Origin of the sequence: Actinomadura sp. NBRC 104425, assembly GCF_030269545.1 — a bacterium.
In the GTDB taxonomy this organism is placed as follows: domain Bacteria; phylum Actinomycetota; class Actinomycetes; order Streptosporangiales; family Streptosporangiaceae; genus Spirillospora; species Spirillospora keratinilytica.
In genome coordinates this window covers 111797-169027 of sequence record NZ_BSTN01000008.1, presented here as the reverse complement: position 1 = coordinate 169027, position 57231 = coordinate 111797, and the positions used below count along the sequence as shown (strand labels likewise).

At 74.5% G+C, this 57231-nt stretch carries 52 protein-coding genes (2 of these 52 only partly in view); 26 read left to right on the top strand and 26 right to left on the bottom strand.

Features of this window, described 5'->3' with window-relative positions:
• The 3 genes from QSK22_RS15200 to aceA form a co-directional block, all read right to left on the bottom strand.
• On the bottom strand, window positions 1-99 hold the 5' portion of the coding sequence (locus QSK22_RS15200; RefSeq protein ID WP_285494802.1) for an ABC transporter permease. The gene continues 690 nt to the left of window position 1, outside the view; only the first 99 of its 789 coding nucleotides appear in the window; its start codon is at window positions 97-99; its stop codon lies beyond the left edge, outside the window.
• Window positions 100-602: 503 nt separating this feature from the next.
• Entirely contained in the window at window positions 603-1343 is a 741-nt protein-coding gene (locus QSK22_RS15195) for a DUF7873 family protein (RefSeq protein ID WP_285494801.1), read from the bottom strand.
• A gap of 293 nt (window positions 1344-1636) precedes the next feature.
• The gene (gene aceA / locus QSK22_RS15190) at window positions 1637-2920 is read right to left on the bottom strand and encodes an isocitrate lyase (RefSeq protein WP_285494800.1); all 1284 of its coding nucleotides are present in this window, start codon (window positions 2918-2920) and stop codon (window positions 1637-1639) included.
• 149 nt (window positions 2921-3069) lie between these two features.
• Here aceA and QSK22_RS15185 point away from each other — a divergent pair, with 149 nt between their 5' ends.
• The 5 genes from QSK22_RS15185 to QSK22_RS15165 all read left to right on the top strand — a co-directional run bounded on the left by QSK22_RS15185 (window position 3070) and on the right by QSK22_RS15165 (window position 8374).
• A complete protein-coding gene (locus tag QSK22_RS15185) occupies window positions 3070-4506 on the top strand; it encodes a helix-turn-helix transcriptional regulator (protein ID WP_285494799.1) in 1437 nt (478 codons plus the stop codon).
• A 173-nt stretch (window positions 4507-4679) separates the two neighbouring features.
• On the top strand, window positions 4680-5657 hold the full coding sequence (locus tag QSK22_RS15180) for a glucosyl-3-phosphoglycerate synthase (protein WP_285494798.1): 978 nt from the start codon (window positions 4680-4682) through the stop codon (window positions 5655-5657).
• A 271-nt stretch (window positions 5658-5928) separates the two neighbouring features.
• A complete protein-coding gene (locus QSK22_RS15175; protein WP_285494797.1) occupies window positions 5929-7158 on the top strand; it encodes an acyl-CoA dehydrogenase family protein in 1230 nt (409 codons plus the stop codon).
• Between the two features lie 140 nt (window positions 7159-7298).
• Complete coding sequence (locus QSK22_RS15170) at window positions 7299-7943, top strand: TetR family transcriptional regulator (protein ID WP_285494796.1); 645 nt, start codon at window positions 7299-7301, stop codon at window positions 7941-7943.
• Window positions 7944-7960: 17 nt separating this feature from the next.
• Entirely contained in the window at window positions 7961-8374 is a 414-nt protein-coding gene (locus QSK22_RS15165) for a phosphomannose isomerase type II C-terminal cupin domain (RefSeq protein WP_285494795.1), read from the top strand.
• Between the two features lie 26 nt (window positions 8375-8400).
• Here QSK22_RS15165 and QSK22_RS15160 read toward each other — a convergent pair whose 3' ends face one another.
• From QSK22_RS15160 to QSK22_RS15145, 4 genes are all read right to left on the bottom strand, one after another.
• Entirely contained in the window at window positions 8401-9024 is a 624-nt protein-coding gene (locus QSK22_RS15160; protein WP_285494794.1) for a class F sortase, read from the bottom strand.
• Window positions 9011-9910, bottom strand: coding sequence for a hypothetical protein (locus QSK22_RS15155; RefSeq protein WP_285494793.1), 900 nt, complete (start codon window positions 9908-9910; stop codon window positions 9011-9013). The genes QSK22_RS15160 and QSK22_RS15155 overlap by 14 nt, the downstream gene beginning before the upstream one ends.
• Window positions 9911-10126: 216 nt before the next feature.
• The gene (mctP, locus tag QSK22_RS15150) at window positions 10127-11737 is read right to left on the bottom strand and encodes a monocarboxylate uptake permease MctP (RefSeq protein ID WP_285494792.1); all 1611 of its coding nucleotides are present in this window, start codon (window positions 11735-11737) and stop codon (window positions 10127-10129) included.
• 3 nt (window positions 11738-11740) lie between these two features.
• Entirely contained in the window at window positions 11741-11962 is a 222-nt protein-coding gene (locus QSK22_RS15145; RefSeq protein ID WP_285494791.1) for a DUF3311 domain-containing protein, read from the bottom strand.
• Window positions 11963-12462: 500 nt separating this feature from the next.
• On the opposite strand from QSK22_RS15145, the gene QSK22_RS15140 reads away from it, so the two are divergent.
• Window positions 12463-14637 carry an anthranilate synthase component I gene (locus QSK22_RS15140; RefSeq protein WP_285494790.1) on the top strand — a complete coding sequence of 725 codons (2175 nt, stop codon included), beginning with the start codon at window positions 12463-12465 and terminating at the stop codon, window positions 14635-14637.
• Between the two features lie 291 nt (window positions 14638-14928).
• Here QSK22_RS15140 and QSK22_RS15135 read toward each other — a convergent pair whose 3' ends face one another.
• The 3 genes from QSK22_RS15135 to QSK22_RS15125 form a co-directional block, all read right to left on the bottom strand.
• Window positions 14929-15912: a helix-turn-helix transcriptional regulator gene (locus QSK22_RS15135; protein WP_285494789.1), complete on the bottom strand. Its 984-nt coding sequence runs from the start codon at window positions 15910-15912 to the stop codon at window positions 14929-14931.
• Window positions 15913-15979: 67 nt separating this feature from the next.
• The gene (locus QSK22_RS15130) at window positions 15980-18034 is read right to left on the bottom strand and encodes a molybdopterin-containing oxidoreductase family protein (protein ID WP_285494788.1); all 2055 of its coding nucleotides are present in this window, start codon (window positions 18032-18034) and stop codon (window positions 15980-15982) included.
• Entirely contained in the window at window positions 18034-18210 is a 177-nt protein-coding gene (locus tag QSK22_RS15125; RefSeq protein ID WP_285494787.1) for a hypothetical protein, read from the bottom strand. The genes QSK22_RS15130 and QSK22_RS15125 overlap by 1 nt, the downstream gene beginning before the upstream one ends.
• Window positions 18211-18367: 157 nt before the next feature.
• Here QSK22_RS15125 and thyX point away from each other — a divergent pair, with 157 nt between their 5' ends.
• Window positions 18368-19165: an FAD-dependent thymidylate synthase gene (thyX, locus tag QSK22_RS15120; RefSeq protein WP_285494786.1), complete on the top strand. Its 798-nt coding sequence runs from the start codon at window positions 18368-18370 to the stop codon at window positions 19163-19165.
• 90 nt (window positions 19166-19255) lie between these two features.
• Here thyX and QSK22_RS15115 read toward each other — a convergent pair whose 3' ends face one another.
• Together QSK22_RS15115 and QSK22_RS15110 are read right to left on the bottom strand one after the other, a co-directional pair.
• Complete coding sequence (locus QSK22_RS15115) at window positions 19256-20278, bottom strand: DNA polymerase IV (protein ID WP_285494785.1); 1023 nt, start codon at window positions 20276-20278, stop codon at window positions 19256-19258.
• An 80-nt stretch (window positions 20279-20358) separates the two neighbouring features.
• A complete protein-coding gene (locus tag QSK22_RS15110; protein WP_285494784.1) occupies window positions 20359-20925 on the bottom strand; it encodes a hemerythrin domain-containing protein in 567 nt (188 codons plus the stop codon).
• A gap of 186 nt (window positions 20926-21111) precedes the next feature.
• Here QSK22_RS15110 and QSK22_RS15105 point away from each other — a divergent pair, with 186 nt between their 5' ends.
• The gene (locus QSK22_RS15105) at window positions 21112-22323 is read left to right on the top strand and encodes a hypothetical protein (RefSeq protein WP_285494783.1); all 1212 of its coding nucleotides are present in this window, start codon (window positions 21112-21114) and stop codon (window positions 22321-22323) included.
• A 123-nt stretch (window positions 22324-22446) separates the two neighbouring features.
• Here QSK22_RS15105 and QSK22_RS15100 read toward each other — a convergent pair whose 3' ends face one another.
• A complete protein-coding gene (locus QSK22_RS15100; RefSeq protein WP_285494782.1) occupies window positions 22447-22839 on the bottom strand; it encodes a PaaI family thioesterase in 393 nt (130 codons plus the stop codon).
• A gap of 162 nt (window positions 22840-23001) precedes the next feature.
• Between QSK22_RS15100 and QSK22_RS15095 the strand changes: the two genes are divergently transcribed.
• The gene (locus QSK22_RS15095) at window positions 23002-23832 is read left to right on the top strand and encodes a helix-turn-helix domain-containing protein (protein WP_285494781.1); all 831 of its coding nucleotides are present in this window, start codon (window positions 23002-23004) and stop codon (window positions 23830-23832) included.
• A 61-nt stretch (window positions 23833-23893) separates the two neighbouring features.
• Here QSK22_RS15095 and QSK22_RS15090 read toward each other — a convergent pair whose 3' ends face one another.
• Window positions 23894-25036 (bottom strand): globin domain-containing protein, encoded by a 1143-nt coding sequence (locus QSK22_RS15090; protein WP_285494780.1) that lies wholly within the window; start codon window positions 25034-25036, stop codon window positions 23894-23896.
• A 431-nt stretch (window positions 25037-25467) separates the two neighbouring features.
• Here QSK22_RS15090 and QSK22_RS15085 point away from each other — a divergent pair, with 431 nt between their 5' ends.
• Window positions 25468-26220, top strand: a complete 753-nt coding sequence (locus QSK22_RS15085; RefSeq protein ID WP_285494779.1) for a gamma-glutamyl-gamma-aminobutyrate hydrolase family protein — start codon at window positions 25468-25470, stop codon at window positions 26218-26220.
• A gap of 151 nt (window positions 26221-26371) precedes the next feature.
• Window positions 26372-27373, top strand: coding sequence for an alpha/beta hydrolase (locus QSK22_RS15080; protein ID WP_285494778.1), 1002 nt, complete (start codon window positions 26372-26374; stop codon window positions 27371-27373).
• Here QSK22_RS15080 and QSK22_RS15075 read toward each other — a convergent pair.
• The 3 genes from QSK22_RS15075 to QSK22_RS15065 all read right to left on the bottom strand — a co-directional run bounded on the left by QSK22_RS15075 (window position 27331) and on the right by QSK22_RS15065 (window position 29333).
• Window positions 27331-27768 carry an SRPBCC family protein gene (locus QSK22_RS15075; RefSeq protein WP_285494777.1) on the bottom strand — a complete coding sequence of 146 codons (438 nt, stop codon included), beginning with the start codon at window positions 27766-27768 and terminating at the stop codon, window positions 27331-27333. The two genes, QSK22_RS15080 and QSK22_RS15075, sit on opposite strands and share 43 nt — an antisense overlap.
• Window positions 27769-27850: 82 nt before the next feature.
• Window positions 27851-28444, bottom strand: coding sequence for a TetR/AcrR family transcriptional regulator (locus QSK22_RS15070; protein WP_285494776.1), 594 nt, complete (start codon window positions 28442-28444; stop codon window positions 27851-27853).
• Window positions 28445-28511: 67 nt separating this feature from the next.
• Entirely contained in the window at window positions 28512-29333 is an 822-nt protein-coding gene (locus tag QSK22_RS15065; protein ID WP_285494775.1) for an ATP-binding cassette domain-containing protein, read from the bottom strand.
• A 335-nt stretch (window positions 29334-29668) separates the two neighbouring features.
• On the opposite strand from QSK22_RS15065, the gene QSK22_RS15060 reads away from it, so the two are divergent.
• The 3 genes from QSK22_RS15060 to QSK22_RS15050 all read left to right on the top strand — a co-directional run bounded on the left by QSK22_RS15060 (window position 29669) and on the right by QSK22_RS15050 (window position 34301).
• The gene (locus QSK22_RS15060) at window positions 29669-31798 is read left to right on the top strand and encodes a HelD family protein (protein ID WP_285494774.1); all 2130 of its coding nucleotides are present in this window, start codon (window positions 29669-29671) and stop codon (window positions 31796-31798) included.
• A gap of 174 nt (window positions 31799-31972) precedes the next feature.
• Window positions 31973-33166, top strand: coding sequence for an acyl-CoA dehydrogenase (locus tag QSK22_RS15055; protein ID WP_285494773.1), 1194 nt, complete (start codon window positions 31973-31975; stop codon window positions 33164-33166).
• A 52-nt stretch (window positions 33167-33218) separates the two neighbouring features.
• Window positions 33219-34301: an acyl-CoA dehydrogenase family protein gene (locus tag QSK22_RS15050; protein WP_285494772.1), complete on the top strand. Its 1083-nt coding sequence runs from the start codon at window positions 33219-33221 to the stop codon at window positions 34299-34301.
• A gap of 79 nt (window positions 34302-34380) precedes the next feature.
• On the opposite strand, the gene QSK22_RS15045 is transcribed toward QSK22_RS15050, so the two are convergent.
• Both QSK22_RS15045 and QSK22_RS15040 read right to left on the bottom strand, forming a co-directional pair.
• Complete coding sequence (locus tag QSK22_RS15045) at window positions 34381-34932, bottom strand: universal stress protein (protein WP_285494771.1); 552 nt, start codon at window positions 34930-34932, stop codon at window positions 34381-34383.
• A 133-nt stretch (window positions 34933-35065) separates the two neighbouring features.
• Window positions 35066-36874 carry a tetratricopeptide repeat protein gene (locus QSK22_RS15040; RefSeq protein WP_285494770.1) on the bottom strand — a complete coding sequence of 603 codons (1809 nt, stop codon included), beginning with the start codon at window positions 36872-36874 and terminating at the stop codon, window positions 35066-35068.
• A gap of 536 nt (window positions 36875-37410) precedes the next feature.
• Here QSK22_RS15040 and pcaH point away from each other — a divergent pair.
• From pcaH to QSK22_RS15005, 8 genes are all read left to right on the top strand, one after another.
• Window positions 37411-38079, top strand: coding sequence for a protocatechuate 3,4-dioxygenase subunit beta (gene pcaH, locus QSK22_RS15035; RefSeq protein ID WP_285494923.1), 669 nt, complete (start codon window positions 37411-37413; stop codon window positions 38077-38079).
• Window positions 38076-38657: a protocatechuate 3,4-dioxygenase subunit alpha gene (gene pcaG / locus QSK22_RS15030; RefSeq protein ID WP_285494769.1), complete on the top strand. Its 582-nt coding sequence runs from the start codon at window positions 38076-38078 to the stop codon at window positions 38655-38657. The genes pcaH and pcaG overlap by 4 nt, the downstream gene beginning before the upstream one ends.
• The gene (gene pcaB, locus QSK22_RS15025; RefSeq protein WP_285494768.1) at window positions 38647-39858 is read left to right on the top strand and encodes a 3-carboxy-cis,cis-muconate cycloisomerase; all 1212 of its coding nucleotides are present in this window, start codon (window positions 38647-38649) and stop codon (window positions 39856-39858) included. The genes pcaG and pcaB overlap by 11 nt, the downstream gene beginning before the upstream one ends.
• Complete coding sequence (pcaD, locus tag QSK22_RS34015; protein WP_502872311.1) at window positions 39855-40628, top strand: 3-oxoadipate enol-lactonase; 774 nt, start codon at window positions 39855-39857, stop codon at window positions 40626-40628. Before pcaB ends, pcaD begins: the two co-directional genes overlap by 4 nt.
• Window positions 40625-41089, top strand: coding sequence for a 4-carboxymuconolactone decarboxylase (gene pcaC / locus QSK22_RS34010; protein WP_502872310.1), 465 nt, complete (start codon window positions 40625-40627; stop codon window positions 41087-41089). The genes pcaD and pcaC overlap by 4 nt, the downstream gene beginning before the upstream one ends.
• Window positions 41090-41114: 25 nt before the next feature.
• On the top strand, window positions 41115-41954 hold the full coding sequence (locus tag QSK22_RS15015) for an IclR family transcriptional regulator (RefSeq protein WP_285494767.1): 840 nt from the start codon (window positions 41115-41117) through the stop codon (window positions 41952-41954).
• A 132-nt stretch (window positions 41955-42086) separates the two neighbouring features.
• Window positions 42087-43256, top strand: a complete 1170-nt coding sequence (locus QSK22_RS15010; protein WP_285494766.1) for a 4-hydroxybenzoate 3-monooxygenase — start codon at window positions 42087-42089, stop codon at window positions 43254-43256.
• A gap of 46 nt (window positions 43257-43302) precedes the next feature.
• On the top strand, window positions 43303-44118 hold the full coding sequence (locus QSK22_RS15005; protein WP_285494765.1) for a cytochrome c biogenesis CcdA family protein: 816 nt from the start codon (window positions 43303-43305) through the stop codon (window positions 44116-44118).
• Here QSK22_RS15005 and cphA read toward each other — a convergent pair.
• Together cphA and QSK22_RS14995 are read right to left on the bottom strand one after the other, a co-directional pair.
• Window positions 44115-46778: a cyanophycin synthetase gene (gene cphA / locus QSK22_RS15000; RefSeq protein WP_285494764.1), complete on the bottom strand. Its 2664-nt coding sequence runs from the start codon at window positions 46776-46778 to the stop codon at window positions 44115-44117. The genes QSK22_RS15005 and cphA overlap by 4 nt on opposite strands.
• 3 nt (window positions 46779-46781) lie before the next feature.
• Window positions 46782-47612, bottom strand: a complete 831-nt coding sequence (locus QSK22_RS14995) for a cyanophycinase (RefSeq protein WP_285494763.1) — start codon at window positions 47610-47612, stop codon at window positions 46782-46784.
• A gap of 175 nt (window positions 47613-47787) precedes the next feature.
• On the opposite strand from QSK22_RS14995, the gene QSK22_RS14990 reads away from it, so the two are divergent.
• From QSK22_RS14990 to QSK22_RS14980, 3 genes are all read left to right on the top strand, one after another.
• A complete protein-coding gene (locus QSK22_RS14990) occupies window positions 47788-49065 on the top strand; it encodes a M20/M25/M40 family metallo-hydrolase (RefSeq protein WP_285494762.1) in 1278 nt (425 codons plus the stop codon).
• 113 nt (window positions 49066-49178) lie between these two features.
• A complete protein-coding gene (locus tag QSK22_RS14985) occupies window positions 49179-50201 on the top strand; it encodes an LCP family protein (RefSeq protein WP_285494761.1) in 1023 nt (340 codons plus the stop codon).
• A 216-nt stretch (window positions 50202-50417) separates the two neighbouring features.
• Window positions 50418-51809 (top strand): ABC1 kinase family protein, encoded by a 1392-nt coding sequence (locus tag QSK22_RS14980; RefSeq protein WP_285494760.1) that lies wholly within the window; start codon window positions 50418-50420, stop codon window positions 51807-51809.
• A gap of 25 nt (window positions 51810-51834) precedes the next feature.
• Here the strand turns inward: QSK22_RS14980 and QSK22_RS14975 are convergent, their stop codons facing one another.
• The 5 genes from QSK22_RS14975 to QSK22_RS14955 all read right to left on the bottom strand — a co-directional run bounded on the left by QSK22_RS14975 (window position 51835) and on the right by QSK22_RS14955 (window position 56510).
• Entirely contained in the window at window positions 51835-52728 is an 894-nt protein-coding gene (locus QSK22_RS14975) for a siderophore-interacting protein (RefSeq protein ID WP_285494759.1), read from the bottom strand.
• A 44-nt stretch (window positions 52729-52772) separates the two neighbouring features.
• Complete coding sequence (locus tag QSK22_RS14970; protein WP_285494758.1) at window positions 52773-52934, bottom strand: hypothetical protein; 162 nt, start codon at window positions 52932-52934, stop codon at window positions 52773-52775.
• Entirely contained in the window at window positions 52931-53953 is a 1023-nt protein-coding gene (locus tag QSK22_RS14965; protein WP_285494757.1) for an aromatic ring-hydroxylating oxygenase subunit alpha, read from the bottom strand. The genes QSK22_RS14970 and QSK22_RS14965 overlap by 4 nt, the downstream gene beginning before the upstream one ends.
• Before the next feature lie 102 nt (window positions 53954-54055).
• On the bottom strand, window positions 54056-54916 hold the full coding sequence (locus tag QSK22_RS14960; protein WP_285494756.1) for an IclR family transcriptional regulator: 861 nt from the start codon (window positions 54914-54916) through the stop codon (window positions 54056-54058).
• Between the two features lie 22 nt (window positions 54917-54938).
• A complete protein-coding gene (locus QSK22_RS14955) occupies window positions 54939-56510 on the bottom strand; it encodes an acyl-CoA synthetase (protein ID WP_285494755.1) in 1572 nt (523 codons plus the stop codon).
• A 112-nt stretch (window positions 56511-56622) separates the two neighbouring features.
• Here QSK22_RS14955 and QSK22_RS14950 point away from each other — a divergent pair, with 112 nt between their 5' ends.
• Window positions 56623-57231 carry the 5' portion of a PaaX family transcriptional regulator gene (locus tag QSK22_RS14950; protein ID WP_285494754.1) on the top strand. 306 nt of this gene lie beyond the right edge of the window, so the window shows 609 of its 915 coding nt (coding positions 1-609); the start codon lies at window positions 56623-56625; its stop codon lies off the right edge, out of view.

Here is a 57231-nt window from a genome sequence, read left to right as displayed (position 1 = left end):
CCCGAAAGCGGTGTTGGTGACCGCCTCGGCGGCCAGGCCGAGGGGATAGGCGGTGTGGCGGCGGAACGCGTACCACGCAACCCACGGAAGAACGCCCACTTGCCGGGAGCGTACGCCTGATCACGCAGCGGCACCGAGCATTCGCCGCGCAAAATGGCGGACCCCGGGGTTTACCCAGACCCCGGGGCCCTCGGTGTGGTTCCGCTCTCCTGCGCACGCCGGCCCTGTAAGGAAGACGGATCAGTCCTGATTTCTCGTGCTCTACCGGCTGAGCTACCGCGCCGCGAGAGGCGCGGACCAGATTCGAACTGGTGCCTCGAGACCGCGGTCCGCCTCCGATCGGTCCAGCGATGAGCGGAAAATGCTGATTCTGGAGCGAGAGTCTGAGCGTGAACCGCGCGGCCGCTCTACCACTGAGCTACCCGGGGCGCTAGTACCCGGGGGAGGATTCGAACCTCCGACGGACACCGCGACGGGTGGTCAGACTGAGCCTCAGTCTCAGCTTCACGCCCGGGTCGCCCCGGGCGCGCCCCCGCGCTCCAGCGGGGGAGCCTTGTTCAGTTGCAGGGGTTGTTCAGTTGTTGGAGGTCGGTCGCAGGGGTTCAGTTGTCGCGACCGAACAGGTAGGCGAACACCGCGTCGCCCACCTTGCGGTCGGTGACCTCGATGCTGTTGGCCTCCTCGCGGGCGAACTTGACCGCCGCTTGCAGGCGCTCCACCCGGTCGCGCAGCTCGTTGACGCGCCGCGCGGGCATGGCGCCGGAGAACGACACCTTGGTCCACGTGCCCACGATGACGTCCTCGTGGTACATCTCCACCTGCGCCGGGTGCTTGTCGGTCGCCTCGTACAGCACGTGGCTGCGCGGAACCTTCTTGGTGCGCGCGGTCTCCACCGGCTCGCTGCGCCACACGTCCTGGCCCTCGTCGTAGGTCCAGGTCTCGGCGGCGTCCAGCACCGGCAGGCGGTTGATCAGCGTGTGCACCTCGGCCAGCTGCTTCTCCAGGAACAGCAGGTACGTCACCGGGACATCGGACAGCAGCGTCCGCCCGTCGACCACCACGTCGGCGCGGGCGTCGCAGTTGGCCCAGTCCTTGGTGGCGACGACGTCGAACAGCCGGGTCAGCGACCGGGCCGCCTCGCGCAGCACGTCCTCGGCCTTGACCTGCACCTTGGTCGACTCGGGCGGCAGCGTCTCGCCCTCCTCGTCGCGCGGCCGGTAGGTGCGGGAAAGACCGGACAGCAGTGCCGGCTTCTGCAACTCGTGGAAGGCGTCGGACAGCTCCCGCTGCGTGCGCGACTTGACGCCCTTCTCCACGGCGATGATCTGGTTGAGCCTGGCCATGGGCCGGCGTCACCCCTCCCCGTTCGTGATCGTGCGTCACGGTAGTCGGTGAATGGGGCGCGCCGCATGTCATTTTTTTTCCGGCGCATTTCCGGGAGTGCTGCGGCAGTGAGGCGCGCACGGGAAGGCCCCTCCGGGTGTAGGGCGGAGGGGCCTTCACGCGCCGGCGAGCGGAGCCGGCCCGGTCCTCAGAAGGTGAGCCTTACGCGGACTGAGGACCACCGGAACGGGATCCCAGGGGCGAGACGAGGATCCCGGCTGGCGGGACTGCGGGGGCGCGTCCCCGCAGGCCGTCAGTGGAACTGCTGCTCCTCGGTGGAGCCCTTCAGGGCGGTGGTGGAGGAGTCGGGGTTGATGGCGGTGCTGACCAGGTCGAAGTAGCCGGTGCCGGCCTCGCGCTGGTGCTTGACGGCCGTGAAGCCCTTCTCCACCGCGGCGAACTCGCGCTCCTGCAGGTCGACGTAGGCGGTCATGCCCTCGCGGGCGTAGGCGTGCGCCAGGTCGAACATGCCGTAGTTGAGCGCGTGGAAGCCCGCCAGGGTGATGAACTGGAACTTGAACCCCATGTGTCCCAGCTCGCGCTGGAACTTGGCGATGGTGGCGTCGTCCAGGTGCTTCTTCCAGTTGAACGACGGCGAGCAGTTGTAGGCGAGCATCTGGTCGGGGAACTCGGCCTTGACCGCCTCGGCGAACCGGCGGGCCTGCTCCAGGTCGGGCGTGCCGGTCTCCATCCAGATCAGGTCGGCGTACGGCGCGTAGGCCTTGGCGCGGGCGATGCAGGGCTCGATGCCGTTGCGGACGCGGTAGAAGCCTTCGGCGGTGCGCTCGCCGGTGAGGAACTCGCGGTCGCGCTCGTCGACGTCCGTGGTGATCAGGGTCGCGGCCTCGGCGTCGGTCCGCGCGATGATCAGGGTGGGGACGTCCTCGATGTCGGCCGCCAGCCGGGCGGTGTTGAGCGTCTTGATGTGCTGGGAGGTGGGCACGAGCACCTTGCCGCCCAGGTGGCCGCACTTCTTCTCGGAGGCCAGCTGGTCCTCCCAGTGCACGCCCGCGGCACCGGCGGCGATCATGCCCTTCATCAGCTCGAAGGCGTTCAGCACGCCGCCGAAGCCGGCCTCGGCGTCGGCCACGATCGGGGCCAGGTAGTGCACGTCGCCCGACCCCTCCGACCACTGGACCTGGTCGGCGCGCAGCAGCGCGTTGTTGATCCGGCGGACCACGGCGGGCACCGAGTTGGCCGGGTAGATGCTCTGGTCGGGGTAGGTCTGCCCGGCCAGGTTGGCGTCGGCGGCGACCTGCCAGCCGGACAGGTAGATCGCCTTCAGCCCCGCCTTGACCTGCTGGACGGCCTGCATGCCGGTGAGCGCGCCGAGGGCGTGGACGTAGTCCTCCTCGTGCAGCAGCTTCCACAGGCGCTCGGCGCCGAGGCGGGCCAGGGTGTGCTCCTCGTGGACCGAGCCGCGCAGCCTGATCACGTCCTCGGCGGTGTAGGTGCGCTCGACGCCCTTCCACCGCTCGTCGGTCTCCCACCTGCGCCGGAGCTCCTCGGCGGCGCCCTTGAGGCGACTGTCGCTCATGATGTTGCCCTTCTGTGTCGTCCCCTGGGTGCTTGTTCCGACTATGCCCCCGATGTCCGGCCCAAATGAACTGGTGGGTAATAGAAGATGTGATGATTTTTCGCTAGCATGAAGCCATGACGACCTTGCGGTCAGAAGAATCTCTCAACTTGACGAGCGACGTAGACCTGGTGACGTTCGGGCAGCGGCTGCGCCACCTGCGCAAGGCCAGGGGGATGACGCTGTCGGACCTCGGCGACCGGGTCGGGCGCGCCCCGTCCCAGCTGTCCCTGCTGGAGAACGGGCGGCGCGAGCCCAAGCTGTCGCTGCTGCAGGCGCTGGCCGCCGCGCTGGAGGTGCCGGTGGAGGAGCTGCTGCGCCGCCAGCCGCCCAGCCGCCGCGCCCAGCTGGAGATCGCCCTGGAGGAGGCGCAGCGCGACCCGCTGTACCGGTCGCTCGGCCTGTCCCACCTCAAGGTCAGCAAGCGGCTGCCCAACGAGGTGATCGAGCACATCCTCACGCTGTACGGGGAGCTGCGGCGCGCCCGCACCAAGCCCACCGCCAGCCCCGAGGAGGCGCGCAAGGCCAACGCCGAGCTGCGCCGCCAGATGCACGAGCGCGGCAACTACTTCGGCGAGATCGAGCGGATCGCCGCCCAGACCCTGGACGCGGTCGGCTACCGGGGCGGCGCGGTGTCCCAGGGCGTGCTGATGGCGCTGGTGAGTCACTTCGGGTTCGAGCTGCGCTACGTCCAGGACCTGCCGCGGTCGGTCCGCTCGATCACCGACCTGCGCAACCGGCGCATCTACCTGGAGCGCGAGCAGCTGGGCATGCACACCCCCCGCACGATCCTGCTGCAGACGCTCGGGCACATCGCGCTCGACCACGAGGTGCCCCGCGACTTCGGTGACTTCCTGCGCCAGCGGGTGGAGGCCAACTACTTCGGCGCCGCCGTGCTGGTGCCCGAGCGCTCGGTCGTGCCGTTCCTGCAGGAGGCCAAGGCGGCCCGGGAGCTGTCGGTGGAGGACCTGGCCGACGTGTTCTCGGTGTCCTACGAGATGGCCGCGCACCGCTTCACCAACATGGCCACCCACCATCTCGGCCTGCAGCTGCACTTCACCAAGAACGACGAGAACGGCACGATCTACAAGGCGTACGCCAACGACGGCCTGGTGTTCCCGCAGGACGAGAGCGGCGCGATCGAGGGGCAGCGGATGTGCCGCCAGTGGGCGGGCCGCCACGTGTTCCAGACCGCCGACCGGTTCTCGGTGTACTACCAGTACACCGACACCCCCACGGGCACCTACTGGTGCCTGTCGCACATCGACCCCAGCCACGAGCGCGACTTCGCGATCACGCTGGGCGTGCGGTACGAGGACTCGCGCTGGTTCCGCGGCCGGGAGACCACCAACCGGCACCGCTCCGCCTGCCCGGACGGCGACTGCTGCCAGCGTCCGCCCGCCGAGCTGGCCGAGCGCTGGGAGGGCATGGCCTGGCCGTCGGCGCGGGCGCACTCGCACGTGCTGTCGGTGCTGCCGCCCGGCGCGTTCCCCGGCGTGGACGAGGCCGACGTGTACGCCTTCCTCGACCGCCACGCCGCCGAATGACCGGTGTGTTGTCGGGCTGTTAACTCTTCGGGTCGGCTGCCGTGAGGGTGTTCCAACGGCGGGTGAACTGCGGTGAGCTGGCGTTCTGCAGGTCAGCGGAGGCCCGCGCCGGGCTCCGCCGGGGGACGGGGGGCCGTCCTCTGCGACGAGACGGCCTGCGGAAGGGAGGACGCGTGCTGCCTGAGGTCGCGTCGTGGCTGCGTCGCCGGACCAGCGCGTCGGCGCAGTGGCCGCTGGAGACCCTGCTCGCCGCCAAGGGCGGCACCCGGATCAGCGTCGTGCTGCCCGCGCGCGACGAGGAGGCGACGGTCGGCGCGATCGTCGCCGCCATCCGGGAGGACCTGGTCGAACGGGCGCCGCTGGTGGACGAGATCGTGGTGGTCGACTCGCGGTCGACCGACCGGACCGCCGAGGTGGCGGCCGCCGCGGGCGCCGACGTGGTGGCCCAGGACTCGGTGCTTCCCGGGCACGGCCGCATGTCCGGCAAGGGCGAGGCGCTGTGGAAGTCGCTGGCCGCCACCACCGGGGACGTGATCGTCTTCGTGGACGCCGACCTGCGCGGCTTCACCCCGTCCTACGTCACCGGGCTGCTCGGCCCGCTGCTCACCGATCCCGCCGTGGGCTATGTCAAGGGCTGCTACGACCGTCCGCTGCTCACCGGGGACCGCCCGGTCGAGGGCGGCGGCGGCCGGGTCACCGAGCTGGTCGCCCGCCCGCTGATCAACCTGCACTGGCCGCTGCTGGCCGGGGTGATGCAGCCGCTGGGCGGCGAGTACGCCGGGCGGCGGGAGCTGCTGGAGCGGCTGCCGTTCGTCACCGGCTACGGCGTGGAGCTCGGGCTGCTGCTGGACGTGTTCCAGCGGGCGGGCCTGGACGCGATCGCGCAGGTCGATCTGGGTCGGCGGGTGCACTCGCACCAGAGCACCGAGGCGCTGGGCGCCATGTCCGGGCAGATCCTGCTCACCGCGTGGTCGCGGCTGCAGCGGCACGGCCGGATGCTGCCGCTGGAGGCCCCCGCGACCGCGCTCGCGCAGTTCCGCCGCGGCGCCGACGGCCACGACGTGCGGGTCAGCGACGTCGGCGTGGGGGAGCGCCCGCCCATGATCGAGATCCCCGAGTACGCCGAAGCCCGGCGCTCCCTGCTCTCCTGATCCCGGCGCCCCGGGCAACGGCGCCCCGGGCAACGGCGCCCTGGGACCGGCGTACTGCGAACCGGCGTCCGCCACCGGCCGGAAGGTGGCGGGCGCCGGTTCCGTTGTGCCCCTGTCCTGCGCGAACTCCGCGAGCACCCCTTCTCCGCAGCCCGCGCCGCCGCCGTCGCGCGGGTCAACCGGCGGTGTGAGTCCGGCCACGGGTGTTACCGGTGGTAACCCAAAACTGCTACCGTTGGTAACAGAAGATATTGGAGAAAGGGTCAATAAGATGACGAGTGCCGAGGCCGCACCGTTCTCCCTGGAGCCCGGCGAGGACATCCGCCAGGTGCGGGACTGGGTGCACGAGTTCGCCCGCGACGTGGTGCGCCCCGCCGCCGAGGAGTGGGACGAGCGGGAGGAGACCCCCTGGCCGATCATCCAGGAGGCGGCCAAGATCGGCCTGTACTCGCTGGACTTCTTCGCCACCCAGTGGCTGGAGCCGACCGGCCTGGGCATCCCGGTCGCCTTCGAGGAGCTGTTCTGGGGCGACGCGGGCATCGCGCTGTCGATCGTCGGCACCGGCCTGGCCGCCGCGTCGGTCGCCGCCACCGGCACCCCCGAGCAGGTCGGCGAGTGGGTGCCGCAGATGTTCGGCACCGCCGACGAGGTGAAGCTGGGCGCGTTCTGCGCCTCCGAGCCCGACGCCGGCAGCGACGTGGGCTCCATCCGCACCCGCGCGGTCTACGACGAGGCCAAGGACGAGTGGGTGCTCAACGGCACCAAGACCTGGGCCACCAACGGCGGCATCGCCAACGTGCACGTCGTCGTCGCCTCGGTGTACCCCGAGCTGGGCTCGCGCGGCCAGGCCAGCTTCATCGTCCCGCCGGACACCCCTGGGCTGCGGCAGGGGCAGAAGTTCCGCAAGCACGGCATCCGCGCCTCGCACACCGCCGAGGTGATCCTGGAGGACGTGCGCATCCCCGGCAGGCTCATCGTCGGCGGCAAGGAGCGGTTCGACGAGCGCATCGCCCGCGCCCGCGAGGGCAAGCGCACCAAGGGCCAGGCCGCGCTGAAGACGTTCGAGACCACCCGCCCGGCGGTGGGCGCGATGGCGCTGGGCGTGGCCCGCGCCGCCTACGAGTACGCGCTGCAGTACGCGTGCGAGCGCGAGCAGTTCGGCAAGAAGATCGGCGAGTTCCAGGCCATCGCGTTCAAGCTGGCCGACATGAAGACCCGGATCGACGCCGCCCGGCTGATGGTGTGGCGGGCCGCGTGGATGGCGCGCGCCGGGCACGACTTCGCCAACGCCGAGGGGTCCATGGCCAAGCTGATGGCCAGCGAGACGGCCGTGCACGTCACCGAGGAGGCCATCCAGATCCTCGGCGGCAACGGCTACACCCGCGAGTACCCGGTGGAGCGCATGCACCGCGACTCCAAGATCTTCACGATCTTCGAGGGCACCAGCGAGATCCAGCGCCTGGTCATCGGCCGCGCCGTCACCGGGCTGCCGATCCGCTAGGGCCGGTCGCCGGGCCCGCGCCGCCCGGCCCCCCGCGGCCGCGCGCCCGGCGCGGCCGCGGGGGAGCGGTGGCGCAACGAGCCCCGTGGTGCACCGGTGCAGGCGTGGGACCGGCGACCCGGTAGCGTACCGTTCTCGACATGGTGACGCGGGAGACGACGGGGCGGGGGACGCGGCGCGACCCCGATCGTCGGCGTGCCCTGCTCGAAGCCGCCGACCGGGTCATCCAGCGGGAGGGCCCCGAGGCGTCCATGGCCGCGATCGCGGCCGAGGCGGGGATCAGCAAGCCGATCCTGTACCGGCACTTCGGCGACAAGAGCGGCCTGTACCGGGCGCTGGCCGAACGGCACACGCTCAAGCTGATCGAGGGCATCCGGGAGGAGTTCTCCCGGTCCGACTCGGTGCGCGCCCGCACCCGCTCCACCATCGACACCTACCTGGCGGTCATCTCCAAGAACCTGGCGCTGTACCGGTTCCTCATGCACCGCGCCAGCGCCGAGGACCCGTCCACGCACAGCGCGATGAGCACGATGATCCGCGAGGTGAGCCGGGAGCTGGCCGAGGTCATGATCGCCGAGGGCCGGCTGCCGGACCGCACCCGCGCCTACGTGTGGGGCCACGCGGTCGTCGGGATGGTGCAGACCGCGGGGGACTGGTGGCTGGACCACGCCGACGAGGTGCCGCGCGAGGCGGTGGTCGACGGGCTGGTGGACCTGATCCTCGGCGGGCTGCCCGCCGCCGCCGGATACGACCTTGCCCAGGAGGGTTCGCACGACGATGGCTGACGAGGCTGAGGTGAGCGTTGACTGAACGGACGGTGTCGGAGTCACCCGCGATGGCGCCCGCGACCGGCGGGAGCGGGCCGCGGGACGAGCCGCAGGTCGAGGTGGACCGGCGGCCCTGGGGAAGCTTCGAGCGCTTCACCCACAACGAGCCGACCACGGTGAAGGTGATCCATGTGGCGCCGGGCCAGCGGCTCAGCCTGCAGCGCCACCGGCACCGCGACGAGCTGTGGGTCGCGCTCGACCCGGGCGCGGTGTTCGAGGTGGACGGCGAGCGCACGCTGCCGGAGGTGGGCGAGCGGGTGTTCATCCGGGCGGGGCAGACGCACCGGCTCGGCTCGTCCGGCCCGGCGGTGCGCGTGCTGGAGATCGCGTTCGGGCACTTCGACGAGGACGACATCGAACGCCTCGAGGACGCCTACGGCCGCGCCTGACCGGCGTCCGCCGGCATGGGCGTCCGTCAGCGCTCCTTCACCAGGTGCGCGTAGACGATGACGTTGTCGCGGTAGGACCGCTCCTTGCGGTCGTAGGCGCCCCCGCAGGTCACCAGGCGCAGCCCGGCGTACCGCACGTTCCCGTACACGCGGTCGCCGGGGAACCGCTTCTTCGGCACCTGCTCCTTGGCGTCCACGCGGAACGTCAGCCTGCGCCCGTCCCGCCGTGTCACCCGCACCAGCGAGCCCGGCTTGAGCTCGCGCAGCCGGTAGAACACGGCGGGACCGCGTTTGTCGTCGTAGTGGCCCAGCAGCACGGCCGGCCCCCGGCTGCCGGGGGCCGGGCCGTGCCGGTACCAGCCGGCGCGGTCGGAGTGCTCGAACGGCGGCACCTCCACCATGCCGTTGGGCTTCTGGCCGACGGGTGTCACCCGCGCGCGCACCCCGATGGCGGGAATCTCGAGCCGGACCGGCGGCGACGACGGCACCGCCGTCCCGTCGGGGATCTTCCAGAGCACGCGCGGGCCGCCCTGGTCGCGGTAGGGCGCGGACGCCGAGACGTTGCCGCGCACCCCGTTGCCGACCGCCACCGCGCCCGCGACCGCCAGCACGGCGGCGACGGCGTAACCGCCGCGGTCACGCCCGCCCACGGGCCCGCAAACGCATCAGCGCCGTCCCGCCCATTCCGGCAGCCGCGACGAGCAGCACCACTCCGGCGGGCAGCCACGGGGCGCCGGCGTCCTGGGTGCCGCCGCCTCCGGTCTCGGCCCAGCCGCGCGGCCGGCGGATCTTCTCGCCGCCCGGGCCGGGCGCGGGACCGGGGCCGCCGACCGGGCCGCCGCCGGGACCACCGCCGGGACCACCGCCGGGTCCTCCGCCGGGTCCTCCGCCGGGGCCGCCGCCGGGGCCGCCGCCGGGGCCGCCGCCCGGGCCGCCGCCGGGTCCTCCGCCGGGGCCGCCGCCGGGTCCTCCGCCGGGGTTGATCCACAGCTTCTCGTGCATGTACTTGCCGCGGTCGTCGAACTTGCCGCCCCAGCCGTCGTGGCCGAAGCCGTCGTGGCCCTCGTCGCGGCCGAAGTCGTCGTGCCCGTCGCCGTCGTCCGGGCCGCGGCCGAACCCGTCCGGCCCCGGTCCGTCCGGTCCGCCGGGCCCGTCCGGCCCGGGCTCGTCGTCCTTCGGGTTGTGCTTGAGGCCCTGCTTGCGGATCACGACCCGGCCGGCGTGGGACGTCTTGGACGTCGCGCACTTGGCCTCGAGCGTGTGCCGGCCCGGATCCGCCTCGACCACCAGGGCCTTGATCTCGAACCAGCCGTCCCGCACCGCGCCGGTGCCCCGGGCGGCGCCGGTCACCCGGACGAGGTCGTCGGCGTTCCCGCAGCTGCCGGCCACGGTGACGCGCTGGCCGGGACGGGCGACCGCCGGCTCGATCGCCAGGCCGTCGGCGTGGGCGGCCGGTGCGGCCGAGATGGTCGGGACGGTTCCGCAGAGCATGGCGCCCAGCGCCAGAGTCGTGCGGACGGCGGTTGTCGCGCGCACCCTTCCCTCCAAAAAGTCCGTGGCATTGGATACGCACGGTGCTTCCCTGGATACGCTGCGACACTTTCCATGTGAAGGAGGTATGGGCGGATCTTTGCCGGTGCTTGCGCGTGCCGCCGCCCCGGCCGCCGGCAGATCCCCTCCCGCACGCGCGACGGCCCGGCCGCCATGCGGCGGCCGGGCCGTCGGATCCGGATGCCCGGAACGGGCCGGGGATCAGTGGCTGGCGCTCAGGTCGAGCTCCTTGACCTTGGGGTCGCCCTCGTCGGCGAAGTAGTCGGCCGCGCGCGTGGCGTCGTCGCCGTCGGCCAGCTTGGCGGCCCGGCACACCAGCGTGCCGACCACGGCCACCACCAGGTTGACCGCCAGGGCCACCACGCCCACGTAGATCGTCATCTTGGTGTCCAGGCCGAAGTCGCTCAGCGCGAAGGCCGAGCTGCCGAAGTGCTCTTTGCCCTTGGCCGGGTTGGGGATCTGGTACAGCATCCACAGCCCGGCGGCCTGGCCCGCCGCCCAGCCGGCGATCAGGCCGCCGCGGTGGAACCAGCGGGTGAACAGGCCGAGGCCCACTGCGGGCAGCGTCTGCAGGATGATCACACCGCCGATCAGCTGCAGGTCGATGGAGAACTCGGGGTCCAGCAGCAGGATGCAGGCCACCGCGCCGACCTTGACGACCAGCGAGACCAGCTTGCTGACCGCCGCCTCCTGCTTGTCGGTGGCGTCCGGCCGCAGGTACTCCTTGTAGATGTTGCGGGTGAACAGGTTGGCCGCGGCGATCGACATGATCGCGGCGGGCACCAGCGCGCCGATGCCCACGGCGGCGAACGCGATGCCGGTGAACCAGCTGGGGAACATGTGGTCGAACAGCACCGGCACCACGGTGTTGGTGTCGGCCTTGTCGTCGGTGGTGATCGGCTTGATCCCGGCGGCGATGGCCATGAAGCCCAGCAGCGCGATCAGGCCGAGCACGAAGCTGTAGGCGGGCAGCGCCGACATGTTCCGCTTGATGGTGTCGCGGTTGCGGGCGGCCAGGATGCCGGTGACGCTGTGCGGGTACAGGAACAGCGCCAGCGCCGAGCCCAGCGCCAGCATGGCGTAGTTGAGCTGGTTGGTGCCGTCCAGCAGGATCCCGTCGCTGGGCGCCGGGGTCGCGGCGAACTTGGCCTGCGCCGAGTCGAAGATGTCGCCCCAGCCGCCGAGCTTGGCCGGGATGTACAGCACCGCGACGATGATCACCAGGTAGATCAGCAGGTCCTTGACGAAGGCGATCAGCGCGGGCGCGCGCAGGCCGGACTGGTAGGTGTAGGCGGCCAGGATGGCGAACGCGATGATGATCGGCAGGTGGCCCTCGATCCCCATCGCCTTCAGCACCGCCTCGATGCCCACCAGCTGCAGCGCGATGTACGGCATCGTCGCGACGATCCCGGTGACCGCGATGGCCAGCGCCAGGGTGGGGGAGCCGAACCGGGCCCGGACGAAGTCGGCCGGGGTGACGAAGCCGTGCACGTGCGACACCGACCACAGCCGGATCAGCATCAAGAACACCATCGGGTAGACCACGACGGTGTAGGGGACGGCGTAGAAGCCCGCGGCGCCGGCTCCGAACACGAGGGCGGGCACCGCGACGAAGGTGTAGGCCGTGTACAGGTCGCCGCCGACCAGGAACCAGGTGATCCAGCCGCCGAAGCTGCGGCCGCCCAGGCCCCACTCGTCCAGGCTGTCCATGGTGTCCGGCCGCCGCCACCGCGCGGCGACGAAGCCCATCCCGCTGACCAGCAGGAACAGCGCGGCGAAAATGATCAGTTCGGTGAGGTGATCGGTCGACATCGGTCAGTCCCTCCGGCGCGTCATGCGGTACACGACCGTGGTGCAGGCCACGCCGAGCAGGATGAAGGCCATCTGCAGCCAGTAGAAGACGGGGAAACCGAACAGGCGGGGCTCGTCACGGTTGAACAGGAACGTCAGCAGCGGCACCACGACCGCGGGGAGCAGCAGCCAGTTCCACGGGCTGCGATCGGTTCCGCGCGCGGGCGGAGGGGACTGTGCGGGCAAGGGAGCCTCCTCGTCAAGGGCTATCGCCGCGCCGTCTCAGATGCTGAGACGGTGCGGCGCCAGGGGCGGTGCCGGAGCCTACCCCTGTCTCGGTCACAGGCTGATCTCGGCGACGGCACGAGTGTGTGGAGCGATCCAGAAGCGAAACCCCACGTCAGCGCGTGGGTTCGCGCCCGGCGGGCCGCGGGCGGCGGGCCCGGCCGGGCGCCTCGGCGCCCGCCCCGGCCGACCGGGCGGTGAGACGCCGTGCGCGGTCCGCGGCGCGCGCCGGAACGGTTGGCCGGGCGGGAGGCGGCCCGGTAAGCTCGCGGTATGCGATCCGGCCACGGTCACCCGTTCACCGCCACCCCGGCGGTGCGCGGATGCCCGAGCCGCCGCTGGTGGTGGCGCCGCTGAGGCGGCGCCGGTTCGTTGACGTTGACTTCCAGGCGACCGCCCTCATCCGGCGGTCGTTTCGTCGCTTCCGCGGATGAGGGCCCGACACGCGAAGGGCCACCCGGGTGGACACCGTCTCACAGCAAGCGCAGACCAGTCGGTTCGTCACGGCCGGGGGCGTACGGGTGACCCGTACGGCCACGCCGGTCGGGGCCGAACGCAAGTCCGAGGTGCTCGACACCCTCGTCGAAGCGGTGGGTGAGCGGCGCGGCGGCGTGCTCAGCTCCGGCATGGAGTACCCCGGCCGCTACAGCCGCTGGCACATGGCCTACATCGACCCCTGTGTGGAGATCGTCGCCCGCGGCCGCGAGGTCGAGGCGCGCGCCCTCAACGACCGCGGGCGGGTGCTGCTCCCGGCGCTGGCGGCCGCGCTGCGCGGCACCGGCACCGTGACCGCCGACGAGGGGGATCGGCGGTTCGCCGTGTTCGTCCCGCCCACCGAGGAGTTCTTCACCGAGGAGGAGCGCAGCCGCCAGCCCACGGTGTTCACCGCGCTGCGCGCCGTCGTCGGCCTGCTCCGCTGCGACGACCCGCACCTGGGGCTGTGGGGCGCGTTCGGCTACGACCTGTCGCTGCAGTTCGAGCCGCTGCGGCTGCGCCACCCGCGGCCCGCCGACCAGCGCGACCTCGTCCTGCACCTGGCCGACGAGATGATCGTCGTGGACCGCAAGCGGGAGACCCAGCACCGGCTGTGCTACGACTTCGAGGTGGACGGCCGCAGCACCGCCGGGCTGCCGCGGCTGACCCCGCCCACCCCCGTCCCGGACCCTCCCGCCGAACTGCCGCCCCAGCCGGTCCCCGGCGCGTACGCGCAGATGGTGCGGGAGGCCAAGGAGCGGTTCGTCCGCGGCGACCTGTTCGAGGTGACGCCCGGGCACGCCATGCACGGCCGCTGCCACTCGCCCGCCGCGTTCTTCGAGCGGCTGCGCGAGACCAACCCGGCGCCCTACGAGTTCATGTTCAACCTGGGCGAGGGCGAATACCTGGTGGGCGCGTCCCCGGAGATGTTCGTGCGGGTGACCGGCGACCGCGTGGAGACCTGCCCGATCGCCGGGACGATCCGCCGCGGCCAGGACCCGCTGGAGGACGCCGAGCAGATCCGCACCATCCTGGCGTCGGCCAAGGACGAGTCCGAGCTGACCATGTGCACCGACGTCGACCGCAACGACAAGTCGCGCGTCTGCGTGCCCGGCAGCGTCCGGGTGCTGGGCCGGCGGCAGATCGAGCTGTACTCGCGGCTGATCCACACCGTCGACCACATCGAGGGGCGGCTGCGGCCCGGGTTCGACGCCTTCGACGCCTTCCTCACCCACATGTGGGCCGTCACGGTCACCGGGGCGCCCAAGACGTGGGCCATGCAGTTCATCGAGGACCACGAGGACGCGCCGCGCCGCTGGTACGGCGGCGCGGTCGGGTTCGTCGGCTTCGACGGGTCGATGAACACCGGCCTGACGCTGCGCACCGCGCAGATCCGCAACGGCGTCGCCACGGTGCGGGCCGGGGCGACCCTGCTGTACGACTCGGTCCCCGAGGAGGAGGAGCGGGAGACGCACCTGAAGGCGAGCGCGCTGCTGCAGGCGCTGGCCGCCTCCCAGGACCCGCAGGCCGCCGCCGCGGCCGCCGCCGAACCCGAGCCCGAGCGGGCCGGGGAGGGGCTGAAGGTGCTGCTGGTCGACCACGAGGACTCGTTCGTCAACACCCTGGCCGACTACTTCCGCCAGCAGGGCGCCGAGGTGGTGACGCTGCGGCACGGCTTCCCGCCGCGGCTGCTGGACGAGCACGCCCCCGACCTGGTGGTGCTGTCGCCCGGCCCCGGCCGTCCCGAGGACTTCGACACCGCCGCGCTTCTGGACGCCCTGGACGAGCGGGGGCTGCCGGCGTTCGGCGTGTGCCTGGGGCTGCAGGCGATGGTCGAGCACCAGGGCGGCGAGCTGTCGCTGCTGCCCGAGCCCGCGCACGGCAAGCCGGGCACGGTCAAGGTGGTCGGGGGCGAGCTGCTGGAGGGGCTGCCGGACGAGTTCACCGCGGCCCGCTACCACTCCCTGCACAGCACGCCCGAGCGGGTGAAGGGATTCCAGGTGACGGCGCTGACCGGCGACGTGGTCATGGCGATCGAGGACCCGGAGCGGCGGCGCTGGGCGGTGCAGTTCCACCCCGAGTCGATCCTCACCGCGCAGGGGCGGGCCGGCCACCGCATCATCGGCAACGTGCTGCGCCTGTGCCGCCGCGCCCCGCGCTGAGCCGCACCCGTCCTGAGCCGCACCCGTCCTGAGCCGCACCCGTCCTGAGCTGCGCAGCCCGGGACGGACCCCCGGGGGAGTCCTTTCGGATGGCCCCGGGGGGCTAATCGGCCCGGTGGAAATAGGCCCCTGGGGCCTGTCCGAACCGTGTTCTGAGACGGGATACTGGCGGTGCGGCACGGGCATGTCGAGTTTCCCGGCATGGGTGCCGCTGCGTTATCCCCGCGGTCGGAGGGGGTTCGCCCCCTCCGTCCAGCATGCGCGCGCAAATTGCGGCAGATACCTGGGGCGTCACCGGCCCCGGTAGAGGGCGGCCAGCCGGGCCGCGCTGCGGGCCATGCGCTCGCGCAGCTCCGGCGGGTCCACAACCTCGACCTCCGGGCCGAGCGCGAGCAGCTCGGTCTCGGCGACCTCCGGGGACTCGACGGGCAGCGTGGTGGTCACCCACCCCTGCGCGTCGGGCTCCCCGGCCCGCTCGGCGGCCACGCGCGCGGCGTACGGCTCGACGGCGTGCCGCAGCCGCCGCATCCCCGCCGGGCTCAGCCGCACCGTCGCCTCCCCGCCCAGCATCGAGCGCAGGAACTCCTTCACCTGCCCGGCCCAGTGGCCGGCCAGGTCGAAGCCCGCGTCCCGCGGGAACGTCTCGCCGAGGGCCCGCACCGCCGCGACGCGGTCGACCCGGTACGTCCGGTACGGCCCCGGGCCCGGCCCGTCCGCGACCCGCGCGACCAGGTACCACACGCCGTTCTTCAACACCAGGCCGTAGGGGTGCAGCCTCCGGGTGACCTCGCGGCCGCGGCGGTACCGCAGCTCGACGGCCTCGTCCCGCCACACCGCCCGCGCCAGGTCGCGCAGCAGCGGCGGCGGCCCGGCGGCGCCGAACCAGCCGGGGGCGTCCAGGTGGAAGCGCCGGCCCGCGTGCAGCGGCGCATCGCGCAGCGCGGCCGGCAGCGCGGCCAGCACCTTCAGCTGGGCGGCGGCGACCGCGTCGGCCAGGCCCATGTCGCCGGCCGGGCCGGGCAGCCCGGCCATAAACAGCGCCTCGGCCTCCTCCCGGCTCAGCCCGGTCAGCCGCGTCCGGTACCCGCCGACCAGCCGGTAGCCGCCGTTCCTGCCCTGCTCGGCGTACACCGGCACCCCGGCCGCCGACAGCGCCTCCATGTCGCGGTAGACGGTGCGCTCGGACACCTCCAGCTCGCGGGCCAGTTCGGCGGCCGTCATCGACTCCCGCGCCTGCAGCAGCAGCACCAGCGAGATCAGACGGGACGCGCGCATGCCTCCATCCTGCCGCACCCGTTCTCCCACACCCCGGCCGTACGGGCCCCGATCACGCGCGCGGGTGTCACACCGCCGACACTTCCACGCGGGTGTCGTGGAACACCGGGCCGCCGCCGAGGTCGGTGTCGCGCTCGTCCACCACCGCGTTGGCGTTCGCCCCGCCCGACAGCTTGGGCCAGTGCCCCTTGCTCGTCGCCGCAACCCCCGGGCGGACCTCGTCGGTGACCTGGAGCACCGCCTCGAACGCCCCCCGCTCGTTGGCCACCCGCACCCGCTGCCCCGAGGCCAGCCCGCGCGCCGCCGCGTCGTCGGGGTGCAGCCGCACGGTCGGCCCGCCCGACCGCCGCCGCAGCTCGGCGTTCTCACCGAACACGGTGTTGAGGGAGTGGTGCGAGGCCGCCGACACCAGCGCCAGCGGGAAACGCCGCGCGCGCTCGGCGTCGGCCACCTCGCCGGGCGGGGTGTACCCGGCCACGGGGTCGAGCCCGAGCGCCTCGGCCCGCTGAGACCGGAACTCCAGCCGCCCCGAGGGCGTCGGGAACCGCTCCGCGTACGGCAGGAACGGCTTCGGCACGGCCAGGCGGACGAAGCCCTCCTTGCGGAGCCGGTCCAGGGTGACGCCCGTCAGCCAGGGATCGCCGGACGACAGGGCCTGCTCGGCCAGCGCCTCGTCGCAGTCGTACAGGCTCGGCTCGGTCAGCCCCATCCGCCGCGCCAGCCGCCGGAAGGTCTCGGTGGTCGGCAGGCATTCGCCCGGCGGCGCCACGGCGGGCTCGTTCCAGGCCAAGTACAGGTGGCCGTAGCCCTCGTGCAGGTCCGCGTGCTCGTGCTGCATCGTGGCCGGCAGGACGATGTCGGCGTAGTCGGTCGTGTCGGTCGGGAACTGCTCCAGCACGACCGTGAACAGGTCCTCCCGGGCCAGTCCGCGGCGCACCTTGTTCTGGTGCGGGGCGCTGGCCGCCGGGTTGGCGGCGATGACGAACAGCGCCTTCACCGGCGGGTCGTCCACCTCCAGCAGCCCCTCGCCGATCCTGCTCATCGGCAGCGTCCGCACCGGGCCGGGCCGCAGGTCGTCCCGGTACAGCGCGGCGCGGTTCAGCCTGATGTGGCCGGAGGTGGAGAACGTCAGCCCGCCGCCCGGCCGCGCCCAGTCGCCCGTCACGCCCGGGATGCAGGCCAGCGTCCGCAGCGCCTCCGCGCCGCCGCCGTGCCGCTGCAGCCCCTGCGTGGCGCGGATCGCGGTGGGACGCGTCCGCGCGATCCGCTCGCCCAGCGCGACGATCGCGTCCTTCGGCACCCCGGTGATCCGCGCCGCCCGCTCCGGCGGGAACCGCAGGATCCGCTCCCGGAACTCCGCCCAGCCCAGCGTGTGCCGCTCGATGTACTCCTCGTCCTGGGCGCCGAGGCCGACGACCACGTTGAGCAGCCCCAGCGCCAGCGCCGCGTCGGTGCCCGGCAGCGGCGCCAGATGCTCGTCGGCCTGCCGCGCCGTGCGGGTCGCGACCGGGTCGATCGCGACCACGTGCGCGCCTTCGCGCCGCGCCGCCTGGACGAACTTCCATACGTGGTGGCCGCTGGTCAGCGGGTTCGTGCCCCACAGCAGGATCAGCCGCGCGTGCGCGAGGTCCTCGGGGTCCATGCCGCCCGGCGAGCCGATCGTGCACTCCAGCCCGGCGGCGCCCGCCGCCGAGCAGATGTTGGCGTCGTGGGCCGAGGCGCCCAGCACGTTGAAGAACCGCCGCCCCGCCGCCCCTTCCAGGCCCTGGACGTAGCCGAGCGTGCCGGTGCCCCAGTACGGCCAGACCGCCTCGCCGCCGTGGTCGCGGACGATGCGGTCGAGCCGCGCGGCGATCTCGTCGAGCGCCTCGTCCCAGGAGATCCGCGCGAACCGGCCCTCGCCCTTGCGGCCCGTCCGCCGCAGCGGGTACCGGATGCGCTCGGGGTCGCCCGCCCGCTCCAGCCACCGGTTGACCTTGGTGCACAGCGCGCCCCGGGTGTAGGGGTGGTCCGGGTTGCCGCGCAGCCCGACCGCCTTGCCGCCGCGCACCGTGACCACCCACGAGCAGCCGTCCGGGCAGTCCAGCGGGCAGGCCCCCAGCACCTTCAGCTCGGCCGCCATCACACCCTTCCCTCGAAGCGGTCGGCACGATGGGCGCCGACGTCGGGGCCGTCCGGCCGGGCGAGCACGTGCCGCAGCCCGTACACCTTCGGCCGCCACCCGCCCGTGTCGTGCGGGCCCAGGAAGGAGATGGGCCGCTCGCGATGGGGCCCCCGCACCGTCGGCTCCGACTGCATCCCGTTCCTCCCCCAGACCTGCGGACCGTCCCAGTCTGCTGCATCCCCGACAGGAGTGTCACCTCGATTCGCCCGTGACACCCGCGTCGGTTCGCGGACCGCCGGGCGGAGCTGGTTTGCTAGGTGCGCAGGATACGACCGGTAGGGGGAAGTGCACGTGAAGAGCGTCGAGCCCGAGGTGTACCTCGTCGCGCGGCCCGAGCTGGACTACGACGAGGTGGCGCGCTATCTGCGCGACGTCGGCGGACAGAGCTGGCTGGAGCGGCTCGACCGCGGCGACCTCGACGCCGAGCTGAACGACCCGCAGAACCTCGCCGAGTTCGCCGGCCGGCTGTGCTACCGCTCCTGGGAGCCGGGCCTGAACCCCAACGTCACCCGCATCCGCACCGACCAGCACGCCTACCTGGAGAACATCCTGCGCAGCATGCACGGCTCGGTGCTGGAGCACGTCAGCTTCAGCTTCGTCCTGCACAACGTCAGCCGGGTGCTGACGCACGAGCTCGTCCGGCACCGGCCGGGCGTCGCCATCTCCCAGGAGTCGCTGCGCTTCGTGCGGCTGCAGGACATCCCGTTCTGGTTCCCCGAGTGGGCCCGCCGGGACGCCGAGCTGATGAAGCGCGCCACCGCGCTGCTGGAGCAGATGGAGGAGTTCCAGGGCTGGATGGCCCGGCACTTCCGCCTCGACGACGAGGGCGTGCCGTTCGCGGAGAAGAAGCACAAGACCTCGTTCATGCGCCGCTTCGCCCCCGAGGGCGTGGCCACCGGACTGGTGTGGACGGCCAACATCCGCACCCTGCGGCACACGATCGAGAACCGCACCGCCCCCGGTGCCGAGGAGGAGATCCGCCTGCTGTTCAACCGCATCGGCGAGGTGATGCGCCGCGAGGCCCCCGCGCTGTTCGGCGACTACGAGGTCGAGGACGGCGCCTGGATCCCTAGGTGGCGCAAGGTCTGACCGCCCGCCGCGGCCCCGGCACGCGGCGCTCCGGCACGCGGCGCTCCGGCACGCGGCGCTCCGGCACGCGGCGCTCCGGCGGGGCGGCGGTCAGCGGGCGAACTCGGCGCGGACGCCCAGCAGGCGCACCGGCCGCCGTTCGGTGAACCGGTCGAGGGCGGCGAGCGCGGCCTCCTCGATCCGGGCCGCCTCGGCCGTCGGCGCCTCCAGCGTCCGGCCGTGGGTCCGCGTGATGAACGGCGCGTAGCGGACCTTGACGACGACGCGTGCGGCGGGCCGCCGCTCGGCCGCGGCCTCGTCCGCGACCTGCCGCGCCAGGTTCGCCACTTCGCGGCGGACCTCCTGCCAGTCGCGCAGGTCGCGCTGGTAGGTGGTCTCCCTGCCGCGGGAGCGCGGGACGTGCGGTGCGCCGTCCACGGGGGAGTGGTCCCGCCCCTGGGCGAGCCGCACCAGCCACGGCCCGATCGCGGGGCCGAAGCGCTCGGCGAGGGCCCGCGGATCGGCCGCCGCCAGTTCGCCGACGGTGGCGATGCCCATCGCCCTCAGCCGTTTGGCGGTCTTGGCCCCGATGCCCCACAGCGCGTCGGTCGGCCGGCCGCCGAGCACCTCGAACCAGTTGCGGTGGGTGAGCCGGAACACGCCGGCCGGCTTGCCCAGGCCGGTCGCCAGCTTCGCCTGCAGCTTGTTGTGCCCGATGCCCACGGTGCACTCGAGGCCGGTCGCCGCGCGGATCCGCGCCCGGATCTCGCGGGCCGTCGCCTCCGGGTCGTCGCCTTCGACGGCCAGGAACGCCTCGTCCCAGCCGAGCACCTCCACCACGGCGTCGAACCCGCGCAGCGTCGCCATGACCCGGGACGAGACGGCCCGGTAGGCATCGGCGTCGACGGGCAGGAACACCGCCTCCGGGCAGCGCCGAGCCGCCGTGCGCAGCGGCAGGCCGGAGTGGACGCCGTGCGCGCGGGCCTCGTACGACGCCGTCGCGACCACGCCGCGCTTGGTCGGATCGCCGTCGCCGCCGACCACGACCGGACGCCCGCGCAGCTGCGGCCGGCGCAGCACCTCCACGGCGGCGATGAACTGGTCGAGGTCGACGTGCAGGACCCAGCGGGTCATGACCGGTTCCCGCTCGGCGCGCCCGGGCGCCCCGCCGATTTACGGATCTACAACGTAAAGGCGCCGGCCCGGCCGCCCGATCAGCCCTTCACCTGGCGCACCAGATCGCGGACGCGGTCCATCAGCGCCGCCAGCGGCCCGGCCGCCAGGTTCTTGGTGGCCGACTCCACGCCCGGGTGCGGTCGGGTCGGCGCGGTCGCCTCGGCGACCTGCACGACCCTCATCAGAGCCGACAGCTCCTTCTTGCCGAACGCGCCGCGCAGCCGCTCGAACTCGTAGCGCTCCTCGGCGCGGGCGTGGGTGAGCACCTCCAGGCGCAGCCGGTCGAGCTTGGGCAGGAACTGCGGGTCGTCGGTGTCCATGCCGTCGAGCTCGGCGAGCAGCTCCTTGGCCGAGCGCTCCTCGCCCAGGCGGTCGTCGACGATGCCGTCGCCGCCGTCCAGCTTCTGCCGGGCCAGCGGGTGCACGATCTCCTCCTCGGCGGTCTCGTGCACCGCCAGCAGCCGCACCAGCTTGCGGAAGGCGTCCCGGCGTTCGGTGCCGGTGCTGTCGGCGACCTGCGCGAACAGGTCGCGGATCTGGCCGTGCTGCGCGCACAGCAGGTCGATCACGTCGCGGGCCGGGGCCTGGGTGGTCGAAGTGCCCATGTGTCGCTCCTCGCGTCTGTCTCGTGTCCGTCGGCCGTGCGGGCGTCGCCGTACCCGGAGGTCACCCGGCTAAGCGGGACATTGCCGAAAGTTGAGGACGGCCGCCAGTGAAGGGCCCGTCTCGGTGGGTACGGCGCCATGGGCGCGATCTCCACACCGCGGCGATCTCGGCAGAAAGGGGAGGTTATGTCCTTCAATCCGTTGGAACACCGGGGCATCCCGCTGGACAGGCAGGTGCGGAACTGGCGGGAGATGAACGTCGTGCCGGTCGCCCCCGACCGCGCCGACCCGTACACCAAGTGCCGCATCATCACGATGAACGGCATCGAGGTGGAGGCGGTCTTCTTCAGCCACCACTTCTCCCGGGTCTGCCCCGACCCCGAGATCAGGCGGCAGCTCGCCCAGGTCCGCTACATCGAGCAGCAGCAGCAGAAGACCGTCAACTGGCTGCTGCCGGGCCAGGCCAGCGCGCTGGAGACCACCATCTCCTACGAGCAGGTCGCCGTGGACCTCACCGCCTGGGTGGCGCGGATGGAGCCCGACCCCTACCTGAAGCAGGCGTACGAGTTCGGCGTGCTGGAGGACTTCGACCACCTCTACCGGTACGCCAACCTCTACGAGATGATCGAGCACCGCCAGGCCGAGAAGATCGTCGACGACCTGACCGAGGTCATGCCCGGCCGGCCCACCAAGATCGAGCACCGCGACCCCGCCGACAACGTCCGCGACCCCTACGACCGGAACCGGGCCGAGCCGATCTCCAAGCTGCACGCGCTGACGATCACCGCGTCCGAGCAGCAGACGATGAACTTCTACATGAACGTCGGTCCGCAGTACATGGAGCCGATCGCCCGCCAGCTCTACCAGGAGATCGGGCTCATCGAGGAGGAGCACGTCACCCACTACGAGTCGCTGACGGACCCGGGCGAGACCTGGTGGGAGCGGCTGGTCAACCACGAGTACAACGAGTGCTACATGTACCACTCGATGATGGAGACCGAGACCGACCCCAAGGTCAAGGCCATCTGGGAACTGCACCTGAACATGGAGCTGGAGCACCTGCGCATCGCCTGCGACATGATGCGCCGGCACGACGGGCGCGAGCCGGAGAGCATCCTGGCGCCCGAGCTGCCCGCGCCGGTGACCTTCGAGCCCAACAAGGAGTACCTGCGCGACCTGCTGGCCACCCAGATCGACCTGACCACGCTGGGCGCCGGGTACGTGCGCGAGGCCCACGAGCGCTTCCAGCGCATGCAGGAGCAGATCCACGGCGGCGAGGAGCCGCCCAGCGAGCGCGTCATCGCCGAGCACCGCGAGCTGTTCGGCGATGAGTACCGCCACGAGCCGGCGGGCCCGCACCCCGTCAGCGAGATGCGCGTTCCCGCTCGTTCCAGGTGACGCCCCCCGCCGCCGGTCCGCGACGCGCGCCCATCACGCCGGGATGGGCGCGCGCCGGTCGTTCCGGGCGCGTCGCGCCGCGCCCGGGCGGCCCGCCGCGCCGGCGTGGAGCGGCGCACGCGGTCAGCGGGACAGGACGGCCTGGGTCTGGGTGACCTGGGCGACCCGGCGGCCCTCGGCGTCGTGCAGGTCGGTCTGCACGACGATCGAGGTGCGTCCGGCGTGCAGGGGCCGCGCCACCGCGCGGACCTCGCCGCCGCGCACGGCGCGGAAGAAGTTGGTCTTGGACTCCAGGGTCGTCGTCGAGGCGCCCGGCGGCAGGTTGAGGAACGCGCAGACCGCGCCCACGGAGTCGGCCAGGGCCATCAGGGCGCCGCCGTGCATGACGCCGCCCGCGGTGCAGCGCTCCGGCGCCCAGGCCAGACGCCCCGCGACCTCCTCCGGCGCGGCGGCGTCGATCCCGATGCCCAGGGTGCGCGCGAACGGCATGGCGTCGAGCAGGTCGTCGGTGGTCATGGGCGTCCTTTCCGGTCGGCGGGTTCCCCCGGCAGCCTGCTCGGGGCGTGGGAGGCCCGTCGATTACCTCCGGGGTAACCGGCGCGCCCGCCCACTTGCCGGGGGTTCCGGTTACCTGGGACGTAATCGTCCGCATGACCTGCCTGTCGGTAGCGTCGGGGCGTGACGACGAAGACGAGGTCTTTGGGCGAGTCCCTGGGTGACGTGCGGCCGGTGGGGGAGCAGCTGAGGGCCTGGCGGCAGCGGCGGCGGCTCAGCCAGCTGGAACTGTCCGCCCGGGCGGACGTGTCGACCCGGCACCTGAGCTTCGTGGAGACCGGGCGGTCGAAGCCGAGCCGGGAGATGGTGCTGCGGCTGGCCGAGCACCTGCAGGTGCCGCTGCGCGACCGCAACCTGCTGCTGGTGGCGGCCGGGTACGCCCCGGTCTACACCGAGACCCCGATCGAGGAGCCGCGCATGGACGCGGTGCGGGCGGCCCTGCGGCAGGTCCTGGCGGGCCACGAGCCGTACCCGGCGGTGGTGGTCGACCGGTTCTGGAACCTGATCGACGCCAACGGGGCGGCGGCGTTCTTCATGGAGGATGCGCCGGCGGAGCTGCTGGAGCCGCCCCTCAACGTGCTCAGGCTGAGCATGCATCCCGACGGGCTCGCCAGGAACATCGTCAACCTGGGGGAGTGGCGGGCGCACATGATCGACCGGGTGCGGCGGCATGTGGCGCTCACCGCCGACCCGGCGCTGGCCGACCTGTACCGGGAGCTGCGCGACTACCCCGGCGCCGAGGCCGCCGCCGAGCCCGCGCCGCCGCCCGCGGGCCACGAGGTGTTCGTCCCGCTGCGGCTGCGGCTGGACGACGGGCGGCGGCTGTCGTTCTTCACCACGATCGCCACATTCGGCACTCCGGTGGACATCACGGTGGCGGAGCTGGCCATCGAGTCGTTCTACCCGGCCGACGAGGCGACCGGCGCCTTCCTGCGGGAGCGCGCCGGGTGGTGACCGGGCGGCGCCCGCCGCCCTCTCGCCGGTGCGGTGCGGGACGGCGGCGGGAGCGCCCGGGTCAGGAGGAGGCCCGGGCGTCGTCCCGTCCCGCCTCCAGCAGGTCGTGGTGGATGCGGTCGAGCGGCACGCCGAGGTTCTGCAGCGCGCCCACCGTGGCCCTGATCATGCCCGGCGGGCCGGCCACGTAGACCTCGTGGTCGTCCCAGCGTTCGCGGATCTGCCCCAGCGCGTCGGCGACGGGCCCGCGCAGCCCGTCATGGGGCGGGGCGTCGCACAGCACCGGTACCACCCGCAGCCGCGGATGGCCGGACTCCAGCAGGCGCAGCTCGGGCAGGTCGTACAGGTCGAGCGGGGTGCGCGCGCCGACCACCAGGTGGACGCCGCGCTCCCCGCCGCGGGCGAGTTCCTGTTCGACCAGGGCCCGCAGCGGCGCCAGGCCGGTGCCGCCCGCGACCAGCAGCAGGTCGCGGCCGCAGCCGGGGTCGAGCGTCAGCGAGCCGGCGGCGGGGCCGAGCAGCACGGTGTCGCCGACGCGTGTGTGCCGGACGAGCGCGCCGCTGACCCAGCCGCCCGGCACGGCCCGCACGTGCAGCGACAGGGTGCCGTCGGGGCGCGGGGCGTTGGCGATCGAGTACCTGCGCCACACGCGCGGCCAGCGGGCGGTCTGCACCGGCACGTACTGGCCGGCGGTGAAGTCCAGCCGCCGGTCGGGGCGCAGGGTCACCACCGCCAGGTCCGGGGCGGGGCGGTGGTGGTCGACGACCTCGGCGACCCACCAGGGCGGAGCGGTGGCCGCGTCGCGCTCGGCCGCGGCGATCATGATGTCGGCGACGGTGCGGTAGGCGGCGGTCCAGGCCGCCTCGGTCTCGGGCGTCCAGCCGGCGCCGCAGAACCGGCGCAGCGTGGCGATCAGCGCGGTGCCCATGGCCGCGTAGTGCTCGGGCAGCACCCCGTACTTGCGGTGGTCGCGGCCGAGCCGTTCCAGGTAGTCGGTCAGCTCGTCGGGCGCGTCCAGGCTCCACACGATGCGGGTCAGCGCCTGGAAAAGGCGTTCGCGCTGCCCGTCCATCGCGGGCGGGAAAAGCGATCGCAGCCGCGGGTTCTCGGCGAATAGGCGACCGTAGAAATAGGCGATCGCGGTGTCCGCCACGGGCTCGATGCGGGTGAAGCTCTCTTTGACGATTCGGGGTACCGATGACATTTGCCAGATCGCCCCCCAGGGCTTTTCTCGCCGGGGCCGTCCGCGCCGCCGGCGCATGCCGGACGCCCCGCACGTCCGAGTTCGTGAGATTCTCGCATCGGAAGTCGCTGGTAATCAACCGGATCGCCGAAAAGGCGTACGGGGTGCGCGAAGAGTTGCGGAATGGTCATCAAGTGTGATCGGCGCAAGTTGCGACGGGAGGAGAATACTGCTCGGTACGTGCAGGTGCACGCCCCGATGATCATTTGCACTCATTTTCCGGTCGACTCAGGGTGAAAGCGGGAGTCGTGCTCGGCGCGGCGGCGGGCCGCGAATGACAACACGATTTACCGGACGGTGGATAAATCTCAACCCGGAGGGTAGATTTCGAAATCGGCCGGGCCGGTGCGCGGCCGTGCGGCCCGGCGCCGGCGCTCAGCGAGGGGGAGGGCATGGGAGAGGCGATCCGAGGGGCTCCCGAGCCCCGCGCGGCCGCCGTCGGGGCACCGCCGCTCATCGGCGTGACGACCTGTCTGGAACCGGCCCGCTGGAGCGAGTGGGTGCGGGAGGCCGCCCTGCTGCCCGTGACCTATCTGCGGTCGGTCGAACGCGCCGGGGGCGTGCCGGTCATGCTGCCGCCGACGGCGGGGCTGCGCGGCCTCGACGCCCTGGTGGAGGGTCTGGGCGGGGTGGTGTTCGCCGGGGGAGCCGACCTCGACCCGCAGCTGTACGGGATGCTGCGCCACCACCAGACCGGCCCGCCGCAGCCGCAGCGCGACCGGTTCGAGCTGGCCCTGCTGCGCGCCGTCATCGACGCCGACCTGCCGTTCCTGGCCGTCGGCCGGGGCATGCAGGCGTTGAACGTGGCGCGCGGCGGCGCCCTCGTCCAGCAACTGCCCGAGGCCGTCGGGCACACCGGGCACTGCCCGCCCGGCGGCATGTACGGCGGGCACACCGTGCAGATCAGCCCGAGCAGCCGGATCGGCAAGATCCTCGGCGAGACCGCCCAGGTGGTCACCGGGCACCACCAGGCCATCGCCCGGCTCGGCAAGGGCCTGGCCGCGGTCGCCTGGGCCGAGGACCAGGTGGTGGAGGCCGTCGAACTGCAGGGGCACCGGTTCGGCCTCGGCGTGCAGTGGCACCCCGAGGAGGGCGAGGACCGCCGGCTGTTCGACGCGCTGGTCGCCGAGGCCTGGGGCCGCTGACCCGCACGCGCGCGCCGGGCCGGCCGCCGCGCCGCGTGCGAAGGTCTCGGCCTGGATGATCTGGCCCGGATCATCGGGGTACGTTCGCCGCTGTCTTGTCCGTCGTTTCGTGGGTCCGGGCCGCGCCGCGGCCCGAGACCGGAGGCCGGCCATGCCCATGCATCCGCAGACCGCCCGCTACCTGGAGATGCTCGCCCCCCTGGCCGCGCTGGAGGGGCAGGAGCCGGCGCTGCCGGAGAGCCGCCGCGCCGCGGAGGCCGCGCTGGCGGCCCGGCCGCGCCGCGGCCGCGAGCTGCCGCACGTCGCCGACCTCGCCGTGCCCGGCGACGGCACCGACGTGCCCGTGCGGCTGTACCGCCCCGAGCCGCCCGGCGGGCCGCCGCTGCCCGCACTGGTGTACCTGCACGGCGGCGGCTGGGTGCTGGGCGGGCTCGACGGGGTGGACGACACCTGCCGCGACCTGGCCGCGGAGACCGGCTGCGCCGTGGTCAGCGTCGGCTACCGGCTGGCCCCCGAGTACCCGTTCCCCGCGGCGGTGCGCGACGCGTGGGCGGCCACCGCCGCCGTCGCCCGCGAGCCCGGGCGGTTCGGCGCCGACCCGGCGGCGGTGGCGGTCGCCGGGGACAGCGCGGGCGGCAACCTGGCCGCCGCGGTCGCCCTCATCGCCCGCGACCGCGGCCTGCGCCTGGCGCACCAGCTGCTGGTCTACCCGGTCACCGACACCGCCATGGACACCCCGAGCTATGCCGCCTACGGCCGGGGGTACGGCCTCGACGCCGCCGCGATGGCCCGCTGCCTGGCGATGTACCGGGGCGGCGCCGACCCGTCCGACCCGCTGCTGGCCCCGCTGCGCGCGCCCGACCTGTCCGGCCTCGCCCCGGCCACCGTGATCACCGCCGAGCTCGACGTGCTGCGCGACGAGAGCGAGGCGTACGCGCGCCGCCTGGCGGAGGCGGGGGTTGCGGTCGAGCTGCGCCGGTACGAGGGCGTGGTGCACTCGTTCTTCCTGGCGCCCGAGCACTTCGACGCCGCCGCGGACGCCCTGCGGTTCGCGGCGCGCCGGCTGCGCGCCGCCTTCTCGGCGGCCCGCGCGGCGGCCGGGGGAGGGCGTCAGGAGAAGCGCTTGCCGAGCGCCTCCAGCGCGGGGTGGTAGATGGCGGTGGCGATGGTCTTGCGCATGGCCTCCTCGTCGGCCGCGTCCACCGAGAACTCGCCCTGCCACTCGACGAACGACCCCCCGCTGTCGGTGACCGGCGCGACCCTGATGCGGCCGACGTAGTCGCGGATCGGCAGCGGCGACTCCAGCATCCCGTACCAGTAGGAGCGGTCGTCGTCGTCCATGCCGCACAGCCGCTCGCGGAACACCGTGTCGCCCGGGCCGATCACCCGCCGCACGCAGCCGACCCGGTCGGCGGGCCCGCCGTCCTCGATCGCGCAGGTGGCCACCCCGGGCATCCAGTCGGCCAGGTTCCCGAAGTCGCGCAGGAAGCCCCACACCTCGTCGGCGGGCGCGCTGAGCACGGTGCTGGCGTAGGACCTGGTGGGCATCGCGGTTCTCCTCGGCGGTCTGGGGGCGGGACCGGTCGCCCCTATGCTGCGCCGCGGATGTGATCAAGGCAACAGGCGGCGATCAAGAAATCCGGTCGCCGCGCGCTCCGCCGGTCGGGGCCAGGTAGCGGGTGACGAGGCGGGCGATGAGATGGCCGACCTGCTCGGGCGGCTCGTGCGGCAGCATCACGTGGCTCATCGTCAGCCGGATGGCGATGTCGGCCACCTCGGCGAGGGCGGCCGGGTCCAGATCCGGCCACTGGGCGGTGGCGTGGTCGATCAGGCGGGTGCGGGCGATGAACAGCAGCGGCTCGGCCTGCGTGGTCAGCAGCGGCAGCAGCTCGCCCCCGTCGGCGCCGGTGAGCACGGTCTTGTTGATCGGGTCGTCGGCGGCGGTCTCGATGGTGTAGACGACGGCCGCCGCCACCGCCGAGTACAGGTCGGCGTGCTCGGACAGCACCCGGTCGATGCCGTCCAGGTAACGGTCGTGGTGGCGCATGACGACCGCCTGGGCCAGCCCCCACTTGTCGCCGAACTCGTTGTAGACGGTCTGGCGGCTCACCCCGGCGGCCTCCGCCACGTCCCGCATCCGCAGCCCCCGGTACCCCTCGCGGGTGAGGATCTCGGCGGCCGCGTCGAGCAGGGCCTCCCGGACGGGGCGCCGCTCGGTCGTCATGCGCGTCTCGCTTTCGGCGTCGGCTCGTGGCGCGGCCTGGTCCGGCACGGCCACCCGTTCGCCGTCATTATCGCGGCACGCCCGGACGTCGGACGGCGGCGGGCGGCGCTGCGGGGCCGCCGACCGCCGCCGGGCGGGGCCGGCACGTCGCGCGCACCTCGAACGGCGAGCCGGACGCGACGATCCGGCCGCCGCGCAGCAGGTGGAGCTGGTCGCAGACGCCCAGCACCAGCTCCAGGTCCCGCTCGATCAGCAGCACCGCCGGGCCCTCGGCCGCCACCTCGCGCAGCAGCACCTCCAGCGCGCGCATCTGCGGCACCGACAGCCCCGCGGACGGCTCGTCCAGCACCAGCAGCCGCGGATCGGCGGCCAGCGCCCGGGCCAGTTCGACCAGCCGCGCCACGCCGGGCGGCACCCGGTCGGCGCGGCGCCCCGCGTACGCGGCGAGGCCGAGGCGCTCCAGCAGCGCGTCGGCGGACGGCCCGGCATTGCGCCACGCGGCCCGCCGGATCCGTCGCCGGTCGCGGCGGGCGCGCCCGGGCACCTCCCGCAGCAGCGCGTGCGCCCGCACCGCGACCAGCACGTTCTCCCGGACGGTGAGCCCGCGCAGGACCGCGGGGCGGCGGAAGGTGCGCGCCACGCCCCGGCGGGGGCGCGGCAGCGGGAGCCTGCGGGTGAGGTCGGCGCCGTCCAGCCGGACGCTGCCGCACGCGGGCCGCAGCAGGCCGCAGACCACGTCGGCGAGGGCGGCGGCGCCGGGGTCGTCCGGCCCGACCAGGCCGGTGACCGTCGCGGGCGGCGCCGTCAGATCCGCCCCGTCGAGGAGGGTCACCCCGCGGCGCCGCACGGTGACGCCGCACACGCGCAGCCCCGGCTCTGCGTCCCGCACGACCCACCGCCTTCCGGTGTGACGTGGATCACTAACGAGTCGTCACGATACTGACGCTCCCGGGGGCGGGCAAGACGACCGAAGTCGATCACGTCAGCCCGCAGCGCCTGCAGGTGTCCCTGGAGCTCATCGGCTGCGCCGCCTACGAGGCGGCCCCGCCGCCGCTGAGCCCCGCTCCCGTTCGCGGCGCACGTCCGTCTGCGCCCGTCTGCATCCGGAGGGCTTCTCCGCGAGGTCCCGCCAGATCATCGGGAACACGGCTAGGCTAGGTGGTTTCGTCTGACGGCGATCATGTCCGGGCGTCACCAAACCATCACACACGGAGGTGTACACGCATGCCCACCGACCCGACGGCCGTAGCGCGCGAATCGCCCGAGGAGCCGGACTCCGGCGAGGCCGAGCCCCCCGTACCCCGGCAGGCCGCGTCCCAACAGGCCGCGTCCCAGCAGGAGGAGCCCGCCGACGCCGACGCGGTGCTCGCCGCCGAGCGGGCCCACCTGGCCGAGTCGCGGGCGGCGCTACGGCGCATGCGCGAGCACGCCGGCTCCCTGTCGGCCGACGTGGCCGCCGACTGGGTGTCGCAGCAGTTCCTGGAGTCGCTGCTGGAGAAGCGGGTCGCCGCGCTGGCCGACCGGCCCGACACCCCGCTGTTCTTCGGCCGCATGGACGCGCGCGAGGACCGCGGCGACCTGCCCGCCACCATGTACGTCGGACGGCGCCACGTCCACGACGGCGACGAGGGCCGCCCCCTGGTGCTCGACTGGCGCGCCCCCGTCGCCCGGGCCTTCTACCGCGCCGGGCCCGCCGACCCCATGGGCTGGCGCCGGCGCCGCCGGTTCGGCTTCCAGGGCGGCGAGCTGACCGCCTACGAGGACGAGCCGCTCGACGGCCGCTCCCTCGGCCCGTCGAGCCTGCTCACCCGGGAGATCGAACGGCCCCGCACCGGGCCCATGCGCGACATCGTCGCCACCATCCAACCCGACCAGGACGAGATCGTCCGCGCCGACCTGGCCGGCACCGTCTGCGTGCAGGGCGCCCCCGGCACCGGCAAGACGGCCGTCGGCCTGCACCGCGCGGCCTACCTGCTGTTCGCCCACCGCGAGCGGCTGGCCCGCTCCGGCGTGCTGATCGTCGGGCCGAACCGCGCGTTCCTGGCCTACATCTCCGCGGTGCTGCCCGCGCTCGGCGAGATCAGCGTCGACCAGGTCACCGTGGACGACCTGCTCGGCGCGCCCGCCGCCGAGGAGCCCGCCGACGTCGCCGCGCTCAAGGGCGACGCCCGGATGGCCGAGGTGCTGCGCCGGGCCCTGTGGCGGCAGGTCCGCAAGCCCGAGGAGGGCCTGCTGTACACCCGCGGCGCCAGCCGGTTCCGGCTCGCCGACCGCGAGGTGCGCGAGATCGCCGCGTCGCTGCGCGGGACGATGCGCTATGCCAACGCCCGCGCCGCGTTCGCCCAGCGGCTGGCGCACCGGGTGCTGGTGCTGATGGAGCAGCGCGGCGAGGCGCCCGACGACCGCGTCCAGGACCAGGTGGCCCGGTCCCGGCCCGTCAAGCGGCTCGTCGACCGGGTGTGGCCCAAGGTCACCGCCGAGCAGGTGCTGCACCGCCTGCTGTCGGACGCCGACCTGCTGCGCGCCGCCGCCAGGGGCGTGCTCGACGAGGACGAGCAGGCCGCGCTGCTGTGGCGCAAGCCGCCCCGCTCGCACCGGTCGGCGAAGTGGACCGCGGCCGACCGGGCCCTGCTGGACGAGCTGAACGACCTGATCGAGCGCACCCGGTCCCTCGGGCACATCGTGGTGGACGAGGCCCAGGACCTGTCGGCGATGCAGCTGCGCGCGCTGGGCCGCCGCTGCGCCACCGGCTCGGCGACGGTGCTCGGCGACCTGGCCCAGGGCACCACCCCCTGGTCGGCGCGCTCGTGGGACGAGGTGCTGCGCCACCTCGGCCAGGACGGGCGGGTGGCGGAGCTGACGACGGGCTTCCGCGTCCCCGGCGCGGTGCTGGACTACGCGGCCCGGCTCCTGCCGCACATCGCACCCGGCCTGGCCGCGCCCCGCTCCCTGCGCGCGGGGGCGGACGCGCTGACGGTGCGCCGGGTGCCCGACCTGGCCGAGGCCGTCGTCGCCGAGGCACGCCGCGCGCTGGACCGCGAGGGCTCCGTCGGGGTGATCGTCCCCGACGCCGCGGCCGCCGCCCACGCCGAGGCGCTCGCCGGCGCGGGCGTGCCGCACGGGCTGCTCGGCCCCGACTCCGGCGACGGTGAGCGGCTGCTGGTCGTCCCGGCGACCCTCGCCAAGGGCCTGGAGTACGACCACGTCATCGTCGTGGAACCCGCCGGCATCGTGGCCGCCGAGCCGCGCGGCCTGGCCCGCCTGTACGTGGTGCTCACCCGCGCCGTCACCAGCCTGACGGTGCTGCACCGCGACCCGCTGCCCGCTGAGCTGGGCGAGGCCCCGGCCCGCTGACCGGAGGGGCCGCCGCTCCCGCCGAGACGGCGCGCCGGGCTCCCGAGGAATCCGAACGGGATTCCGGTGCGCCGTTGACGCGGTCGGCGCGCTGTTCCTAGGGTGACCGTACCGACCAGTTGGTATGTCGGGTACCGCGGCCGCGGCGCCGCTCGTCCCAGGGAGGTCCGCCCCTTGAGCTCAGCACCGCCGGACGCCGACGACCTGCGCGAACGGGTCCGAAGCTTCCTCACCGACCACGATCCGTCCGGCATGGAACGGCTGGCGTTCCTGCGGGCCCGGTTCGACGCCGGGCTGGCCTGGGTGCACTACCCGCCGGGCCTGGGCGGGCTCGGCGCGCCCCGCGCCCTGCAGCCGGTCGTGGACGCCGAGTTCGCCGCGGCCGGCGCGCCGCGCAACGACCCCGAGCGCAACGGCATCGGCCTCGGCATGGCCGCGCCCACGATCCTGGCCTACGGCACCGAGGAGCAGAAGAGGCGCTTCCTGCGCCCGCTGTGGACGGGCGAGGAGATCTGGTGCCAGCTGTTCAGCGAGCCGGGCGCCGGCTCGGACCTGGCCGCGCTCGGCACCCGCGCCGTGCGCGACGGCGACCACTGGATCGTCAACGGCCAGAAGGTGTGGACGTCCATGGCGCACGAGGCGCGCTGGGCGATCCTGGTCACCCGCACCGACCCGGACGTGCCCAAGCACCGCGGCATGACCTACTTCATCTGCGACATGACCGCGCCCGGCGTCGAGGTGCGGCCGCTGCGGCAGATCACCGGCGAGGCCGAGTTCAACGAGGTCTTCCTCACCGACGTGCGCATCCCCGACGAGCACCGGCTCGGCGAGGTCGGCGAGGGCTGGCGGGTGGCCACCACCACGCTGATGAACGAGCGGGTCGCCATCGGCGGCAACGCCGTCCCCCGCGAGGGCGGCATGATCGGCGTGGTGGCGCGGTTGTGGCGGGACCGCCCCGAGCTGCGCACCCCCGGCCTGCACGACGCGCTGCTGCGGCTGTGGGTGGAGGCCGAGGCCGCCCGGCTGACCGGCGAGCGGCTGCGCCAGCAGCTGGCCGCCGGCGCCCCCGGCCCCGAGGGCTCGGCCGCCAAGCTCGCCTTCGCCCGGCTCAACCAGGAGATCTCCGGGCTGGAGCTGGAGCTGCTCGGCGAGGACGGCCTGCGCTACGACGACTGGACGATGCGCCGCCCCACCGAGGTCGACTTCACCCGCCGCTCGCCCGGCTACCGCTACCTGCGCGCCAAGGGCAATTCGATCGAGGGCGGCACCTCGGAGATCCTGCGCAACATCATCGCCGAACGGGTGCTCGGCCTGCCCGGCGAGATCAGGGTCGACAAGGACGTGGCGTGGAAGGACCTGCCCAAGTGACGGGCCGCTCGAAACAGCGCCAGACCACCCCGGGGCCGACGGAGGGACGCCCGTGACGAACCTGCTGTACAGCGAGATCGAGGAGGACCTGCGCGGCGGCGTCCGCCGGGTGCTCGACGACCGGTGCCCCTGGACGGGCGTGCTGGCGGGCCTGGAGAAGGACGAGCCGTACGACGCGGACCTGTGGCGGGCCGTGGCCGTCCAGCTGGGCTGCGCCGGGCTGCCGGTGCCCGACGAGCGCGGCGGCGCGGGCGCCTCCTGGCGGGAGACCGCCGTGGTGATGGAGGAGCTCGGCCGCGCGGTGGCGCCCGTGCCGTTCCTGTCCAGCGCCGTCCTGGCCACCGCGGCGCTGCTGGCCGCCGGCGACGCGGGCGCGGACCTGCTCGCCGAGCTGGCCGCCGGAGAGAAGATCGCCGTCGTGGCGGTGCCGTTCAGCACGGCGCCCAAGGGCCCCCTCGGCACGTCCGTGCGGGTGGAGGACGGCGCGCTGACCGGCGCCGTCACCGGCGTCGCCGACGGCGCCGCCGCCGACGTGCTGCTGGTCCCCGCGCCCGGCGGCCTGTACGCGGTGGACGCCGCCGACGCCCGCCGCACCCCGGTGACCTCGCTGGACATGACCCGGCGCCTGTGCGACATCGCGCTGGCCGAGGCGCCCGCCCGCCGCGTCGCCGAGGGCGAGGCCGCCGTGCGCGCCGCCCTGACCGCCGGCGCCGCCATGCTGGCCTCCGAGCAGCTCGGCCTGGCCGACCGGTGCCTGGAGTCCACCGTCGAGTATTTGAAGACCCGCTACCAGTTCGGCCGCCCGGTCGGCTCCTACCAGGGCCTCAAGCACCGCCTCGCCGACCTGTGGACGGCGGTCGCGCAGGCCCGCGCGGTCGCCCGATACGCCGCGGCCTGCCTGGCCTCCGGCGACCCCGACACCGACGTCGCCGTCGCGATCGCCCAGGCCCACTGCTCGGCCGTCGCGGTGAAGGCCGCCGAGGAATGCGTGCAGATGCACGGCGGCATCGGCTTCACCTGGGAGCACCCCGCGCACCTGTACCTCAAGCGCGCCAAGTCGTCGGCGATCGCCCTCGGCACGCCCGACCGGCACCGGGCGGCGCTGGCCGGCCTGGTGGACCTGCCCCCGGCCTGACCCCGCGCCTGCGGGCCCGCCCCGCGCCTCCGCCGCACCGGTCGGGGGCGGGGCGGCGCCCAGGCCGGCGGCGGGGCGGTCAGGCCGTGTGCTGCCGGCCGCCCCAGCCGAGCATGCGGCGCAGGCGGGAGCGCTCGGGACCGTCGTCCTGCCCGGAAAGGCCGCCGAGCAGCGAGTCGAACGCCGGCGGCCGCACGCACACGAACGTGGCCCTGCTGCGCCGCGCGCAGTGCAGCCGCACCGACGGCCGCACCAGCCGCGACCACAGGCCCCGGGAGCCGTGCCCGACGACGAGGATGTCGTCCTCGCGGGCCAGCCGCACCAGGGCCGCGCCCGGCTCGCCGACCAGCGCCAGCGCCGACATCTCCACCCCGCACGGGGTGCCGTCGGCCACCTCGTCGAGCAGCTGTGCGATCAGCTCCGCACCCGCCGAGCGCAACGCCTCGGTGACCCCCGGGCCGAGCTGGCCCACCGCCGACACGTGCGGCGGCAGCGGCGCGGCGTGCACGATCAGCAGCGGCAGGCCGCGAAGCCGGGCCTCGCCGATGGCCCACGACAGGGCGCACCGGGCCCCGGGGGAGTCGTCGACCCCCACGACCACGCGCGGGCCGCCCTCCGGTCTCGCGATCATGGTGCCTCGCCTCCGCGCCTCCTCTTCGCACTGTGCCCCTCAGCTTGGCAGGCGAGACCCGCGCGTTAAAGGGGGCTCGCGGACGCGGAACGGGCGGCGCGAGAGCGGCCCGGCGGGCGCGCCGCGCGGGCGGCTACGCGGTGGTGCGGGGGTCCGGCGGCGCGACGACGTCGTCGGCGAGCGAGCGCACCTCCGGATGCATGTCCGGGGTGGCGCGCACCAGGAACGCCAGCGACTCCAGCACGGTGACGGGACGGCTCTGGCTCGCCTGGACGGCCGCCATGAAACGCCAGGCGACCAGCTCGGCGACGTCGGCGCGCACACCCGGATCGACCCAGGCGGTGGCGATCATCGCCGCGAGCGCCATCTCCGACACCCAGTCCTCGGGCCCGTACGCCAGGTCCACCAGCACGGCCCTGCGCTCGGACCGGTGCCAGGGCTGGTCGGCCCGGTAGTGCGCGATGCCCAGGCACGTCCACGCCTGCACCGAGCGGATCCAGTCGGGACGGTGCCGGCGGGGGACCTCCTGCGGCACCGGCGGATGCACCAGCAGCCCCAGCAGGTCGCCCAGGCCCAGCCCGGACAGCCGCACCGCGTCGTCGTAGGCGGCGGGCAGGTGCCGCCACCGGTGGCCCGCCAGCCCCTGGACGGCCTGCACGGCGGCCGGGGACGGAGGCGCCACCGCGGGCCGCGCCGCGGTGCCCTCGTACACCCACACGCTGCCGCGCACCGCGCGCACCGGCCCGTCGGCGAACACCTCGGGCACGGGGCGGCGCGCATCCGGCTCGGGCACCTCGGTGACGGTGACGCCGTCGGAGACCCCCACCGACGCCGCGAACGCCATCAGGGCGCTGGGCGGCTCCGGGGCCGAGACGGTCAGCGCGATGCCGCGGGCGTCCTGCGGGCCGTCGTCGGCGAGGACCTGGCGCAGCACGTTGACGACCGCCTCGCCCGGCGCCGGGATGTGCCCCAGCCAGTACCTCCGCTGCGAATGGTGGGTGAGCACGCCGTCGGCGTGGCCGTTGCCGGGGTTCTCGCGCAGGTAGTCCGACAGCGCCACCAGATGGGCCAGGTCGCCGTCGCGGTCGAAGCGCATTCCGCAGGCCGTGGGGAAGGCGCTGGGGTCGTGCGGGTCCTGCTGCAGTGCGCGCTCCACCCACGCCAGCCCCTCGGCCGGGCGGCCGGCGAGCGCCAGCAGCTCCCCGATGTCGGTGTACAGGGCCAGGTTGCCCGGGTCGAAGCGCAGCGCGCGCAGCCACGCCTGCTCGGCCTCCTGGTAGCGCTGCTCGGCGCGGTAGGCGTACCCCAGCGCCATCGCCGCGTGGAACGACGGCTCCACCGACTCCGCGCGCGCCGCCAGCCCGATGGCCTCGCCCGTGGCGCCCACGCGGCGCATCAGGATCGACGACGTCCACAGCATCGCGCCGTGCCCCGGGTACGCGGCGCACATGGCGCGGGCCAGGTCGCAGAACGGCCGCAGCGGCGGCCGCTCCTGCTCGGGCACCGGATCGCCCAGCTTGCTCGCCAGCCGCATGACCAGCATGCTGACGTCGTCGGGCGCCAGCCGGGCGGGCAGGGCGGGGTCGCGCATCCACGGCACGTCCGCCCAGGCGCTCCCCGGTTCGTGGCACTGCGCCGACACCAGCAGCGACAGCGCCTGCTGCGGCTCGCCCCGCGACGCCAGCACGTGCGCCCGCGCCACGACCGTGCCCAGGAACACCGGCTGCTCCAGGGGGAACAGGTCCGCGCCGCCCCGCGGGTGCGCGGCGAGCGCCGCCAGCAGCTCGTGCGTCTCGGGCAGGACGGGGTCGTGCACCAGCGCCCTGGCGACATGGTCGGCCGCGTGCCGCAGCTCCCCGTCGTCGAGCGCGAGCCGCGCCATGCTCAACTCGCCCTGCGCCTGCAGCCGGGGATCGGTCATCCCCTCGCTCGGATCCGTCACGTGCCCCCTCCAAGATCCGTGGATGCTGGATGAACCCTCCCACACGGGTCCGACGGAATGCGCGGGCATTACGCACGCAGGGTGCAGCGGACGGCACGCGCACCGCCTGCGAGACCACCGTCGGCACCGCGCCGCCCGCCGCGCCCGGCCCGCCGGAGACGCCGCTCGCGGCAGGCCCGGGTTTCCACTGAGCGGAAAATCGGCCCCCTTGCCGGGGCGGACCGCTGCCAGGGTGAGGGGAAAGGCGGCGGCCCCGGACCCGCTCCGGGCCCGCTGCGCACAACGGACCAGGCGGCGGCCCGCCGATGACGCCGACCCTGCCGGCCCCCGGCGGCGGGCGCACCGGCGGGCCGCCGCGCGACGCGGGCGGGAGGCACATGGACGAGGTCGTCGCCTCGGCGGCGCGGACCGTCGCCGGCATCGGCGACGGGGCCGGCGCCGACGCACCCGCCGACCCGCCCGCCGAGGGCGCGTCCTCCCGGACCCCTCCGTGGCATGACCGCAACGCAGACGCCCGACGAGAAGGGACACGGGCCATGACCCATCCCCCGTATCTGCATCCCGACTACAAGAGCACCGTCCTGCGCGCCCCCTCCAAGCCGCTGGTGATGCCCAAGCTCGGACCCGAGGCCGTGGAGCTGACCTCCCCGGTCTTCGGCCACCAGGAGCTGGGCAAGCTGGACAACGACCTGACCCGCCAGCACCGCGGCGAGCCGCTCGGCGAGCGCATCATCGTCACGGGCCGGGTGCTGGACTCCTCCGGCCGACCCGTCCGCAACGCCCTGGTGGAGGTGTGGCAGGCCAACGCCGCCGGACGGTACGCGCACGCCGGCGACCAGCACCCCGCGCCGCTCGACCCCAACTTCACCGGGGCGGGCCGGTGCCTGACCGACGACGACGGCCGCTACCGGTTCACCACCATCAAGCCCGGCGCCTACCCCTGGCGCAACCACCTCAACGCCTGGCGGCCCGCGCACATCCACTTCTCGGTGTTCGGCACGGCGTTCACCCAGCGGCTGGTCACCCAGATGTACTTCCCCGGGGACCCGCTGTTCCCGTTCGACCCGATCTTCCAGTCGATCCCGGACACCAAGGCCCGGGAGCGGCTGATCTCCCGCTTCGACCTGGACACCACCGAGCCCGAGTGGGCGCTGGGCTACCAGTTCGACATCGTGCTCGGCCAGACCCCGATGGAGGAATCGTGACGGCGACCAGCGGCGAGACCACCCCGGCCACCCCGGCGCTCGGCCTCACCCCGTCGCAGACGGTGGGGCCGTTCTACGGGTTCGCGCTGCCCTACGACGACGGCCCCACCCTCGCGCCGGGCTGGCACAAGGGCGCCATCCGGCTGCACGGCCAGGTGTTCGACGGCGCGGGCGACCCGGTGCCCGACGCGCTGCTGGAGATCTGGCAGGCCGACGCCGACGGCTCGATCCCCCGCCGCCCGGGCGGGCTGCGCCGCGCCGGGCACGACTTCTCCGGCTTCGGCCGCTGCGGCACCGACCCGGCCGGCCACTACTGGTTCAGCACGGTCAAGCCCGGCAGCACCGGCGACGGCGCCCCCTACATCGCGTTGCTGGTGTTCGCGCGCGGCCTGCTCAAGCCGGTCTTCACCCGGGTGTACTTCCCCGAGGACACCGCCGCCCACGTCGGCGACCCGGTGCTCGGCGTCGTCCCGGAGGACCGCCGCGCCACCCTGATCGCCGAACGCGACGGCGAGGCGTCGTATCGTTTCGACGTGCATCTGCAGGGCGAACGGGAGACCGTCTTCTTTGACCTGTGACCGTCCACGGCCCGCCGGGGCCGTCTCACCCGACGCGGGCCTGCTGTCGCCGGTGCGGGCGGGCAGCGAGGCCGAGGCGGCCACCGGCGACGCCGCGTGGCTGCAGGCGCTGCTGGACGCCGAGGCCGCGCTCGCCCGCGCGCAGGCCGACCTCGGCGCCGTGCCGCGGGAGGCCGCCGACGCCATCACCGCGGCCGCCCGCGCCGACCGGTTCGACCTGCCCGGCCTGGCCCGGCGGGCGCGCGGCGCGGGCAACCCGGTGGTCCCGCTGATCGCCGACCTGCGCGAGCTGGCGGGCCCGGCCGGGCGGCACGTCCACCGGGGCGCCACCAGCCAGGACATCGTCGACACCGCCGCGATGCTCGTCGCGTCCCGCACCCGCGGCGTGATCCTCGCGCATCTGGACCGGGCGCTGGACGCGCTGGCCGGGCACGCCGAGCGGCACCGCGACACGCCGATGGCGGCGCGGACGCTGGCGCGCCAGGCGGTGCCGTCCACCTTCGGGCTCAAGGCGGCCGGATGGCTGCTGGGCTGCCTGGACGCCCGGGAGCGGCTGGCGGCGCTGCGGCTGCCCGTCCAGCTGGGCGGCGCGGCGGGCACCCTGGCGGCGTTCGGCGAACGCGCACTGGACCTGCCGCCCGCCTTCGCGGCGCAGACCGGGCTGGCCGAGCCCGAGCTGCCCTGGCACACCCGCCGCACGCCCGTGGCCGAACTCGCCGGGGCGCTGACGCTGGTCGCCGGCGCCCTCGGCAAGATCGCCACCGATGTCGTGCTGCTCGCCCAGAGCGAGGTGGACGAGGCCGCCGAGGCGGCCGGGCCCGGCCGCGGCGGCTCGTCGGCGATGCCGCACAAGCGCAACCCCGCGCTGTCGGCGCTGGTGCGCTCGGCGGCGCTGCAGGTGCCGGCGTACGCGCAGATCGTGTTCACCGCGCAGGCCGCGCCGCACGAGCGGCCCGCGGGGGAGTGGCACGCCGAGTGGCAGCCGCTGCGCGAGATGCTGCGCCTGACCGGCGGCGCCGCCGAGACCGCCGCCGAGCTGCTGGAGGGCCTGAAGGTCGCGCCCGACCGCATGCGCGCCAACCTCGACGGCCTGCTGGAGCTGCTGGCCGAGCACGGCGGGCGCGCCGACGCCGGTGCCGCCCCGGCCCTGGTCGACCGGGCCCTGGCGCGGTACCGGGAACATCGGAGGAACCGCACGTGACCCTGTACTACCAAGCCGACGGGCCCGGCGACGCGCCCGTCGTCGTCCTCGGCCCGTCCGTGGGCACCACCACCGGCCTGTGGGCTCCCCAGCTGCCCGCGCTCACCGAGCGCTGGCGGGTGCTGCGGTACGACCTGCCCGGCCACGGCCAGTCGCCCCCGCCCGGCGGCGGGGGCACCCTCACGGTCGGCGACCTGGCCGCCCAGGTGCTGGAGGTCCTCGACGCCGAGGGCGTCGCCAGGTTCGCCTACGCGGGGGTCTCGCTGGGCGGGGCGGTCGGCGCCGAACTCGCCCTGGCCGCGCCCGACCGCGTCGCCAGCCTGGTCCTGTGCTGCACGTCCCCCCGCTTCGGCCCGCCGGAGCGCTGGCGCGAACGGGCCGCGCTCGTGCGCCGCGAGGGCGTCGGGCCGGTCGCCGACACCGCCGCCGCGCGGTGGTTCACGCCCGGCTTCACCGGCGCCGACCCGTACGTGGCGATGCTGCGCGCCACCGACCCGGCCGGATACGCCGCCTGCTGCGACGCCCTGGCCGCCTTCGACATCACCGACCGGCTCGCCCGGATCGCCGCGCCCACCCTGGTGGTCGCGGGGGCCGAGGACGCGCCCACGCCGCCTGCGGGCCACGGCGACGTGCTCGCGGGCCGGATCCCCGGCGCCGAGCTGGTCGTCGTCGACGGCGCCGGGCACCTGGCCAACGTGGAACGCCCGGAACCCGTCACCGGCGCGATCATCCGGCACCTGGACCGCACCTGGAAGGGAGCCCCCGCATGACCTCCGCGACGAACCAGCCCGCCGGCGAGCCCGTGGACGAGCCCGCGGGCGAGCCCGGGGACGACCGGCGGCGGCACGCCGCCGGCATGAAGGTGCGGCGCGAGGTGCTCGGCGACGCCCACGTGGACCGGGCGGTGTCCCGCACCACCGGCTTCACCGAGGACTTCCAGGACCTGATCACCCGGTACGCCTGGGGCGAGATCTGGACCCGGCCCGGCCTGGACCGCCGCACCCGCAGCTGCATCACCCTCACCGCCCTGGTCGCCCGCGGCCACCTGGACGAGCTCGGCATGCACGTGCGGGCCGCGCTGCGCAACGGGCTCACCCAGGACGAGATCAAAGAGGTGCTGCTGCAGAGCGCGATCTACTGCGGGGTGCCGGCCGCCAACTCCGCCTTCGCCGTCGCCCAGCGGGTACTGGCCGAGGAGGAGCAGGCGAGCGGGACGTCCGCGGCCGGATAGCGGCCGCACGAGGGGGGAGGCGGCGATGACGGACCGGACGCGGCCGCCCAGCGTGGCACGCAAGATCATGGCGATCCTGGACGCCTTCGCCCTCGGCGGCGTCCGCCTCAACCTCAGCGAGATCTGCCGCCGCGCCGGGCTGCCGCTGGCCACCGGGCACCGGCTGGTGGGCGAGCTGGTCGCCGGAGGGTTCCTGGAGCGCGTCCCCGACGGCACCTACCGCATCGGCACCCGCCTGTGGCGGATCGGCAGCCAGGCCCCGGCCGTCACCGGCCTGCGCGAGCTGGCGCTGCCGCACATGGAGGACGTCTACGAGGTCACCCACGACAACGTGCAGCTCGCCGTGCTGCGCGAGGGGCGGGCGCTGGTCGTGGAGCGGCTGCGCGGCACCCGATCGGTGCCCGTGGTCACGCAGGTCGGCAGCACGCTGCCGCTGCACTCCACCGGGGTCGGGCAGGTGCTGCTGGCGTTCGCGCCGCCGGGGTTGCTCGAATCGGTGCTGGCGGCCGGGCTGACCCGGCACACGCCGCGCACCGTCACCGACCCCGGCGAGCTGCGCGACGTGCTGGCCCGGGTGCGCCGCAACGGCTACGCCGTCACCCGCGACGACATGACGGTCGGCGCGTCCTCGGTGGCCGTCCCGGTCCGCGACGCCGACGGCGAGGTGGTGGCGGCCCTGTCGCTGGTGGCCCGCTCCCGCAGCGCCGACGTGCGGCGGCTGCTGCCGCCGCTGGTGACCGCCGCGCGGGCCCTGTCGCGCGACGTGGCCCTGCACTGGCGCGTCGAACCCGCGGTGCCGGGGGCGCCCGTGTCGGGCGACGCCCCGCCCGCCCCGCCCGCCCCGCCCGCGGCGTCGGGCGCCTGACCGGGTCGGCAGCCGGATCCGGCCGACGACCTGGGCCGCCGCCCGGCCCCGGGTTTCCGGTGGCCGGAAGAGCGGGTCTTGCACCGGCCGCGGCAGACGCCAGGATCGCTGGTGACACGAGAAGGAGGAGCCATGCGCACCCAGGTCGCGATCATCGGCGGCGGACCGGCGGGACTGCTGCTGTCCCAGTTGCTGTACCGGCAGGGCATCGAGTCAGTGGTACTGGAGAGCCGCGACCGGGAGTACGTCGAGCACCGCCAGCGCGCCGGGATGCTGGAGCAGGGCACCACCGACGTGCTGCGCGACGCCGGGGTGGGCGAGCGGCTCGACCGCGAGGGCCTGGTGCACCACGGGCTGGAGCTGCGGTTCGGCGGCGCCGGGCACCGGATCCCGCTCACCGATCTGACCGGCCGGACGGTCACCGTCTACGCCCAGACCGAGATCGTCAAGGACCTGGTGGCGCGGCGCCTGGCCGACGGCGGCGACGTCCGCTTCGAGGCCGAGGTCACGGCGGTCGACCCGTCCGCGCCGAGCGTGACGTTCCGCCACGGCGGCCGCACGCACACCCTGGAGTGCGACTTCGTCGCCGGCTGCGACGGCTTCCACGGGGTCTCCCGCAAGTCCGTGCCCGACGTGCGGACCTACACCCGCGAGTACCCGTTCGCCTGGCTCGGCATCCTCGCCGACGTCCCGCCGTCCACCGAGGAGCTGATCTACGCCAACCACGACCGCGGCTTCGCCCTGCACAGCCTGCGCTCGCCCAAGGTCAGCCGGCTCTACCTGCAGGTCGCGCCGGACGAGGACCTGGCCGCCTGGCCGGATCAGCGGATCTGGGACGAGCTGGCCGCCCGGTTCGCCACCGACGACGGCTGGGAGCTCACCCCCGGGCCGATCACCGACCGGGCGATCACCCCGATGCGCAGCTTCGTCGCCGAGCCGATGCGGCACGACCGGCTGTTCCTGGCCGGGGACGCCGCGCACATCGTCCCGCCCACCGGCGCCAAGGGGCTCAACCTGGCCGTCGCGGACGTCACCGTGCTGGCCGCCGCGCTGACCGAGTACTACGCGACCGGGTCCGAGACGCTGCTGGACTCCTACTCCCAGCGGTGCCTGCGCCGGGTCTGGCGCGCCGAGCACTTCTCGTACTGGATGACCACCCTGCTGCACGTCGACCCGGCCGCCGACGACTTCGACCGGCGCCTGCAGCGCTCCCACCTGGACTACGTCGTGTCGTCGAAGGCCGCGTCCGCGAGCCTGGCGGAGAACTACGTCGGCCTGCCCCTGGACGGTTTCACCGCCTAGCCGGCCCCGGGCCCTAGTAGCCTGCCGGTCACGTGGGAGGGGGCACGTGATCGACATCGGGTATCCGGCGGCGTTCCTCGGGGGCGTGCTCACTCTGGTCAGCCCGTGCGGCGCGATGCTGCTGCCCGCGTTCTTCGCCTACTCGTTCGCCGCGCCCGCGCGGCTGCTGGCCCGCACCGGCGTCTTCTACGCGGGACTGGCCACCACGCTCGTCCCGCTCGGCGTCGCCGGTGCGGCCGCCGCGCGGCTGTTCAACGGCCATCGCGGGCTGCTGGTCACCGCGGGCGGAGCGGTCGTCGTCGCGCTGGGGGCGGCCCAGATCCTCGGCCTGGGGTTCGCCTCGGGACGCGCGCAGGAGGCGGCCGGGCGGCTGCGTCCGGTGTCGGCGGTGTCGACCTACCTGCTGGGCACCGTGTACGGGCTGGCGGGCTTCTGCGCGGGTCCCATCCTGGGCGCGATCCTCACCGTGGCCGCCGTGGAGGGGGACCCGCTGTACGGCGGCGTGCTCCTCGCCGTCCACGCGCTGGGCATGGCGCTGCCGCTGTTCGTGCTGGCGCTGCTGTGGGACCGGTTCGACCTGGGGCGCCGCCGCTGGCTGCGCGGCAGGGCGTTCACCGCCGGCCCGCTGCGGCTGCACACCACGTCGCTGGCGTCGGGGCTGATGTTCGTCGCCGTCGGCGGGCTGTTTTTGGCCTTCGAGGGGACGGCCGCGCTGCCCTCGCCGCTCGGCGCCGACCGGGAGGTCGCGCTGGAGCAGTGGGTGCAGCGCATGGGACGGGCCGTGCCCGACGTGGCGTTCGTCGTCCTCCTCGGCGCCGCGGCCGCCGGGGCCTGGTGGGCCGCGCGCCGGACCCGCGGCTAGCCGGCGTCCGCCGGGCGGGGCTGGGCGCCCAGGGTGTGCAGCAGATCGGCGACCGGCTGCAGCTTCTCGTACAGCAGCAGCACCGGCTCGCCGGGGCCGGCGAGGGTCAGGGCCGTGGTCAGCGCGCTCTTCAGGTCGCCGGCCGCGACGTGCCGCACGTCCGGCCGGCGCTCCCGCAGCCCGCGGACGATCAGGTCGGTCATCTCGCCGGGCGCGCGGCCGCGCAGGTCCTCGTCCTCGTAGACCACGACCCGGCCGAACACCTCCGCCAGCGCCCGGGCGGTCTCGGCGACCAGGGCGTCCTCGCGGTCGCCGGGCAGCGTGACGGCGGCCACGCCCGGCCGGTCCCACTGGCGGCGCACGAACGCGCCGATCGCGGCGACCGCCGCCGGGTTGTGCGCGTAGTCGACCAGCACCGGGTTGTCGCCGACCCGGTAGACGCAGCCGCGGCCGGGGTTGCGGTCGTGCGGGGCGAACGAGCGCAGCGCGTCGGCGACCACGTCGGCCGGGGTGCCGAGGGCGCGGGCCGCGGCCGCCGCCGCCAGGGCGTTGGCGACCACGTGCGCGGCGCGTCCGCCGAACGCGCCGGCGACCTCGCCGACCGGCAGCAGCGGCGTGCGCTCCGCACCGGCCGCCTCCACCAGCAGGCCGCCGTCGACGAAGTACGCCACGCCGCCCTGCGCCACGTGCCGGGCGATGGCCGCGCTGCGCGCCGACGCGCCGAACAGCCGCACCACCGGGTCGCGCCGCCGCACGGCGGGACGCTCGGCCAGGCCCGCCGCCCGCGGGTCGTCGGCGTTGAGCACCAGGTGCCCGCCGTCCCGGATCTCCTCGGCCACCAGCGCCTTGATGTGCACCAGGTCGTCCACGGTGAGGGTGTCGTCGACGCCCAGGTGGTCGGCGGTGATGTTGGTGACCACGGCCACGTCGGCGCGGTCGTAGCCCAGGCCGCGGCGGACGATCCCGCCGCGCGCGGTCTCCAGAACCGCCGCCTCCACCGAGCGGTCGGCCAGCACCATCTCCGCCGACCGGGGCCCGGACGCGTCGGCCCGGTACACCAGGCCGCCCGCCCCGCGCCCCTCGACGTAGACGCCCTCGGTGCAGGCCATGCCGACCCGCAGGCCCCGCCGGGCGAGGATGTGGGCGACCATCCGCACGGTCGTGGTCTTGCCGTTGGTGCCGGTCACCGACACGATCGGGATGCGCGACGGCGTGCCCGGCGGGAACAACAGGTCGATGATCACCGCCGCGACGTCGCGGCCCTTGCCCTGGTGCGGCCGCAGGTGCATGCGCAACCCGGGGGCGGCGTTGACCTCCAGCACCCCCGCCGCGCCGGGGTCGGACGGCAGCGGCGCCGCGATGTCGGGCAGGCGCAGGTCCACCCCGCACACGTCCATGCCGATCGCCGCGGCCGCCCGCACGCACATCCGCGCGACCTGCGGGTGCACCTCGTCGGTCACGTCCCGGCTGGTGCCCCCGGTGGACAGGTTGGCGTTGCGGCGCAGCCACACCACCTCCCCGTCGGCGGGGACGGTGTCGCGGCGGTGCCCCTGGCGGGCCAGGTGCGCCACCTCCGCCGCGCCGAGCCGCAGCCGCGTCAGCGGCCGGTCGTGGCCCTCGCCGCGCGCCGGGTCGGCGTTGACGCGCTCGACCAGTTCCGCGACCGTCGCCGTGCCGTCCCCGACGACGTGCGCGGCGGTCAGCTCGGCCGCGGCCGCCACCCGCCCGCCCACCACCAGCACCCGGTAGTCGCGGCCGGGGATGTAGGACTCCACCAGCACCCGCTCGTCCACGCCCGCCGCGGCGCGGAACGCGGCCAGCACCTCGGCGGGTTCGGACAGCTCGACCCGCACGCCCTCGCCCTGGTGCCCCGACAGCGGCTTGACCACCACCGGCGGGCCGATCTCGCGCAGGGCGTCCAGCGCCTCGGCGGCGTTGGTCACCAGCCGCCCCTCGGGCACCGGGATGCCCGCCTCGGCCAGCACGACCTGCGCCAGCCGCTTGTCCGCGGCGATCTCCATGCCGATCGCCGACGTCGCGTCGGTCATCGCCGCCCACACCGTGCGGCGGTGCCGCCCGTGCCCCAGGTGCAGAAGGTTCAGCTCGCCCACCCGCCGCACGGGCACGCCCCGGCGCCGCGCGGCCCGCGCCAGCGCAGCGGTGCTGACGCCCAGGCGGGTGCGTTCGTACTCGGCGCGGAGGCGGGCCAGTTCCGGTTTCAGCGCCGGCGGCCGGCCGTCCAGCACCCCGGTCACCGTCCGCACCGCCAGGGCCAGCAGGGCGCCGGGGACCGGGCTGGCGGACGGCTCGTCGCGCGGGCACTCGAGAATCACGTCGTAGACGCCGGGGGAGCCCGCCCACACCGTCCGGCCGAAGCACACCTCGCGGCCGATCCGGCAGGACAGCTCCAGCGCCACGTGCTCGGTGACGTGCCCGAAGTAGGTGCCGCGGGCCATCGCGTCCAGCAGCCCGCCGGGGCGGCCGGCCGAGCAGTGGTGGTCGGCCAGTCCCGGCAGCAGCTCCACCAGCCGCTCGGCGAAGCCGGGCCGGTCGGTGGTCTCCCGCTCGGTCAGCTCCGCCAGCTCCAGCCGGGCCACCAGCACCGGGCGGGACAGGTACACGTTCGGGCCGCCGAGGCGGCGCAGCGCGTCGATGCGCATCGGTCAGGACTCCTCCCCGGGACGCCGGCCGATGACGGGCTTGCGCTGTTCCATGTCGAAGCGGCAGCCCGCCGGGAGCATGTGCAGGTCGACGTGCAGCATCGCCATCGGCTCGTCGTCGCCCGCCGCGTAGCCGACCGTGGCCCGCTCGGCGTCCACCACCGTGACCAGCCCGGAGCCGACCACCTCGAAGGAGCCGTCGCCCACCACGATCGCGGTGTCCTCGTCGATCCCCACGCCCAGCAGCCGGGTGTCCAGCGCGATGCCGCTGAGCAGGCGGGGCAGCCGCCCGCGCTCCAGAAAGTGCATGTCGATCAGGACGTTGTCCACCAGCGCCAGCCCCGGTCCGACCCGCACCGTGGACGCGGCGACCTCGTGCCCCTTGCCGCCCAGGATCATCCAGTGGCCCATCGCGGTGGCGCCCGCGCTGGTGCCGGCGATGACCAGGCCGTCCTCCTCCAGCCGGCGGCGCAGCAGCCGGTTGGTCTGGGACCCGACCAGGGTGCGGATGCGCGACTGGTCGCCGCCGCTGAACAGCACGCCGGTGGCCTCGTCCAGGGCGTCCAGCACGCCCGGGTCGTCGGCCGCGGCCCGGCCCAGCAGCCGCAGCTCGCGCACCGCGGTCACGCCGAGCCGCCCGAACGCGGCGGTGTACTCGGCGGTCACCTCCTCGGGGATCTCGGTGGCGGTGGTCACCACCACCACCCGCGCGGCCGAGCCGCCCGCCAGCCGCACGAACGTCTCCAGCGGCCCGGTGCCGCACGTGCGGTTCTCCGCGCCGCCGATGATCAGCAGCCGGCCCCTGCGGCGACGCCCCGCGGTGCTGTCTGTCACACCGGGTAGTTACCCTCGATTACAACAGGTAGTCATATGAGTGCGGATGGTGAGCACAGGGATGAGCGTACGAACTCCGGCCGCGATGGCATCGACCGGGACATCATCGACCGGGACGGCATCGACCCGGGCGGCGGCACGAACGGCGAACACAGGGGCCCCGGCGGGCACGGCCGTGGCGGGGGCGGCGGGCGCGCCGGCGCGGCCGCGCGTCGGCGCGCCCGGCCCGGACGCGGCGGCGCTCACGGCCGCCGCCGCGCACGTCCGCGAACGCTATGCCGGCAGGCTGGCCGAGCTGGTCGCGGTCGACAGCGGCACCGCCGACACGGCGGGCGTCAACCGGGTGGCCGGGCTGGTCGCCGGGTACGCCCGCGACGCGGGGATGCGGCTGGAGCCCGTCCGGCTGGACGACGGGCGGGCCGCGCTGGTCGCCCGCCGCCGCGGCCGCGGGCGCCGCAAGATCCTGCTGACCGGCCATATGGACACCGTGTTCCCCGCCGGGACGGCGGCCGCGCGGCCGCTGCGCGTCGACGGCGACCGCGCGTACGGCCCCGGCGTGTGCGCCGGCAAGGGCGGCCTGCTGGCGGGCCTGGCCGCCGTCGAGGCGCTGGTCCTGCTGGGCGCCGAGCGCTACGGGGAGGTGGCGCTGGTGTGCTCGCCGGACGAGGAGGCCGGCTCCCCGCTGAGCCGGATGCTGCTGCGGCGCGAGGCGCACGGCGCGGCGGCGGCGCTGGGCCTGCGGTGCGCCCGCCCGGACGGCGCCGTGGTCGCCGCCCGCAAGGGAGGCGCGGAGGTGGAGATCGTCCTGCGCGGCCGGGCGGCGCACACCGATCCCGGTGCCGCCCCGCCCGCCGATTCCGACCGGGCCGCCGCCGACCGGGGCGGCGACGCCGCCCTGGCCGCGGCCCGGCTGACCGTCGCCCTGCAGGAGCTGGACCGGAGCCGTCTCGGAGTGCGCGTCCGCGTGGGCGTCCTGCAGGCGGGCACGGCGCCCGGCATGGTCGCCGACTCGGCGCGCCTGGTCGCCTGCGTGCGCGCCGACCGCGCGGCCGACTTCGACGCTGTCCTGGGCGACATCCGCCGCCTGGCCCGCGGCCACGGGGTCGCCGGGGTGGCGGCCGAGGTCGTCCAGCACGCCCCCGTGCCCCCGTGGGAGGGCGGCCCGCGCACCGCCGCGCTGGTCGACACCGCCCGCCGGGTGGGCCTCGAACTGGGCCTGCACGTGCGGGCCGGCGCCGCCGGCGGCGGCTCCGGCGCCAACATCGTCGCGGCGTCCGGCACGCCCGTGCTGGACGGCCTGGGGCCGGTCGGCGGCGCCTGCCGCTCGCCCGGCGAATGGCTCGACCTCGCCTCCGTCGTCCCGCGCACCGCGCTGCTGGCCGGCCTGATCGACCGGATCGCCGAAACCGGCTGTACCGGTTTGGGGCGGCTCGGGGGCGGGAGCGCGATATGACGGGCGTTATAGCGCCCCGTGGCGGGGAACCGGGTGGGTGATCATGCGCCGGACCGGGCTGAGGCACCCCGGCGGCGCGGACGGGACGGGCCGCTGCGGAGGTGATCCCTGCCATGAGGTCTCGGAGCCGGCGTGCGGGCGGCGGGCGCCTCCGGCGTGTGCTGGTGCGCCTGGGCGTGGCGGCGGCGGTGCTGGCCGTGTCCGCCTTCGGGGTGGCGGTGTGGCGCGCCGACAGCTACGACCGGCGCATCCAGCGGCTGCCCGGGGCGCTGCCGGACCGCGCGGCCCGCCCGGCCGCCGAAACCGGGCAGAACTGGCTGCTGCTCGGCTCGGACCTGCGCGGCGTCCCTGCGCGGGACAAGTGGCGCCCCGGGGGACGCGCCCACGCCGACACGATCATGGTGCTGCACCTGCCGCCGGACGAGCGGCAGGCCTACGTCATCTCGATCCCGCGGGACCTGTGGACCGACATCCCCGGACACCCGCGCGCCAAGATCAACACGGCGTTCGCGCACGGCGGGCCGCGGCTGATGGCGCAGACCGTGCAGCAGTTGGCGGGCATCCGCCTCGACCACGTGGTCGCCGTCGACTTCGCCGGGTTCGCCCGGATGACCGATGCGCTCGGCGGCGTGGACATCTACCTGGACGCGCCGATCCACGACCCGAGCAACGGCTGGTCCTGGCCGGCGGGCCGCAACCACCTGGACGGCGCGCGGGCGCTGCGGTTCGTCCGCGAGCGCAAGGGCCTGTCCGGCAGCGACGTCGACCGGGTCAAGCGGCAGCACGCCTTCCTGCGGGCCATGGCCGGCAAGGCGATCGACGGCGGCACGCTGCGCAACCCGGTCAAGCTCGACGCGTTCCTGCGCGCGGCAAGCGAGTCGGTGGCGGTGGACGACCGCACCGGCCTGGGCGCGCTGCGCTCCCTGGCGCTGCGGCTGGCGCGGATCGGCCCCGACCGGGTCACCTTCGTGACGCTGCCGACCGGGCCGTCGGCGTGGATCGACGGGCAGAACGTGCTGCTGCCCGACCGGCGGCGCGGCAGGGAGCTGTTCGACGCGCTGGCCGCGGGCCGGCTGCGCGAGCACGTCCGGCGGCACGGCCTGGCGACCGACATCGACCTGTCCCCGCCGTCCTGACGCTCGCCCCCGCGCCGTCGCCGTGCCGTTCATCGGCGCGCCGGACGCCCCTCTCCGCCCCATGCCAGACACAGTCGTGACGTGTCTCACATTCCAGCGCCATGGTGATTGGGCCGCGGGCGGCCGTCGAGCATCGGGCGGAACGGTCACAGCGGGAGATACCGTTTATACGGTTCAAGCCAGAAAGCCGGTGTCAACAGGCAGGACGGTCCCACTGTGAGCGACATCCCCCGCCGGGCGGTGAGCCGGACCGCCAAACTGGCCACCCTCCCCCTCGGTTTCGCCGGCCGCACCGCCCTCGGCCTGGGCAAGCGGACGATCGGCCGCCCCGCCGAGGCGGTCGCCCTGGAGGTGCAGCGGCGCACCGCCGAGCAGCTGTTCGCCGTGCTCGGCGAGCTCAAGGGCGGCGCCATGAAGGTCGGCCAGCTGCTGTCGATCTTCGAGGCGGGCCTGCCTGAGGAGGTGGCCGGGCCGTTCCGGGCCGCCCTGACCCGGCTGCAGGAGGCCGCTCCGCCGATGCCCGCCGCGACCGCGCACCGCGTCCTGGCCGAGGGGCTGGGGGAGGACTGGCGGGAGCTGTTCGCCGAGTTCGACGACCGTCCCGCCGCGGCCGCCTCCATCGGCCAGGTGCACCGGGCCGTGCGGCACGACGGGCGCGCGGTGGCCGTGAAGGTGCAGTACCCGGGCGCAGGGCCGGCGCTGATGAGCGACTTCAACCAGATCGCCCGGCTGAGCCGGCTGATCGGGCCGCTGTTCCCCGGCGTGGAGGTGAAGCCGCTGGTCGCCGACCTGAAGCGGCGGTTGGAGAAGGAGCTGGACTACCGCGACGAGGCCCGCGCCCAGACCGCCTTCCACCGCGCCTACGCCGGCGACCCCGACTACCTGGTGCCCGCCGTCGTGGCGCAGTCCGGGAACGTGCTGGTGACCGAGTGGGTGGAGGGCACGCCGCTGGCGCGCGTCATCACGGACGGCTCCCGGGAGGAGCGCGACCGCGCCGGGCTGCTGCTGTTCCGGTTCATCCTGTCCGGCCCCGCGCGCTGCGGCATGGTCCACATCGACCCGCACCCGGGCAATTTCCGGCTGCTGGACGACGGCAGGCTCGGCGTGCTGGACTTCGGCGGCGCCGCCCGCGTGTCCGACGAACTGCGCTGGTCGCTCGGCCGGATGCTGCGCATCGGCACCCTCGGCGACGCCGAGGAGATGGTCGCCCTCGCCCGCGCCGAGGGCTTCCTGGACCCGGGCGCCGAGGTGGACCCCGAGGAGCTGCGCGCCCTGATCGCCCCGCACGCGGCGCCGTTCGCCGTCGAGCGGTTCCGCTACAGCCGCCAGTGGCTGCGCCGCGAGACCGCGCGGGGCATGGGTTTGGCCACCGACCTGCGGCCGGGCGGCCTGGCCCGGCACCTGCGGCTGCCCCCGCAGTACCTGGCCGTCAGCCGCGCCCTGGCCGGCTGCGGCGGCGTGCTGTGCCAGCTGGAGGCCGAGGGCGACTTCCGCGCCGAGGCGCTGCGCTGGCTGCCCGGCTTCGCCGACGACCCCGGCGCCGACCACCCCGGCGCCGAGGAGGCCGCCGGCGAAGCCCCCGGGGAGACCGGCGAGGCCACGGCCTGACCGGTCGCCCCGGAAGCCGCCGCGCTCAGGAGGCCGAGGCCAGCGCCTTGGCCTCCTCCTCTTCGATCATGCGGTTCCACTCGCGCTTGGACGACTGCCAGCCGTCCTCGTCGCGGCCGCGCCGCCAGTAACCGGAGATCGACAGCCGCTCCAGCGGGATACCGCGCTCGACCCGCAGGTGGCGGCGCAGGTCGCGGACGAAGTCCGCCTCGCCGTGCACGAACGCGTGCACCCCGTCGGCGGGCAGGTCCAGGGCGCGCACCGCCCGCACCAGCGCCTCGCCGACCTCGCCGCCGCCGCGGTGCAGCCACTCGATCCGCGCGTCGCCGGGCGTGGCCAGGTCCTGCTCCTCCGCGGGCCCCTCCACCTCGATGAACACGCGGGTGGGCGCGCCCTGCGGCACCCGCTCCAGCGAGGCGGCGATCGCGGGCAGCGCGCTCTCGTCGCCCGCCAGCAGGTGCCAGTCCGCCTCGGGGCTGGGCGCGTACCCGCCGCCCGGCCCGAAGAACCAGATCTGGTCGCCCGGCCGCGCGTTCGCCGCCCACGGCCCGGCCATGCCCCGGTCGCCGTGGTGGACGAAGTCGATCGTCAGCTCGCGGGCGTCCGGGTCCCAGGCGCGGACGGTGTAGGTGCGGGTGCTCGGCCACTGCTCGCGCGGCAGCCGGGCGCGGATCTCCTCCAGGTCGAACGGCTCGGGGTAGACGACGCCGGCCGGGGGGAACAGCAGCTTGACGTAGTGGTCGGTGAACTCGCCCGCCGAGAACCGGGCCAGCCCCTCGCCGCCGAGCACCACGCGGATCATGTGCGGGGTGATCCGCTCCGTGCGGACCACCGTGCCGCGGTGCGCGATCCGCGGGCGCCGTCCGCCGCCCTGCCGGGCCGGCCGTGCCGCCGTTTCCCCTGGTCGTTCCGTCGCCATCCGACCCACCTCCGAGGTCTTTGTTAGGTTAAGCTAACCTAACCTTACTCGGAAGTGCTCCGGTGCTCGTGGTGCGCCAGCAGCCAGCGCCAGATCTCCACCGGGTCGTCGGCCTGCCGCCGCGCGCCGCAGAAGCAGATGCCGGTCAGCAGGTCGGAGCCGGGTGTCCACTCTACGCGCAGCCTGCCGCCCTGCCCGCCGCTCACTGCGCCGTCATCCGCTGCAGCATCCGGCGCGCGGCCAGCCCGCCGGTGTCGATGTTGATGCTCAGCTCCTGGTAGCCCTCCGGCTCGGCGGCGATCACCTTCTCCAGCAGGTTCAGCGCCTCGACGTCCTGGAGCACGACGGTGCGGTTGCTGTCGGCCAGGAACCGCGACACCTCCTCGTCGTCGCGGGCGAAGTCGCGGGCGACCATCCAGAAGTCGTGCGTGCTGGTCTCGGTCTCCGGGGTGATCGCGTACACGATCTCGGCGTGGCAGGCCCTGGGGTCGTCGCCGTCCGGGCCCGGCTCCACGCCGGTCGGCGCGATCCGGCTGTGCAGCAGGTACAGGCACGGCGGGTGGTACTCGATGTCCTGCCAGCGGTCGATGCGGCCCTCGATGCCCGTGGACTTGGCGTAGAACGGCGGGCACTCGGCGTCCTTCATGCGGCGGCTGACGTAGACGACACCCGCCTCCTCGTCCACCTCCGTGGTGATGGGCGTCGCGGCCACCTCGGGGGTGCCGATGTAGCCGCCGTGCAGGTACGTCTCGTGCGACAGGTCCAGCAGGTTGTCGACCAGCAGCTCGTAGCGCGCGGCCAGCGGCTCCATGCCCCGCACGGTCACGTAGTCGGGGGAGTCGAGCCAGGGGGCGCGCGGGATCGCCGCCGGGTCGGCCTTGCCGTCCTCGCCGATCCACACCCAGATCAGCGAGTCCTGCTCGACCACGGTGTACCGGGGGACGCGGGCGGTGCGGGGCACGCGGCGCTGCCCGGGCACGGCCACGCAGGTGCCGTCGGGGTCGTAGGTGAAACCGTGGTAGCCGCAGACGATCCGGTCGCCGTCGCGACCGCTGGCCGACAGCGGGTAACGCCGGTGCACGCAGCGGTCCGCCAGCCCGACGGGCTTTCCGTCGCGAGTGCGGTAGAAGACGATGGGCTCACCGCAGATGGTGCGGGCCAGCAGGCCGTCGCCGACCTCCGAGCCGTACGCGGCGACGTACCACTGGTTGCGTGGGAAGGCCATGGGGTGCTCCTCGACGCGTGTCAGGACCGATGACCCCGACCTTCCCGGGCCCGCGCGCCGGCGGCCACCGCCGTTCCGTCCAATGGAAAAATCCCGCCGGGCTCAGACGCGGGCGGTGGCGCCGGCGGGACGGCGCAGCGCCCGCGGGGCGCCGAGCGCGCGCGAGATGCCGCGTGCGCTGGCGCGCACCGCCGGGATGAGGGCGCGCGCGTCGGACGAGTGGGACGGCACCACGATCGACACGGCCGCGACCACGGTGTCGTCCGGCCCGTAGACCGGCGCGGCCACCGACAGTGCGATCAGCTCCACCTGCCCGTCGCTGACCGCCACGCCGGTGCGGCGGACCTCGGCCAGCACGCGGCGCAGCTCGGCGCCCGAGCAGATGGTCTTGGGCGTGAACCGCCGCAGCGGCCCGGCGATCGCCCGCTCCTGCAGCTCGGGGTCGGCGTAGGCGAGCAGCGCCAGGCCCACGCCGGTCGCGTGCGCGGGCCAGCGGCCGCCGACGCGGGTGAACACGTGCACCGCGTTGCGGGCGCGGATGCGCTCGATGTAGACGACCTCCAGCCCGTCCAGCACCGCCAGCTGCACGTTCTCGTGCGTCGCCTCGTACAGGTCCTCCAGGAACGGCATGGCCGCCTCGCGCAGCGCCTGCCCGCGCGGCGCCAGCGCCGCCACCTCCCACAGGCGCAGGCCGATGCGGTACAGGCCGTCCCCGTCGCGCTCCAGCGCGCCCCAGCGGGTCAGCTCGGCGATCAGCCGGTGCGCGGTGGCGGGCGGCAGCCCGGCGCGGCGGCTGATGTCCGACAGCGACAGCGCGGGCCGCTCGGGGGAGAAGGCGTCCAGGATGCCGAGCACCCGGCGGGTGACCGACGGTCGCCCGGCGTCGGACTCGGCGCCGGGGGCGGTGCGCAGCCGGGGCGGGGACGCGGCGGCGACCGCAGGGGCGGGCCCGGTGGCGTTCATGGACGGCGGCTCCTGGGGCGGGTCACGGCTCCGTCGGGGGAGCCTGCTCGGCGGGACGGGACGCGGGCGCGGCGGACCCCGGCCCGGCCGCGCCGTACTCGGCGCGCAGCCGGGCCTTGAGCACCTTGCCCGCGGCGTTGCGCGGGATGGCGTCGGTGATCACCACCGACTTGGGGATCTTGTACTTGGCCAGCCGGTCCGCCAGCGGCGCCAGCACCCGCTCGGCGGTCAGCTCGGCCCCGGGGCGCGGCACCACGATCGCGCGGCCGACCTCGCCCCACGTGCCGTCGGGCACGCCGATCACCGCGCACTCCAGCACGTCGGGGTCGGCCAGGATGGCGTTCTCGACCTCGGCCGGATAGATGTTCTCCCCGCCCGAGACGATCATGTCCTTGATCCGGTCGACGATGTAGGCGTAGCCGTCCTCGTCGACCCGGGCGGCGTCGCCGGTGTGGAACCAGCCGTCGGTGAACACGCGGGCGGTCTCCTCCGGCAGCCCCCAGTAACCGGACATCACGTGCGGGCCCTTGACGACGACCTCGCCGGTCTCGCCCGGAGGCACCGCCCGCATGTCCGGCCCCACCACCCTGACGTCGCTGAAGAAGTGCGGCACCCCCGCCGACCCGGCCTTGGCGACCGCGTGCGCCGCGTCCAGGAACAGTACCCCGGGCGAGGCCTCCGTCATCCCGTATCCCTGCAGGAAGGTCAGCCCGCGCTCCTGGTAGGCGGCGATCAGCGACGTCGGCACGGGCGCGCCGCCGCAGGTCAGCAACCGCAGCGAGGACAGGTCCGCGGCCGGCCACCGCGGCGACCGGGCGATCTGCTGGAACATCGTGGGCACCCCGAACATGAACGTGATCCGGTGCCGCTCGACCAGGTCGAGCGCCGCGTCGGGGTCGAACCGCTCGACCAGCACGCAGCAGCCGCCCTTCAGCAGCACCGGCAGGGTGAGCATGTTGAGCCCGGCGGTGTGGAACAGCGGCGCCGACACCAGCGCGACTTCGTCGGCGACCAGGTCGTGGTCGACCAGGACGTTGACGGTGTTCCAGGTGATGTTGCCGTGGGTGAGCACGGCGCCCTTGGGCCGCCCGGTGGTGCCGGACGTGTACATGATCATGCACGGGTCGTCCAGGCCCACGGGCTCGTCGATCGGGTCGGCGGCCGCGGCGGCCAGCAGCTCCTCGTACCCGCCGCGGTCCGCCTCCAGCGGAACGTATGCCCGCACGCCGGCGCCGCCGCGGATGCCGTCGACCAGCTCGGCGTGGCTCGGGGCGTACACCAGCACGGCCGCGCCCGAGTCGGCCAGCTGGTAGGCGATCTCCGGTCCGGCCAGGCGGGTGTTGAGGGGCACGAACACGGCGCCGAGCGCGCCGGCGGCGAACAGCGTCTCCAGAAAGGCCGGGTGGTTGGGGCCGAGGTAGGCGACGCGGTCGCCGCGCCGGACGCCCAGGCCGCGCAGGACGTGCGCCAGCCGGGTGACCCGTTGGTGCATCTCGGCGTACGTGCGACTCTGGTCCTGGTAGACCAGGGCGGGGCGGTTCGGGGTCTTGCGGGCGCGGCGGGCCGGCCACGACCCGAGTCCTTCGTTGCGCATGATCGTCCCCCAGGGGCGAGGCGAAGCCGGTGGCGACAGCCCGAACATAGGCGTAGCATTGACGACCGTCAATAATCTGCCCAACATCAGATTGCGACAGGGGGCCGGGCCGGTGCGCGAGCGAACGTCCACGCAGAACCGCGGATCCACCGACGGCGCCCCCGACGCCGACCCCGGGCTCGCCCCGCCGAAGCTGCGGCCCCAGGCCCTCATGCTGACGTTCCTGGGCAACTACGTGCTGCGGCGCGACATCGCGGTGTTCTCCGGCAGCTTCATCGAGGTGTTCGACCGGCTGGGCGTGGGCGAGCAGGCCATCCGCTCCACGCTCACCCGCATGGTCGGACGCGACCTGCTGGCCCGCCACCGGCGCGGCCGCCGCATGCACTTCGGCCTGACCGAGCGCTCGGCGCGCATCCTGGTCGACGGCGAGCGCCGCGTCTGGCAGCGCGGCGCGGTCAACACCGACTGGGACGGCCAGTGGACGGTGCTGGCCTTCTCCATGCCCGAGTCCTGGCAGCGGCAGCGGCACGACCTGCGCTCCCGGCTGATCTGGGCCGGGTTCGGGCCGCTCGGCAACGGCATGTGGGTGACGCCGTCGCGGGTGGACGTCGCCCAGGTCATCGAGGGCCTCGGGCTCAACGGGCGGGTCAAGGTGTTCGGCGGCCCGGCCGAGCCGCCCACCGACGTGCCGGGGATGATCCGCGACGCGTTCGACCTGGAC

Coding starts and splice junctions, on each gene's coding strand:
- QSK22_RS15195 (WP_285494801.1), bottom strand. CDS start 1,343: ATGGCCAGGCTCAACCAGATCATCGCCGTGGAGAAGGGCGTCAAGTCG.
- aceA (WP_285494800.1), bottom strand. CDS start 2,920: ATGAGCGACAGTCGCCTCAAGGGCGCCGCCGAGGAGCTCCGGCGCAGG.
- QSK22_RS15175 (WP_285494797.1), top strand. CDS start 5,929: ATGACGAGTGCCGAGGCCGCACCGTTCTCCCTGGAGCCCGGCGAGGAC.
- QSK22_RS15170 (WP_285494796.1), top strand. CDS start 7,299: ATGGTGACGCGGGAGACGACGGGGCGGGGGACGCGGCGCGACCCCGAT.
- mctP (WP_285494792.1), bottom strand. CDS start 11,737: ATGTCGACCGATCACCTCACCGAACTGATCATTTTCGCCGCGCTGTTC.
- QSK22_RS15135 (WP_285494789.1), bottom strand. CDS start 15,912: ATGCGCGCGTCCCGTCTGATCTCGCTGGTGCTGCTGCTGCAGGCGCGG.
- QSK22_RS15130 (WP_285494788.1), bottom strand. CDS start 18,034: ATGGCGGCCGAGCTGAAGGTGCTGGGGGCCTGCCCGCTGGACTGCCCG.
- QSK22_RS15125 (WP_285494787.1), bottom strand. CDS start 18,210: ATGCAGTCGGAGCCGACGGTGCGGGGGCCCCATCGCGAGCGGCCCATC.
- QSK22_RS15115 (WP_285494785.1), bottom strand. CDS start 20,278: ATGACCCGCTGGGTCCTGCACGTCGACCTCGACCAGTTCATCGCCGCC.
- QSK22_RS15110 (WP_285494784.1), bottom strand. CDS start 20,925: ATGGGCACTTCGACCACCCAGGCCCCGGCCCGCGACGTGATCGACCTG.
- QSK22_RS15105 (WP_285494783.1), top strand. CDS start 21,112: ATGTCCTTCAATCCGTTGGAACACCGGGGCATCCCGCTGGACAGGCAG.
- QSK22_RS15100 (WP_285494782.1), bottom strand. CDS start 22,839: ATGACCACCGACGACCTGCTCGACGCCATGCCGTTCGCGCGCACCCTG.
- QSK22_RS15090 (WP_285494780.1), bottom strand. CDS start 25,036: ATGTCATCGGTACCCCGAATCGTCAAAGAGAGCTTCACCCGCATCGAG.
- QSK22_RS15085 (WP_285494779.1), top strand. CDS start 25,468: ATGGGAGAGGCGATCCGAGGGGCTCCCGAGCCCCGCGCGGCCGCCGTC.
- QSK22_RS15080 (WP_285494778.1), top strand. CDS start 26,372: ATGCCCATGCATCCGCAGACCGCCCGCTACCTGGAGATGCTCGCCCCC.
- QSK22_RS15075 (WP_285494777.1), bottom strand. CDS start 27,768: ATGCCCACCAGGTCCTACGCCAGCACCGTGCTCAGCGCGCCCGCCGAC.
- QSK22_RS15070 (WP_285494776.1), bottom strand. CDS start 28,444: ATGACGACCGAGCGGCGCCCCGTCCGGGAGGCCCTGCTCGACGCGGCC.
- QSK22_RS15060 (WP_285494774.1), top strand. CDS start 29,669: ATGCCCACCGACCCGACGGCCGTAGCGCGCGAATCGCCCGAGGAGCCG.
- QSK22_RS15045 (WP_285494771.1), bottom strand. CDS start 34,932: ATGATCGCGAGACCGGAGGGCGGCCCGCGCGTGGTCGTGGGGGTCGAC.
- pcaH (WP_285494923.1), top strand. CDS start 37,411: ATGACCCATCCCCCGTATCTGCATCCCGACTACAAGAGCACCGTCCTG.
- pcaC (WP_502872310.1), top strand. CDS start 40,625: ATGACCTCCGCGACGAACCAGCCCGCCGGCGAGCCCGTGGACGAGCCC.
- QSK22_RS15015 (WP_285494767.1), top strand. CDS start 41,115: ATGACGGACCGGACGCGGCCGCCCAGCGTGGCACGCAAGATCATGGCG.
- QSK22_RS15010 (WP_285494766.1), top strand. CDS start 42,087: ATGCGCACCCAGGTCGCGATCATCGGCGGCGGACCGGCGGGACTGCTG.
- cphA (WP_285494764.1), bottom strand. CDS start 46,778: ATGCGCATCGACGCGCTGCGCCGCCTCGGCGGCCCGAACGTGTACCTG.
- QSK22_RS14985 (WP_285494761.1), top strand. CDS start 49,179: ATGAGGTCTCGGAGCCGGCGTGCGGGCGGCGGGCGCCTCCGGCGTGTG.
- QSK22_RS14975 (WP_285494759.1), bottom strand. CDS start 52,728: ATGGCGACGGAACGACCAGGGGAAACGGCGGCACGGCCGGCCCGGCAG.
- QSK22_RS14965 (WP_285494757.1), bottom strand. CDS start 53,953: ATGGCCTTCCCACGCAACCAGTGGTACGTCGCCGCGTACGGCTCGGAG.
- QSK22_RS14960 (WP_285494756.1), bottom strand. CDS start 54,916: ATGAACGCCACCGGGCCCGCCCCTGCGGTCGCCGCCGCGTCCCCGCCC.
- QSK22_RS14955 (WP_285494755.1), bottom strand. CDS start 56,510: ATGCGCAACGAAGGACTCGGGTCGTGGCCGGCCCGCCGCGCCCGCAAG.